Source organism: Nocardia mexicana NBRC 108244 (assembly GCF_001613165.1).
Classification (GTDB): domain Bacteria; phylum Actinomycetota; class Actinomycetes; order Mycobacteriales; family Mycobacteriaceae; genus Nocardia; species Nocardia mexicana.
Window position 1 is genome coordinate 55,286 of record NZ_BDBV01000056.1, and the last position, 55,258, is coordinate 110,543.

Annotated in this window: 60 protein-coding genes and 1 tRNA gene (1 of these 61 only partly in view); 34 read left to right on the plus strand and 27 right to left on the minus strand. The window is 69.4% G+C overall.

Annotated elements, in window-relative coordinates; all coding sequences use genetic code 11:
* Positions 1-157: the 5' end (the start) of a TetR/AcrR family transcriptional regulator gene (locus NM1_RS23090; protein ID WP_068023383.1), read on the minus strand. Its footprint begins 431 nt before the window's first position; only the first 157 of its 588 coding nucleotides appear in the window; its start codon is at positions 155-157; the stop codon falls past the left edge of the window.
* 71 nt (positions 158-228) lie between these two features.
* On the opposite strand from NM1_RS23090, the gene NM1_RS23095 reads away from it, so the two are divergent.
* From NM1_RS23095 to NM1_RS23105, 3 genes are all read left to right on the plus strand, one after another.
* Positions 229-1,062, plus strand: coding sequence for an SDR family oxidoreductase (locus NM1_RS23095; protein ID WP_068023386.1), 834 nt, complete (start codon positions 229-231; stop codon positions 1,060-1,062).
* 176 nt (positions 1,063-1,238) lie between these two features.
* Positions 1,239-2,756 (plus strand): MutS-related protein, encoded by a 1,518-nt coding sequence (locus tag NM1_RS23100; protein WP_068023389.1) that lies wholly within the window; start codon positions 1,239-1,241, stop codon positions 2,754-2,756.
* Positions 2,747-4,288: a MutS-related protein gene (locus NM1_RS23105; RefSeq protein ID WP_068023391.1), complete on the plus strand. Its 1,542-nt coding sequence runs from the start codon at positions 2,747-2,749 to the stop codon at positions 4,286-4,288. Before NM1_RS23100 ends, NM1_RS23105 begins: the two co-directional genes overlap by 10 nt.
* Here NM1_RS23105 and NM1_RS23110 read toward each other — a convergent pair.
* Both NM1_RS23110 and NM1_RS23115 read right to left on the minus strand, forming a co-directional pair.
* Entirely contained in the window at positions 4,270-5,937 is a 1,668-nt protein-coding gene (locus tag NM1_RS23110) for a bifunctional 3'-5' exonuclease/DNA polymerase (protein WP_068023394.1), read from the minus strand. The two genes, NM1_RS23105 and NM1_RS23110, sit on opposite strands and share 19 nt — an antisense overlap.
* A 42-nt stretch (positions 5,938-5,979) precedes the next feature.
* Complete coding sequence (locus tag NM1_RS23115; RefSeq protein WP_084519939.1) at positions 5,980-7,107, minus strand: acyl-CoA dehydrogenase family protein; 1,128 nt, start codon at positions 7,105-7,107, stop codon at positions 5,980-5,982.
* Positions 7,108-7,374: 267 nt separating this feature from the next.
* Between NM1_RS23115 and NM1_RS23120 the strand changes: the two genes are divergently transcribed.
* From NM1_RS23120 to NM1_RS23130, 3 genes are all read left to right on the plus strand, one after another.
* Positions 7,375-7,770, plus strand: coding sequence for a hypothetical protein (locus tag NM1_RS23120; RefSeq protein WP_147288982.1), 396 nt, complete (start codon positions 7,375-7,377; stop codon positions 7,768-7,770).
* 65 nt (positions 7,771-7,835) lie between these two features.
* Entirely contained in the window at positions 7,836-8,357 is a 522-nt protein-coding gene (locus tag NM1_RS23125) for a pyridoxamine 5'-phosphate oxidase (RefSeq protein ID WP_068023400.1), read from the plus strand.
* Positions 8,358-8,604: 247 nt separating this feature from the next.
* Positions 8,605-9,726 carry a nitronate monooxygenase gene (locus tag NM1_RS23130; RefSeq protein ID WP_068023404.1) on the plus strand — a complete coding sequence of 374 codons (1,122 nt, stop codon included), beginning with the start codon at positions 8,605-8,607 and terminating at the stop codon, positions 9,724-9,726.
* Between the two features lie 52 nt (positions 9,727-9,778).
* Here the strand turns inward: NM1_RS23130 and NM1_RS23135 are convergent, their stop codons facing one another.
* On the minus strand, positions 9,779-10,357 hold the full coding sequence (locus NM1_RS23135) for an LppP/LprE family lipoprotein (RefSeq protein WP_084519940.1): 579 nt from the start codon (positions 10,355-10,357) through the stop codon (positions 9,779-9,781).
* A 473-nt stretch (positions 10,358-10,830) separates the two neighbouring features.
* Here NM1_RS23135 and NM1_RS23140 point away from each other — a divergent pair, with 473 nt between their 5' ends.
* A complete protein-coding gene (locus NM1_RS23140; protein WP_246011327.1) occupies positions 10,831-11,571 on the plus strand; it encodes an HNH endonuclease family protein in 741 nt (246 codons plus the stop codon).
* Between the two features lie 35 nt (positions 11,572-11,606).
* A complete protein-coding gene (locus tag NM1_RS23145; RefSeq protein ID WP_084519941.1) occupies positions 11,607-11,831 on the plus strand; it encodes a hypothetical protein in 225 nt (74 codons plus the stop codon).
* Positions 11,832-11,916: 85 nt separating this feature from the next.
* Here the strand turns inward: NM1_RS23145 and NM1_RS23150 are convergent, their stop codons facing one another.
* Positions 11,917-12,357 carry an SRPBCC domain-containing protein gene (locus NM1_RS23150; protein ID WP_068023411.1) on the minus strand — a complete coding sequence of 147 codons (441 nt, stop codon included), beginning with the start codon at positions 12,355-12,357 and terminating at the stop codon, positions 11,917-11,919.
* A 208-nt stretch (positions 12,358-12,565) separates the two neighbouring features.
* On the opposite strand from NM1_RS23150, the gene NM1_RS23155 reads away from it, so the two are divergent.
* From NM1_RS23155 to NM1_RS23165, 3 genes are read left to right on the plus strand one after another with little or no spacing between them, the layout of a single operon-like run.
* Entirely contained in the window at positions 12,566-14,596 is a 2,031-nt protein-coding gene (locus tag NM1_RS23155; RefSeq protein ID WP_068023414.1) for a PEP/pyruvate-binding domain-containing protein, read from the plus strand.
* A complete protein-coding gene (locus NM1_RS23160) occupies positions 14,596-15,090 on the plus strand; it encodes a hypothetical protein (protein ID WP_084519942.1) in 495 nt (164 codons plus the stop codon). The genes NM1_RS23155 and NM1_RS23160 overlap by 1 nt, the downstream gene beginning before the upstream one ends.
* A gap of 38 nt (positions 15,091-15,128) precedes the next feature.
* Positions 15,129-15,482 (plus strand): hypothetical protein, encoded by a 354-nt coding sequence (locus NM1_RS23165; protein ID WP_147288983.1) that lies wholly within the window; start codon positions 15,129-15,131, stop codon positions 15,480-15,482.
* Between the two features lie 128 nt (positions 15,483-15,610).
* Here the strand turns inward: NM1_RS23165 and NM1_RS23170 are convergent, their stop codons facing one another.
* Positions 15,611-16,855 carry a KasA/KasB family beta-ketoacyl-ACP synthase gene (locus tag NM1_RS23170; protein WP_068023420.1) on the minus strand — a complete coding sequence of 415 codons (1,245 nt, stop codon included), beginning with the start codon at positions 16,853-16,855 and terminating at the stop codon, positions 15,611-15,613.
* A 39-nt stretch (positions 16,856-16,894) separates the two neighbouring features.
* On the opposite strand from NM1_RS23170, the gene NM1_RS23175 reads away from it, so the two are divergent.
* Positions 16,895-17,464 (plus strand): TetR/AcrR family transcriptional regulator, encoded by a 570-nt coding sequence (locus tag NM1_RS23175; protein WP_068023678.1) that lies wholly within the window; start codon positions 16,895-16,897, stop codon positions 17,462-17,464.
* Positions 17,465-17,527: 63 nt separating this feature from the next.
* On the opposite strand, the gene NM1_RS23180 is transcribed toward NM1_RS23175, so the two are convergent.
* Together NM1_RS23180 and NM1_RS23185 are read right to left on the minus strand one after the other, a co-directional pair.
* On the minus strand, positions 17,528-18,337 hold the full coding sequence (locus NM1_RS23180; protein WP_068023422.1) for an NmrA family NAD(P)-binding protein: 810 nt from the start codon (positions 18,335-18,337) through the stop codon (positions 17,528-17,530).
* 103 nt (positions 18,338-18,440) lie between these two features.
* Positions 18,441-19,166, minus strand: coding sequence for a class I SAM-dependent methyltransferase (locus tag NM1_RS23185; protein WP_084519943.1), 726 nt, complete (start codon positions 19,164-19,166; stop codon positions 18,441-18,443).
* Between the two features lie 144 nt (positions 19,167-19,310).
* Here NM1_RS23185 and NM1_RS23190 point away from each other — a divergent pair, with 144 nt between their 5' ends.
* From NM1_RS23190 to NM1_RS23210, 5 genes are all read left to right on the plus strand, one after another.
* Positions 19,311-19,733 (plus strand): DUF4190 domain-containing protein, encoded by a 423-nt coding sequence (locus NM1_RS23190; protein WP_068023425.1) that lies wholly within the window; start codon positions 19,311-19,313, stop codon positions 19,731-19,733.
* Between the two features lie 112 nt (positions 19,734-19,845).
* Positions 19,846-21,477 carry a bifunctional S-methyl-5-thioribose-1-phosphate isomerase/methylthioribulose 1-phosphate dehydratase gene (locus NM1_RS23195; protein ID WP_068023688.1) on the plus strand — a complete coding sequence of 544 codons (1,632 nt, stop codon included), beginning with the start codon at positions 19,846-19,848 and terminating at the stop codon, positions 21,475-21,477.
* Complete coding sequence (locus NM1_RS23200; protein WP_068023428.1) at positions 21,474-22,049, plus strand: 1,2-dihydroxy-3-keto-5-methylthiopentene dioxygenase; 576 nt, start codon at positions 21,474-21,476, stop codon at positions 22,047-22,049. The genes NM1_RS23195 and NM1_RS23200 overlap by 4 nt, the downstream gene beginning before the upstream one ends.
* Entirely contained in the window at positions 22,046-22,735 is a 690-nt protein-coding gene (mtnC, locus tag NM1_RS23205; protein WP_068023430.1) for an acireductone synthase, read from the plus strand. The genes NM1_RS23200 and mtnC overlap by 4 nt, the downstream gene beginning before the upstream one ends.
* 44 nt (positions 22,736-22,779) lie before the next feature.
* On the plus strand, positions 22,780-23,514 hold the full coding sequence (locus NM1_RS23210) for a MerR family transcriptional regulator (protein ID WP_246011328.1): 735 nt from the start codon (positions 22,780-22,782) through the stop codon (positions 23,512-23,514).
* Between the two features lie 10 nt (positions 23,515-23,524).
* Here the strand turns inward: NM1_RS23210 and NM1_RS23215 are convergent, their stop codons facing one another.
* Positions 23,525-24,355 (minus strand): glycoside hydrolase family 19 protein, encoded by an 831-nt coding sequence (locus tag NM1_RS23215; RefSeq protein ID WP_169814312.1) that lies wholly within the window; start codon positions 24,353-24,355, stop codon positions 23,525-23,527.
* Positions 24,356-24,364: 9 nt separating this feature from the next.
* Between NM1_RS23215 and NM1_RS43085 the strand changes: the two genes are divergently transcribed.
* On the plus strand, positions 24,365-24,547 hold the full coding sequence (locus tag NM1_RS43085; protein WP_169814313.1) for a hypothetical protein: 183 nt from the start codon (positions 24,365-24,367) through the stop codon (positions 24,545-24,547).
* A 292-nt stretch (positions 24,548-24,839) separates the two neighbouring features.
* Here NM1_RS43085 and NM1_RS23220 read toward each other — a convergent pair whose 3' ends face one another.
* Genes NM1_RS23220 through NM1_RS23235 form a run of 4 tightly spaced genes read right to left on the minus strand, consistent with a single transcriptional unit; the run spans position 24,840 to position 28,532 of the window.
* Positions 24,840-25,409, minus strand: coding sequence for a GTP-binding protein (locus NM1_RS23220; protein ID WP_068023437.1), 570 nt, complete (start codon positions 25,407-25,409; stop codon positions 24,840-24,842).
* A 21-nt stretch (positions 25,410-25,430) separates the two neighbouring features.
* Entirely contained in the window at positions 25,431-25,805 is a 375-nt protein-coding gene (locus NM1_RS23225) for a DUF742 domain-containing protein (protein ID WP_068023440.1), read from the minus strand.
* Positions 25,802-26,224 (minus strand): roadblock/LC7 domain-containing protein, encoded by a 423-nt coding sequence (locus NM1_RS23230; RefSeq protein WP_068023443.1) that lies wholly within the window; start codon positions 26,222-26,224, stop codon positions 25,802-25,804. The genes NM1_RS23225 and NM1_RS23230 overlap by 4 nt, the downstream gene beginning before the upstream one ends.
* The gene (locus tag NM1_RS23235) at positions 26,202-28,532 is read right to left on the minus strand and encodes a sensor histidine kinase (protein WP_068023447.1); all 2,331 of its coding nucleotides are present in this window, start codon (positions 28,530-28,532) and stop codon (positions 26,202-26,204) included. Before NM1_RS23235 ends, NM1_RS23230 begins: the two co-directional genes overlap by 23 nt.
* A gap of 279 nt (positions 28,533-28,811) precedes the next feature.
* Here NM1_RS23235 and NM1_RS23240 point away from each other — a divergent pair, with 279 nt between their 5' ends.
* Both NM1_RS23240 and NM1_RS23245 read left to right on the plus strand, forming a co-directional pair.
* On the plus strand, positions 28,812-29,324 hold the full coding sequence (locus NM1_RS23240) for a DUF1772 domain-containing protein (protein WP_068023450.1): 513 nt from the start codon (positions 28,812-28,814) through the stop codon (positions 29,322-29,324).
* 105 nt (positions 29,325-29,429) lie between these two features.
* Positions 29,430-30,983: a succinic semialdehyde dehydrogenase gene (locus NM1_RS23245; protein WP_068023454.1), complete on the plus strand. Its 1,554-nt coding sequence runs from the start codon at positions 29,430-29,432 to the stop codon at positions 30,981-30,983.
* Between the two features lie 54 nt (positions 30,984-31,037).
* On the opposite strand, the gene NM1_RS23250 is transcribed toward NM1_RS23245, so the two are convergent.
* A complete protein-coding gene (locus NM1_RS23250) occupies positions 31,038-31,646 on the minus strand; it encodes a TetR/AcrR family transcriptional regulator (RefSeq protein WP_068023457.1) in 609 nt (202 codons plus the stop codon).
* Positions 31,647-31,757: 111 nt separating this feature from the next.
* Between NM1_RS23250 and NM1_RS23255 the strand changes: the two genes are divergently transcribed.
* Positions 31,758-32,963 (plus strand): FAD-dependent monooxygenase, encoded by a 1,206-nt coding sequence (locus NM1_RS23255; RefSeq protein WP_211339401.1) that lies wholly within the window; start codon positions 31,758-31,760, stop codon positions 32,961-32,963.
* Positions 32,964-33,066: 103 nt separating this feature from the next.
* Here NM1_RS23255 and NM1_RS23260 read toward each other — a convergent pair whose 3' ends face one another.
* Positions 33,067-34,056, minus strand: coding sequence for a polysaccharide deacetylase family protein (locus tag NM1_RS23260; RefSeq protein WP_068023463.1), 990 nt, complete (start codon positions 34,054-34,056; stop codon positions 33,067-33,069).
* A 155-nt stretch (positions 34,057-34,211) separates the two neighbouring features.
* On the opposite strand from NM1_RS23260, the gene NM1_RS23265 reads away from it, so the two are divergent.
* Positions 34,212-35,771 carry a putative glycoside hydrolase gene (locus NM1_RS23265; RefSeq protein WP_246011344.1) on the plus strand — a complete coding sequence of 520 codons (1,560 nt, stop codon included), beginning with the start codon at positions 34,212-34,214 and terminating at the stop codon, positions 35,769-35,771.
* Here the strand turns inward: NM1_RS23265 and NM1_RS23270 are convergent.
* The 3 genes from NM1_RS23270 to NM1_RS23280 all read right to left on the minus strand — a co-directional run bounded on the left by NM1_RS23270 (position 35,738) and on the right by NM1_RS23280 (position 39,349).
* The gene (locus NM1_RS23270) at positions 35,738-36,163 is read right to left on the minus strand and encodes a DUF779 domain-containing protein (protein WP_068023465.1); all 426 of its coding nucleotides are present in this window, start codon (positions 36,161-36,163) and stop codon (positions 35,738-35,740) included. The genes NM1_RS23265 and NM1_RS23270 overlap by 34 nt on opposite strands.
* The gene (gene exaC / locus NM1_RS23275; RefSeq protein WP_281278069.1) at positions 36,163-37,683 is read right to left on the minus strand and encodes an acetaldehyde dehydrogenase ExaC; all 1,521 of its coding nucleotides are present in this window, start codon (positions 37,681-37,683) and stop codon (positions 36,163-36,165) included. The genes NM1_RS23270 and exaC overlap by 1 nt, the downstream gene beginning before the upstream one ends.
* Before the next feature lie 412 nt (positions 37,684-38,095).
* Positions 38,096-39,349, minus strand: coding sequence for a sigma-54-dependent transcriptional regulator family protein (locus NM1_RS23280; RefSeq protein ID WP_246011329.1), 1,254 nt, complete (start codon positions 39,347-39,349; stop codon positions 38,096-38,098).
* 116 nt (positions 39,350-39,465) lie between these two features.
* Here NM1_RS23280 and NM1_RS23285 point away from each other — a divergent pair, with 116 nt between their 5' ends.
* The gene (locus tag NM1_RS23285) at positions 39,466-40,341 is read left to right on the plus strand and encodes an LLM class F420-dependent oxidoreductase (protein WP_068023471.1); all 876 of its coding nucleotides are present in this window, start codon (positions 39,466-39,468) and stop codon (positions 40,339-40,341) included.
* Between the two features lie 6 nt (positions 40,342-40,347).
* Here NM1_RS23285 and NM1_RS23290 read toward each other — a convergent pair whose 3' ends face one another.
* Both NM1_RS23290 and NM1_RS23295 read right to left on the minus strand, forming a co-directional pair.
* The gene (locus tag NM1_RS23290; protein WP_068023474.1) at positions 40,348-40,668 is read right to left on the minus strand and encodes a hypothetical protein; all 321 of its coding nucleotides are present in this window, start codon (positions 40,666-40,668) and stop codon (positions 40,348-40,350) included.
* A gap of 115 nt (positions 40,669-40,783) precedes the next feature.
* Positions 40,784-41,407, minus strand: a complete 624-nt coding sequence (locus NM1_RS23295; protein WP_068023477.1) for a TetR/AcrR family transcriptional regulator — start codon at positions 41,405-41,407, stop codon at positions 40,784-40,786.
* Between the two features lie 86 nt (positions 41,408-41,493).
* Between NM1_RS23295 and NM1_RS23300 the strand changes: the two genes are divergently transcribed.
* From NM1_RS23300 to NM1_RS23315, 4 genes are all read left to right on the plus strand, one after another.
* Positions 41,494-42,522, plus strand: a complete 1,029-nt coding sequence (locus NM1_RS23300; protein ID WP_068023481.1) for an NAD-dependent epimerase/dehydratase family protein — start codon at positions 41,494-41,496, stop codon at positions 42,520-42,522.
* A 14-nt stretch (positions 42,523-42,536) separates the two neighbouring features.
* On the plus strand, positions 42,537-42,827 hold the full coding sequence (locus NM1_RS23305; RefSeq protein WP_068023484.1) for a hypothetical protein: 291 nt from the start codon (positions 42,537-42,539) through the stop codon (positions 42,825-42,827).
* A 90-nt stretch (positions 42,828-42,917) separates the two neighbouring features.
* The gene (locus NM1_RS23310) at positions 42,918-43,949 is read left to right on the plus strand and encodes an aldo/keto reductase (RefSeq protein ID WP_068023705.1); all 1,032 of its coding nucleotides are present in this window, start codon (positions 42,918-42,920) and stop codon (positions 43,947-43,949) included.
* Between the two features lie 346 nt (positions 43,950-44,295).
* The gene (locus tag NM1_RS23315; RefSeq protein ID WP_068023707.1) at positions 44,296-45,036 is read left to right on the plus strand and encodes a M50 family metallopeptidase; all 741 of its coding nucleotides are present in this window, start codon (positions 44,296-44,298) and stop codon (positions 45,034-45,036) included.
* A gap of 3 nt (positions 45,037-45,039) precedes the next feature.
* Here the strand turns inward: NM1_RS23315 and NM1_RS23320 are convergent, their stop codons facing one another.
* Positions 45,040-45,852, minus strand: a complete 813-nt coding sequence (locus tag NM1_RS23320; RefSeq protein ID WP_068023487.1) for a tetratricopeptide repeat protein — start codon at positions 45,850-45,852, stop codon at positions 45,040-45,042.
* Between the two features lie 274 nt (positions 45,853-46,126).
* On the opposite strand from NM1_RS23320, the gene NM1_RS23325 reads away from it, so the two are divergent.
* The gene (locus NM1_RS23325) at positions 46,127-47,668 is read left to right on the plus strand and encodes an FAD-dependent oxidoreductase (protein ID WP_114699573.1); all 1,542 of its coding nucleotides are present in this window, start codon (positions 46,127-46,129) and stop codon (positions 47,666-47,668) included.
* Between the two features lie 38 nt (positions 47,669-47,706).
* On the opposite strand, the gene NM1_RS23330 is transcribed toward NM1_RS23325, so the two are convergent.
* The gene (locus NM1_RS23330) at positions 47,707-47,907 is read right to left on the minus strand and encodes a hypothetical protein (protein WP_068023490.1); all 201 of its coding nucleotides are present in this window, start codon (positions 47,905-47,907) and stop codon (positions 47,707-47,709) included.
* A 222-nt stretch (positions 47,908-48,129) separates the two neighbouring features.
* On the opposite strand from NM1_RS23330, the gene NM1_RS23335 reads away from it, so the two are divergent.
* Positions 48,130-48,966: a class I SAM-dependent methyltransferase gene (locus tag NM1_RS23335; protein ID WP_068023493.1), complete on the plus strand. Its 837-nt coding sequence runs from the start codon at positions 48,130-48,132 to the stop codon at positions 48,964-48,966.
* A gap of 4 nt (positions 48,967-48,970) precedes the next feature.
* Here the strand turns inward: NM1_RS23335 and NM1_RS23340 are convergent, their stop codons facing one another.
* Entirely contained in the window at positions 48,971-49,963 is a 993-nt protein-coding gene (locus tag NM1_RS23340) for an LLM class F420-dependent oxidoreductase (RefSeq protein WP_068023496.1), read from the minus strand.
* A gap of 289 nt (positions 49,964-50,252) precedes the next feature.
* On the opposite strand from NM1_RS23340, the gene mihF reads away from it, so the two are divergent.
* From mihF to NM1_RS23360, 5 genes are all read left to right on the plus strand, one after another.
* Positions 50,253-50,567: an integration host factor, actinobacterial type gene (gene mihF / locus NM1_RS23345; RefSeq protein ID WP_068023498.1), complete on the plus strand. Its 315-nt coding sequence runs from the start codon at positions 50,253-50,255 to the stop codon at positions 50,565-50,567.
* Positions 50,568-50,670: 103 nt separating this feature from the next.
* Positions 50,671-50,756 (plus strand) — tRNA-Leu (locus NM1_RS23350).
* 184 nt (positions 50,757-50,940) lie between these two features.
* Positions 50,941-51,141, plus strand: a complete 201-nt coding sequence (locus NM1_RS23355) for a hypothetical protein (RefSeq protein WP_147288984.1) — start codon at positions 50,941-50,943, stop codon at positions 51,139-51,141.
* Entirely contained in the window at positions 51,138-51,767 is a 630-nt protein-coding gene (locus NM1_RS43575; protein ID WP_211339403.1) for a hypothetical protein, read from the plus strand. Before NM1_RS23355 ends, NM1_RS43575 begins: the two co-directional genes overlap by 4 nt.
* Before the next feature lie 77 nt (positions 51,768-51,844).
* Positions 51,845-52,189, plus strand: a complete 345-nt coding sequence (locus NM1_RS23360) for a VOC family protein (protein ID WP_068023504.1) — start codon at positions 51,845-51,847, stop codon at positions 52,187-52,189.
* Between the two features lie 39 nt (positions 52,190-52,228).
* On the opposite strand, the gene NM1_RS23365 is transcribed toward NM1_RS23360, so the two are convergent.
* The 4 genes from NM1_RS23365 to NM1_RS23380 all read right to left on the minus strand — a co-directional run bounded on the left by NM1_RS23365 (position 52,229) and on the right by NM1_RS23380 (position 55,158).
* A complete protein-coding gene (locus NM1_RS23365) occupies positions 52,229-53,092 on the minus strand; it encodes a universal stress protein (RefSeq protein WP_068023506.1) in 864 nt (287 codons plus the stop codon).
* A 7-nt stretch (positions 53,093-53,099) separates the two neighbouring features.
* A complete protein-coding gene (locus NM1_RS23370; RefSeq protein ID WP_147288986.1) occupies positions 53,100-54,182 on the minus strand; it encodes a CBS domain-containing protein in 1,083 nt (360 codons plus the stop codon).
* 14 nt (positions 54,183-54,196) lie between these two features.
* The gene (locus tag NM1_RS23375; protein WP_068023712.1) at positions 54,197-54,679 is read right to left on the minus strand and encodes an adenosine-specific kinase; all 483 of its coding nucleotides are present in this window, start codon (positions 54,677-54,679) and stop codon (positions 54,197-54,199) included.
* A 95-nt stretch (positions 54,680-54,774) separates the two neighbouring features.
* The gene (locus tag NM1_RS23380) at positions 54,775-55,158 is read right to left on the minus strand and encodes a hypothetical protein (protein ID WP_068023514.1); all 384 of its coding nucleotides are present in this window, start codon (positions 55,156-55,158) and stop codon (positions 54,775-54,777) included.
* Between the last annotated feature and the right edge of the window lie 100 nt (positions 55,159-55,258).

The following is a 55,258-nucleotide window of genomic DNA, read 5'->3' on the forward strand; positions in this document are numbered from 1 at the left end:
ACACGTTGCCCACGGGGACCTCGGCCGTCCGCGCGATATCGGCGATCGTCGTGCGTTCGGCTCCCTGCCGATGGATGACCTCCGCCGCCGCCTGCATGAGCCGCTGCCGCTTGGCACTGGCCGCCCGGGCGCGGGGTGAGGCCTTCAAGTCAGTCACCCGACTAACTATACGTCCCGGAATGTGCTAGCGTTCGAGTAGTAAGTCAGCCAACTAACTTAGGAATTCGGATGATCGTAGTCACGGGCGCCACCGGAAACGTCGGCCGCGCGCTGGTCCGTACCCTCGCCGACGGGGGACACGAGGTCACGGCCGTGTCGCGCGGCATGACCGCGGGCGACGTGCCGCCCGGAGTGCGCGCGGTCGCCGCGGACCTCGCGCGGCCGTCCGCCGACCTACCCGCTACCGCGGAGGCGGCCTTCCTGCTGATCGGGGGAGATCTGATGATGACCGGGGATCCGGCCCGGGTCGTCGCTCCGTTCGCGGGGTACGGCAGGATCGTCCTGCTCTCCTCGCAGGGAGTGGATACGCGTCCGGACTCGATGTCACACGGCCGGGCGTTCGCGGCCTTCGAGCGGGCCGTCATGGACTCCGGGGCCGAGTGGACGATCCTGCGTCCCGGCGGCCTCGCATCCAACGCTTATGCCTGGGCGCCGTCGATCAAAGCCGCGCGCACGGTCGCCGCGCCCTTCGGTGAGGTCGGCCTCCCCGTTGTCGACCCCGACGACATCGCCGCGGTCGCCGCGGTCGCGTTGACCCGGTCGGGTCATGCGAAGGCGATCTACGAACTGACCGGTCCCGCGCCGACGACTCCGCGCCAGCGTGCCGCCGCCCTCGGCGACGTTCTCGGCGAGTCCGTCGCCTTCGTCGAGCAGACCCGCGAGGAGGCGCGCGCCCAGATGCTCGCCTTCATGCCCCCGGCCGTCGCGGACACCACGCTGGACATTCTCGGCAGCCCGACGCCCCGCGAACAGGCCGTCAGCCCCGATATCGAGAAGATTCTCGGCCGGGCCCCCGGAACGTTCGCGGGCTGGGCGGAGCGGAACGCCGACGCATTCCGCTGACGGGTTCCAACGCCGATGCGGCAGGCGGTCGCCTGCGATATCGCCTGCCGCACAATCGGTTCCCGCGTCTACGAATGACCATTACTTGACGGCCGGTAAGTGATGCTCCTACTCTGCGAGAAGCCCGTCCTGGCCGCCGTGGAGCGGAGGCCGGTGCAGATGATGGAGGTGGGGATATGCCGGGAATCAGCGTGCTGTGGCCGGGCCCGGCGGAGAACCTGGTCATGGATGCGGACGCGGTGAGCGACCTCGATATCGATCGGGTCGTTTCCGCGATCGTCGGCCGGGACGAGTACGGACTGCGGGCCTGGTTCGCGCGACCGGTGCGCGACCTCGAAACCGTCCGATATCGGCAGGAAGTCTTCGCCGACCTCGCCGATGAATCGGCGCGGGCGGTATTCGACGAATTCTCGGCGGGTATGCGCGGTATGCGCGCACGGCTGGCGCGGCAGGACCGGTTACATCATCCACAGCAGCGGCAGGGCTGGCAGCTCGCTGCCGCCGCGGACTACCTCGATACCGTCGCGCAGTTGGCCGAGGCCCTCACCCCGCTTCCGCTGAACTCCCGGGCGCTGACCCGATTTCGCGAGTTCGTCTCCGACTATGTCGCCGGGCCGGACTTCGGCCGTCTCGCCGCGAACGTCCACCGGGTGCGCCGGGCGCTGGAGGAGGTGCGCTACAGCCTGCGGCTCGTCGGACGAACCCTCGAGGTCGGTCCCGGCGGCACCGAGCCCGACTACAGCTCGACGATCGCGAAACTGTTCTCCCGCTTCGGCTGCGGGGGTCCGTCGGCGATCCGGCAGCGCTCGGAATGGGACGATATGAACCAGATGGAGGAGCAGATCCTCGATCGTGTCGCCACCCTGCACCCGTCCGCGTTCGGGCAGCTCGGCGAATTCGCCCGCAGTCACGAGCAATTCGCCCATCCCGATGTAACGGCCTTCGATCGCGAGATCCAGTTCTATCTGACCTACCTCGCATTCGCCGGGCGGGTCGGCGGCTCGACCCGGGCAATGTGCCTGCCACGGTTGGCATCCCGGGGTGAGCCGATCCATGCCGAAGCGGCCTTCGATCTCGCCCTGCTCACCCGTCGCGGGGACGCCGGAGTGGTGTGCAACGACTTCCGCCTGTCGGGACCGGAACGGGTCATGGTGGTGACCGGCCCGAATCAGGGCGGGAAGACGACCTTCGCCCGCACCGTGGGCCTGCTGATCTACTTCGCCGCCCTCGGCTGCCCGGTCCCCGCACGCACCGCGTGCCTGCCGCTGCCGGACCGGCTGTTCACACACTTCGAACGCGCGGAGCAGGCGGCCGATCCGGACGGGCGGCTCGCCGACGAACTCGTGCGCATCCGGGACACGCTGACGGCCGCCACGGCCGACAGCGTGATCGTCCTCAACGAGAGCTTCAGCGCGACCAGCACCGCCGATGCCGTCCGGATCGGCCGCGATGTGCTCGACCGGATCGTCGCGCGGGGCTCGATCGCCGTGTGGGTCACGTTCTTCGACGAACTGGCGCGCACCGGCCCGGCCACGGTGAGCATGGTCGCCGCCACCGATCCGGACGATCCGTCCCGGCGCACATTTCGTATCGAACGCCGCGCGGCCGACGGCAATGCGCACGCCGTGGTGCTCGCCGAACGCTTCGGGCTGACCTATGACCGCGTCGAGGCCAGGATCGCGTCGTGCGGGTGAACCTCCTGCGGCCCGCCCGCGACAACACCGCACGGGCGGCCGTCGGCGACAGCGTCTTCGAAGATCTGGGTCTCGAATTGCTGTGTGGCGCAATGGCCGACGGGGATCCCGTCGTCCTCGAGGCGGTCCGCGCGGTCTTGGCGGCCCCGGAGACCGACCCCGGCGTGATCCGCTACCGGCATGCCGTGCTGGCCGACTGCCGTGCGCACCCGGCGGCGGTGCGTGAGTTTTACCGGATCGCCACCGAGGCAACCGAGGTCAAGCGCTGGACGGTCGGGCCCGCGCATCACGCCGATGGCAAGCTGCTGCTCGCGCGGCAACCGCTCCTCGAGCTGATCACCTCCCTGCGGCAGCTCAGCGCGCACTGCGACCGGCACGGCCGAGCGTTCCGGTCGCCTGGCTTCGGCGATCTGCTGGCCACCGTCGCCGCCGAACTCGACGACTCGTACCTCGACAGTATCGAGACACAGTTGGCCGCAATGGATTTCGAGCACGGCATACACCTCGGCGCCGGGTTGGGGGCGGGCAATACGATCGCGAACGTCGTGCTGCACGAACCGATCCGCCGTCGCCGATTCGGCCTCGACCGCCGCACCGGGCACGCCTTCCGTGTCATCGAGGAACCGGAGGCCGAATTCGATCCCGTCATGCAGTTGCGCGGGCGGGCCCTGGCCGGGATCGCCGATGTCGTGAACGACGCGGCCGACCACGTGCAGGACTTCTTCCGGCGCCTGCGCGACGAACTCGCCTTCTACCTCGGCTGTCTGACCCTGTACGACCGCTTGACCGGCGCGGGACTGCCGGTGTGTCTCCCGACCCCGCATCCGGCCGGGACCCCGCGGCTGCGCTGCACCGGTTTGCGCGATGTCGCGCTGTGCCTGACCGCCGGTCGGCCCGGGTCCGGCGATCCCGGGCCGGGCCCTGCTTCCGGACGGAGTCTGTTGGTAGGCAACGATATCGACGCCAGCGGCCGTTCGCTCATCGTCGTCACCGGCGCGAACAGCGGCGGCAAATCCACCCTGCTGCGCGGCATCGGCGTCGCCCAGCTGATGATGCAGGCCGGAATGTTCGTGGTCGCCGACGGGTTCGAGGCCGATCTGTGCGACGGCATGTTCACCCACTTCGTCGCCGATGAGGACCGGACGATGTCACACGGCAAACTGGTCGACGAACTGGCCCGCATGAGCCACATCGTCGACCGTCTCCGCCCGAATTCCCTGCTGCTGTGCAACGAGTCGTTCTCCTCCACCAGCGAACGCGACGCCACCCGCATCGCGGAGCCCCTCGTCGAGAGCCTCGTCGCGAACGGAATCCGCGTCGTATTCGTCACCCACCTCTACGAATTCGCCCATAGGCGTTACTCGTCCGGGCAGTCGACCGACCTGTTCCTGCGCGCGGGACACCAACCCGACGGCACGCGCACGTTCCGTTTCGGCCCTGGGCCACCCGAACCGACCAGCCACGCCGCGGACGTGTTCCGCCGTATTCTCGGCCGCATGCCGGGAGAGATCGCTCACTTGGCATCTCCGTAGCACTCAACGATCGCCGTCGTGAACGGGAAGCGCACCGGAGTCGGCCCGAAGACGATCCGGCCCGCCTCGTCGGCGGCCGTGGCGATCGCCGCGGAGACGGTCGCGGCCTCCTCCGCCGGGGAGTGCACGATCACCTCGTCGTGCTGGAAGAACACGAGTTCCGCGCGGAGACCGGCGCGGGACATCGCCTGCCGCAATCCCGCCAGGACCAGCAGGGCCCAGTCGGCGGCGCTGCCCTGCACGACGAAATTGCGGGTGAAGCGGCCCCGGGCGCGGGCCGCGGAGGTGCTGCCGTACCCGTCGTTGTCCTGGGGTAGGTCTGCCTGGTCGGGGAGTGCGGGGAGCGGCGGACAGGTACGACCCAGCCAGGTCCGCACCAGCCGTCCCTCCTCGCCGGCGCGGGCCGCCTCGTCGACATATCCGACCGTGGCCGGATAGCGGCGCCGCAGTTCCGCCATGTGTGTGAGGGCGTCGCCGGAGGTCTGGCCGTAGACGGCGCCCAGCAGCGCGATCTTGGCCTGCGCGCGGTCACCGTCGAAGGCGCGGGCCGCCAGGTCGGCGTACAGATCCTCGCCGCGGCCCGCCACCTCCATCAGGCCCGGGTCGCGCGAGACCGCGGCGAGCACGCGCGGCTCCATCTGGTCGGCGTCGGCGACCACCAGGCGCCACCCCGGATCGGCGCGGATCGCCTGCCGGATCACCTTCGGGATCTGCAGGGCGCCACCGCCGTTGGTGGTCCAGCGGCCGGAAACCGTTCCGCCGGGCAGATATTCGGGACGGAAGCGGCCTCCGTGCACCCACTGCTCGAGCCACGACCAGCCGTGAGCCGTGTACAGGCGATAGAGCGTCTTGTAGGCGAGCAGGGGCGCCACCGCGGGGTGATCGATCCGCTGGAGCTCCCATTTCCGCGTGGAGGACAGCGAGATCCCGGCGCGGGCGAAGGCCCTGATGATGTCGTTGGGCAGGTCGGGCCGGACCCGCACACCGCCGCCGAAGGCCCGCGACACCTCGTCGGCCAGCTCCGCCATCCGGCGCGGTTCCGACCCGCCCGGAAAACGCTCGCCGAGCATCGTGTCCAACAGGTCCCGGTGCACGTCGGCGCGCCAGGGGATCCCGAAGCGGGACATTTCCGTGGCGACCAGCATGCCCGCCGATTCGGCGGCCAGCAGCAGCCGCATCCGGTCCGGATGTTCGGCCTTCGCCGTGCGGGCGATCTGTCCCGCGTAGACCTCGAGCAGCGCGGCGAACTCGTCGGTGCCCGGGGGTAAGGGCACCGGGCCGGATTCGAACAGCGACGGCTGGGTCTCGGCGGCCCGCGCGGGAACATCCGGCGGGACGGGCAGCCGGTGCAGTCGCGCCCACGCCGCGGCCAGCGAGCGGGCCTGCCCCGACTGGCCCTCCTCGTGCCCGATCAGCAGGGATTCGGCGGCCTCCACGTCGTAGCAGCGCTCGACCCGGACGCCGGCGGCCAGGAGCGAGCGGTAGATCTCGGCCGTGGACCGCCAGACCCACCGCTCCACCCCGGGGCGGGAGCGCACCGCCTCGGCGAGCGAGGGCTCACGAAGGACCGGCCCCGCCGGACGGCCGTCCTGATCGAGCGGGCACAGGCGCGCACCACCGTCGCCCGTGTCCGCCACCGCCCATCGCATGCAGCGAGTCTTACATCAGGTACCGACAAGCAGCCCGCAGGCTTACTGCTCTTCGGGTACCCCCAGTACTTCCCGGCCGACGACGCCCGCGACGACCTCGGTCGAGTACGCCATCAGCTGACCCGCCTCGGCGTCGCGCAGGTGTCGTTGGATGGGGGACTGCTTGAGATAGCCCGATGCGCCGCCGATGCGCACCCCCAGCTGCGCCACCTCGACGGCGAGTTTGTTCGCCAGATACTTTGCGCGCGAAAGGTTTCCGAAGAACGCGGGGATTCCGTTGTCGGCCTCCCACAGCGCCCGGTCGTAGAGTGCGTGCGCCGCCGCCAGCCGGGTCTGCACGTCCGCGACCTCGTGCTGGACCCACTGCTGATGCGACAGCGGCTTGCCCAGAATCTCCCGGGACCGGGCGTGCGAGACCAGGGCGTCCAGGGCGGCGTCGGCGATGCCCAGGGACAGCGCGGGCAGGCCGGCAGGAATGATCGCGAAATCCGCGAAACCCGGCCTGCGGCCGCGATATTCGGCGCGCAGCACGGTGTCGTCGAAGGCCAGCAGCTGGCTGCGGGTGGCGCGCAGGCCCAGGGTGTCCCAGATCGGGACGACCGTGACCGTGTCGTCGGGCACCACCCCGAAGAACGTCGGCTCGTCGTCGACCAGGGCGTTCACCAGCAGATAGTCGGCGATCTCGGCACCCGAGACGAACCGCTTCGCGCCCGTGAGCGACCAGCCGCCCGCCACCGCGACCGCCTCCTGCTGCGGATTGAGGAAGCGGTTGCCGCTGGCGGGCTCGGACAGCGCGTTCGCGAACCGCTTACCCGCCAGGAACTCGTCGGCGAAGAAGGAGCCCAGCGAATCGGCGGTGATCTCGGCCAGCGCCACGCCGGCGCCGGCATGCATCACCCAGATGGTCGCGGTGGAGGGATCGGCCTTGGCCAGCGTGCGCACGAGCTGCCCGAAGGTCACGTAGCTCGCCCCGTAGCCGCCCACTCGTTCCGGCAGCACGGCGCGGTCCACGTCCGCGGCATGCAGATCCCGCAGATGACCCACGGCGATCTCGGCCCGCTCGTCGAATTCCGCTGCCGCCGCGGCGAATCCGACGGCCAGCTCGGCCACCCGGTCGAGCACCTTCCGCTCGATATCGCGAAGCGGGGACGGGAACTGCACAGTGGTCACAGAAGCTCTCCTCGAAGGATCCGGCGGCCGATCGACTCGCGAATCAGCGTACGCAGCGACCGCGTAAACCACCCCTCGGTGCGCGCCACGCCAGGCGGCGGCCGTTCGCTCTGCCCGCACCGCAAAGACCGACCGGTTCGATTCTTTATCGACCGGTGCTTTCCTGCGAGTCGGTGGTGGGGGAGCATGGACCTGTGGTGCGACGCGCACCGCGGTGTTCCCGAGTGTGTTCCGCGATCTACTTCCTACGCAGGAGGACCAGGATCAATGGCAACTTTTCGGAATTACCGGCGTCCCGCTTTCCTCGTGACCGCCCTCGGTGCGATCGGGCTGGCCGCGGTGTCGACCGCCGCTCCCGCCTTCGCCGCCAACACCATCGACGTCAACCGCATCGGGCCGGAAAACCTGGAGATCGTGTACAACTGCGAGGCCGGGGCCGGAGTCGTCGGCATCAAGGCGCTGGTGGGCGACCCGCAGGCGGACGCGCCCTCCGCCCAGGGCGCCCAGAACCCCGTCACCTGCGACGGAAACCAGCAGACCACCGTGGTCATGCTGACGGGTACCCCCTTGTCGAGGGGGCAGGAGGTGCTGGTGAACGCCGCCCTGGTCGATGCCACCGACACCGTCGTCGCCGGGCAGAAGAAGAAGGCGACACTCGGGTAATACCCCGTCCGAACTGAGCAATTTCGGTCAAACGGCGCGCCACGGGACGCGCTTACAGTGGGCCGATGCGCGAAACTCCGGAAGAACTCGATCGACTGCAGACCCTGCTGGACGCGTCCCTGTCCCGCTCCTCCACACACCTCCGCTCGATCATCAGCACCGAGCGCACCCTGACCGCGGCGCAACTCACCACGGTCCTCACCGGCATGTGCACGCTCGCCCTGTCCACGGTGACGGCCGCGGGGGAGCCGCGGATCAGCGGTGCCGACGGGCATTTCCTGCACGGCAGCTGGCACTTCGGCACCGCGCGCACTGCCGCCAAGGCCCGCCACCTCGCCGCCCGGCCCGCCGCGAGCGCCGCCCATATGCGCGGCGAGGACCTGGGCGTGTTCACGCACGGACACGTCGACATCCTCAATCCCGAGGACGGCGAGCCGGATCCGCAGTGGCCGGAACTGCTCGCGTACGTCAAGGACTTCTACGGCGACGACTTCTTCGACTGGGACAAGGAGGTCGTCTTCTACCGCCTGCGCCCGCAGTGGATGACCGTCTACGCGCCCGACTTCGCGAAACTCTCCGCCGGGTGACCGTCGCGGCCCGGCATTCCCGCGCGGGGTGCCGGGCCATGGAACTAGAACGAGTTTCTCACGCACGGCGGTCGGTGGCGGCATGAGTTCGCCCCACTCCGGCCAGGCAACGGACGCAGGCTCGGCCCTCTTCTCCTCGCACCCCTCGATTTGAGGGCACCCACGCGCTAGTCTGAATCTGAAACGTGTTCTAGTGTGTCGGCGAAGCTATTTCCAGCGCCGGAAGACAAGAGGAGTCCACCAGGCCATGCGTACCGAGATCTGCGAACGACTGGGTATCGACGTCCCCATCTTCGCCTTCACCCACTGTCGCGATGTCGCCGCGGCGGTAAGCAATGCCGGCGGCATCGGCGTGCTCGGCGCGGTCGGTTTCACCGCCGAGGAGCTGGAGGTCGAGCTGGCCTGGCTCGACGAGCACGTGCACGGCGTCTACGGCGTGGACCTGGTGATCCCGTCCAAGTACGAGGGCAAGGGCATCGACGGCCTCAGCCCCGAGGAGCTGGAATCCAAACTGGGCGAGATGGTTCCGCAGGGGCACCGCGACTTCGCCGAGAAGATCCTCGCCGACCACGGGGTTCCGCATCTGCCCGACGGCGAGCACCACAACCAGCTGCTCGGCTGGACCGCCACCACCGCCGCCCCGCAGGTGGAAGTCATTCTGCGGCACCCGAAGGCGAAGCTCGTCGCCAACGCCCTGGGCACCCCGCCCGACGATGTCATCAAGCAGGTGCAGGATTCCGGCCGGCTGATCGGCGCGCTGTGCGGGTCGGTCAAGCATGCGCTCAACCACAAGCGTGCGGGGCTGGATTTCGTCGTCTGCCAGGGCACCGAGGGCGGTGGCCACTGCGGCGAGATCTCCTCGCTGGTGCTGTGGCCGCAGGTGATCGACGCCGTCGGCGATCTGCCGGTGCTCGCGGCGGGCGGCATCGGCAACGGCCGCCAGATCGCGGCCGCGCTCGCGATGGGCGCCGCCGGCGCCTGGACGGGGTCGATCTGGCTGACCGTCGAGGAGGCGAACGTGCCACCCGCGCAGATGCAGACCTACATCGACGCGTCGAGCCACGACACCGTGCGCTCGCGCTCGTGGACCGGCAAGCCCTGCCGCATGCTGCGCAACGACTGGACCGACGCGTGGGAGTCCACCGAGACCCCCGACCCGCTGCCGATGCCGCTGCAGATGATGGTCGCCCTGGACGGCGTCAAGCGCGGTCACCGGTACCCGGAGGCCGCCAAGGACGTCAACTTCAACCCGGTCGGCCAGGTCGTCGGCCTGATGACCAAGGTCGACCGCACCGCCGACCTGATGCAGCGCATGATCGAGGAGTACCTGGAGTCCTGCGAGCGGCTGAACAAGCTCAACAACGCCTGATCGACGAGAAGACCGGTCCGGCAACGCGATTGCCGGACCGGCGGGCGGCCGCTCAGTTCGGCGGGGTGCCGTTCATGACGACACGCCGGCCGTCCCAGTGGAATCCGACCTGGGTGTGGGTGCCGTCGTCGCACGCGTTGCAGCTGCCGGGCGTCTTGTAGTCGAGTACGACGGTGTCGTCGGTGCTCGCGGCCGCGGCGAGCGTGGTGAACCCGTACGCCTCGGCGGTGGCCGTGCCGATGTACTCGCCGCGATGAAACAGCAGGGCGTGCTGGGGGGAGCTGCCCGTCGCGCCTTCGATCGTGACGATTGCCGCGGACAAGGTGACGCACGGATCGAAATTGCCCTCGAAGGTGGCGGGATTCGTATTCCAGGGAGCTTGTGTCGCGGGCTCGGCGGGCAATTGGGCGACGGCCGCCCGGACGACGGGGGACGACAAATCGATACCGCACGACGCCGGGCCGGCCGCGGGGGCAGTCGAGGGCCGCTGCGGCGCAGCGGAAGCCGGAGAGCCCGTATCGGAGGATGTCGGCCCACTGGTCGCCGCGCTCGGGCCGGAGGAGGACCCGCACGCGACGAGCGCCCCGAGCACGGCGGCGACGGCCGCCGTCACGACGGTCGTTCGGAACATTTGTCGACCTCCTGCTGACAGTCCGCGAAACATCTTCTGCTGAGACAGTATCGGGCCTCGTGGCGCGGACCCGACAGCCCCCGAATCGGCGGGGTGTGACTCCCGTTACTGATTCCACCGCCGGGCTTGCTGTTTGCCCGCACCGTTGACACTGTGTCTTCCCGAGATGAGAAGTGCATATCGTAGGCCGTCCCGTCGCGGTCGAAAAGTGATCCTGCCCTTGGTTATTGTGTATCTGCTGCTGGCCTCGGCGTACGGGGTGCGCAGCGTTGCTGCGCGGTCGCGCTGCGATCGTCGCCGCGGTGCCTGCTGCGGGAATCAGGGAGATAGCGCATGATTTCCCTAGCAGTGCAGCGGTATTCGGGACGGTGCGTGATGAACGGCAGCAGCGACGAAGTCGTCGGGAAACAACTGGGGGCGTCGTGGTGAAACGATCCTCCCGTCGGGCCGGACCCACCCGGCGAATCATTACGTTGGTCGCACCCGTCCTGCTCGCCGTGGGGCTCGCGGTCGGCTACATCGTGATCGACGAACTCGGCAGCAAGAACGACACCGCGAACCCGGCGCCGGCGCGCGCGGTTCAGGTGGACGGCAAGGACGTTCCCGGCCTGCTCACGAATCTCGTTGTGGCGCCGGAGGCCTCGATGACCGGCTACAGCCGCGAGAAGTTCCCGCACTGGGACTCCAACAAGCCGGAACACGGTTTCGGCGCCGAGTACGCGCAGTACGCGAAGTGCGAGACCCGCGATGTCATGCTGCTGCGCGACGCCACCGGCACGGTCAAGCTGGACGCGCAGACCTGCAAGCTCACCGTCAGCAAGGGCGGCGGCTGGCGCGATCAGTACGGCATCATGGACCGCAAGTCGGGCAAGCTCAAGGAGTACAAGTTCACCGCCGACCCGTCCGGCATGGACGCCGACCATATCGTCGCGCTGGCAGAGGCCTGGCGGTCGGGCGCCGCGGACAAGGACGAGAACACCCGCCGCAACATCGCCAACGACGCGGAGAATCTGGTGGCGGCGGATCCGTCGGCCAACCGCTCCAAGGGCGATCAGGATCCGTCCGACTACCTCCCGCCGGGCACCTACCGGTGTGCCTATATCGCGCATTACATCAAGGTCAAAGTAAAATATGGGCTGGCCGTGGACTCCGACGAGCAGACCGCCCTGCGTACCGCCGTGGACGACTGCGTGAAGCGAGGAGAATTCAAATAAGCGACGTCATCGAGATCGCCGAGAAGGCCGCCGTCATGACCGCGGAGGAAGGGACGGTGTCCGGAGAACTCGATGTCTGCCTGGACGATTCCGGCAGAGGACTGGTTCGCTACCGCGGCACCGACACCTGGTACACGATCGGCAATCTCGACGACGACCCACCCCGCACCTGGCCCGCGGCCGCCGACCTGGCGGCCGCGATCACCGCGGGCATCGGCGAGCGCGACGCCGCCGGGAACGTCATACCCTTCGAGGCGTAGCACCTCCGTATTTCCGGCATGTCCTCGGCCGGAATCCGTCGCGAGATTCCGGCCAAGAGCATGCCGGAAATACGGAGGCCCGGGCTCAGGTGAGCTGCTGGGCGCGCTGCTTCACCGCGGTGGTCATGTCGCCGAATCCGCGGCGCAGGGCGGATCCCATCAGTCCTGTGACCAGCGGTTGGAGCCAGCCTGCGATCTCGAAGTGCGAGGTGTAGCGGCAGCGGCCGGTGTCGAGCGGGGTCAGGGTGTGTGAGCGCAGGCTGTGCAGCGCGCCGAGCGGGATCGGCTTCATCGCATAGCTGAATTCGGTTCCGGGCGTATGGGATCGGATCCATTCCCGCTGTGCCTTCGGGCGCGGACCCACCAACCGCACCCGCATGTCGATCGGGGCGCCCGGCTCCAGGGTGGTGCTACACCCCGGGACGAACGGATTCCACTCGCCGTACGCCGGGAAGTCGGTGAGCACCTTCCACACCACCTCGGCGGGTGCGTCGATGTCCACACTGTCGTCGATCACGAAGGCCATGGCACGACAATACTGAAACCGGTTCTACTCCGGTGCATCGGTGTGACATAACAGGCTTATAAAACGAACGGTCATTCTTGACAAGCGGGGAACGCCGGGTGAACACTGAGAACTGTTAAGTGGAGTGACCATCTCCTCTTAGGGGATCGCCGTGCCGGGTCGCGGATCCGGACGAAACAACGTCGTTTCTCTCCGAAGGTAGTGCGCGATGACAATCGGTACGACACACCAGCCCTCCGTCGTCTCCCTGCGTGATCCGCGGGCGCAGAATCCGGAACTGTCCGGCGCGAAGGCCGCCACCCTGGCACAGGCCGCGCACCGCGGCCTACCCGTACTGGACGGATTCGTCCTCACCACCGCGTGGCCCGACGAGGGCCGACTGCCTGAGATCGAATGGCGGCGGCTGTCGGTCGGAGGGCGTCGGCAGCTGGTCGTGCGGTCGTCGTCGGTGGCCGAGGACGGCGCCGAGCAGTCCATGGCGGGCCTGTTCACTTCCGTTCTCGGCGTGGCGGATTGGGCGGAGTTCACCGATGCGGTCGCGCGGGTCCGGGCTTCGGGTGCGGCGGTCGCCGCGACATCGGACGGTGCGGCCGAGGCCGCCATGGCGGTGCTGGTGCAGCCGTTCCTCACCGCGGCCTGGGGCGGCGTCCTGTTCACCGCCGACCCGATGAGCGGGCGCCGCGACCGCATGGTGCTGACCGCGGTGCGGGGCGGGCCCAGCGAGGTGGTGGACGGCAGCGCGGCGGGGTGGACCGCCTCGCTGACCCGGCGCGGTCAGGTGCGCGCGGTACTCACCGCCGACGGCCCGGAGCTGCCGGTGCTGGTGCGGCGCAAGGTGATCCGGCTGGCGGCCCGCGCCGAATCGATCTTCGGCGGGCCGCTGGACATCGAGTGGGCCCTCGACGAATCCGGGCGCGCGGTGCTGCTGCAGGCCCGGCCCATCACCGCGCTGCACGGCCCCGGCGAGGGGCCGATCTTCGGGCCGGGTCCGCTCGCCGAGACGTTTCCGGATCCGCTGCGCCCGCTGGAGCAGGATCTGTGGCTGACACCGCTGGCCGAGGGTTTGCGGGTGGCGCTGGACATGACCGGGACGGTCTCGGCGCAACGGCTGCGCACGTCGCCGGTGGCGACCGCGGTCGGTGGCATCGCGGTCGCCGATCTCGAACTGCTGGGGGCGCTTCCGCCGCGGCACTCGCTGCTGCGACGGCTGGATCCGCGGCCCGGGGCGCGCCGGCTCGGGGCCGCGGTGCGGGTCGGGAGGCTGGCGGCCGCACTGCCAGAGTTGGCGCGGCACACCTGCGAGCGGGTCGACGGCGATCTGGCCGAGGTCCCGCCGCTGCACACGCTGGGCAACGGCGGACTGCTGGACATCCTGCAGCACACCCGCACCGCGCTGCGGGCCGTGCACGGTTACGAGGCGCTGGCGGGAATGCTCACCCGCGACCGGCGCCCGGGGCCGACCGCGGCGGCGATGGCGCTGTCCGCGCTGGCCGAGGCTCGCGCCGCCGGACTGTCCGACGAGCGCGCGATCGCGGAGTATCCGGTCGTACTGGCGCTGACCCCGCCGCGGATCGGGCCGCCCGCCCCGCTACCGCGGGCGGTGCTCGAATCCGCGGTTCCCGACGGCGAATTCGGCGATCTGGCGGTGGCGCGGGAGGCATTGCGACTGCGGGCGCGCTGGATTCAGGAGCTCGGCGCCCGGGTCGCCGTCGAATTGGGGCGGCGGCTGGCGGCCGGTGGCGTGCTGGACGACGCCGAGACGGTGACCGCGCTGCGATTGGACGAACTGCGGCGCGCTGTGACCCGGCGGATGCTTCCGGAGGATCTGGCCGCGCGGGCGGCAGCCGAATCCACCGCCGTTCCCACCGAGTTCCGTTTCGCCGACGGCGTTCCGGTCGCGGTGGTGCGGACGGTGAGATCGCGCGCCCACGGCATCGGCGCGGGCGGCGGCACCGGCCGCGGGGTCGTGCACATCGGGCACCGGCCCCCGCCCGGATCGGTGCTGGTGGTCCGGCATCTGGATCCGCGGCTCGCGGCGGTGGTGCCGCGGCTGGCCGGGCTGATCGCCGAAACCGGCAGCCCGCTCAGCCATCTGGCGATCCTCGCGCGCGAACACGGCGTCCCCGCGGTGGTCGGCTATCCCGATGCGACGCGGCGGCTGCCCGACGGCGCCGAGGTCGAACTCGACGGCCGCACGGGCGCGGTGCGGATCGTCTCGGAATCGATGGAGGTGCGGTGATGATGCGCAAGTTCGGGGTGCTGCTGGCGGTGGTCACCGTGATCGCCACCGGCGCCTACGTTTTCGTCTACCTGTACCGGTGGGAGTGGAATCGCGCGATCATGTCGGCGACGCTGTTCCTCGCCGCCGAGATCGCGCTGGTCGCCATGCTGGTCACCAACCGGCTGCGGGCGCTGGGATCTCGGATCGGGGCGGAGCCCGAGCGCCGTCGCACCGCCCGGATCGTGCACGCGGCCGAGCCGCCGTCGCGGGTGAACTTCGCGTGGCTGACCCGGCCCGAGCGCCTGAACGTCTTCGTGCCGGTGCTGCTGGCCGGCGGGGTCCTGCTCACCGGAATCGCCTGGGTGGTGGAGCGGGTGGCGCGGGCGACCGCGAAACCGGCTGCCACGCGCGGCATCACGACCCGCCTGGAGCGACTGGCGCTGCCGCCGGAGGGATTCCTCGGCCCGGTCGAGGACCGCACGCGGCTGCTGCGCGGCCCGCTGGTGCGGTAGGCCGGGCCGTGAGACTGCGGATCGCCGCGGTGGTCTCGGTGCTCGCGGTGGCGGGCATCGTGGCAGTGGTTGCATTGGCGCAGGCGATGCAATTTCACACTGACAGCGGCAGTTCGGGCAGCCGGTCGATCGTGACGTTCGACGCGCGGAGCCGATTCGGCTCGCGGGCCGAGGATCCGGCCCTCACGGTGTGGAAACACTGCCGCAGCATCGTGAGTCACGTTCGCGTCGTGGATGGTCCGACCGAGCGCGACGGCGATTGGACCGTGGTGCTGGAACCTGCACTCGGTGCACATACCGAACGCAGATTCGTCGGCTGCCTCGAGGATCTGGCCGTGGACGGCATCACGAGCCGGTTGGTGAACCTCCAGCGCGCACAACATGACCGCTAGGAACGGTCCTGTATCCACATGGGGCACACGGGTTTATCCCCAGCTACTGCTTCCATCCACAACTTTCGGTGGATAAGCGTGAACAACGGCCGTTCCACATACTTGGGACAAAGCTGGGGACGAACGACTCAGGCGGCGCCGAATGCGAGCGTGACGTTGTGTCCTCCGAAACCGAAGGAATTGCTGAGCGCGTGCGAGATTCGCTGCCGCCGCGGCTGCCCGTGCACGATATCCAGCTCGATTCCGTCGTCCGCGTGCCCGAAATTGAGTGTGGGCGGCACGATCTGATCGCGCACTGTGCACAGGGTGAGGATGGCCTCCAGGGCGCCCACGGCGCCGATGGAGTGCCCGAGCGCGGACTTGGGGGCGTACACCGATGCGGCACCGGCAACGGCCGCAATGGCATTGGCCTCGGAGGCGTCACCGATCGGTGTCGATGTGGCGTGCGCGTTGACATGCTCGATATCGGTCGCGGTGAGCCCCGCGGAGTCGATGGCCTTGCGCATGGCCCGTGCCGCGCCCGCGCCCTCGGGTTCGGTGCCGGTGATGTGATAGCCGTCCGACGTGATTCCCGCGCCCAGGATCCGGCCGTGGATCCGCGCGCGGCGGGCGCGGGCGAACTCCTCGGATTCCAGCACCAGCAGGGCACCGGCCTCGCCGAAGACGAAACCGTCGCGGTCGCGGTCGAAAGGCCGTGAAGCGCGGGCCGGTTCGTCGTTGCGGGTGCTCATCGCCCGCATCATGGCGAAGCTCGCGATCGGGACCGCCTCGATGTAGTTCTCCACGCCACCGGCGATCACGACATCCGCCTCGCCGGTGGTGATGAGCCGCCAGGCGTGCGCGATCGCCTCCGCGCCGGACGAACAGGCCGACGTGGGCGCGTAGACGCCTGCCTTGGCGCCGAATTCGAGACCCACCCGGGCCGCGGAGCCGTTCGGCATCGCCATCGGCACCGTCAGCGGAGGCACCTTGCGGTAGCCGCCCGCGCGCATGGCGTCGACGGCGGTGATGAACGCGTCGCCGCCGCCGAGTCCGGTGCCGATGGCGACGCCCAGCCGCTCACCGTCCACGTCCGGCTTCCCGGCCTCCTCCCAGACCTGCCGTCCGAGGACGAGCGCCAGCTGCTGCACGTAGGAGTGGCGGCGCTGCTCGATGCGGGTGAGGTGCTCGCCCGGCCGCTGCTTCAGCTTGCCGCCGATGCGGACCGGCAGGTCGTACTCCGTCACGAACTCGTCGTCGAGCAGGCCGATGCCGCTGGCGCCGTCGAGCAGTCCGGCCCAGGTGCCGTCGAGGTCGGGGGCCAGGCAGGTGGTGGCGGTCATGCCGGTGACGACCACGTTCCGCGCGGTTTGTGTAGCAGTTGGTACACCCATGATGTCATGAATACCTGTAACGACCGCTACAGTCAATTCGTGCCCAGACCCCTCGACCAGGCGCGCCGCGCCGAACTGCTGTCCGGAGTGATCGCCTACATCGGCGAATACGGACTGACCGAGCTGTCGCTGCGTCCGCTGGCCGACTACCTCGGCACCAGCTCGCGGATGCTGATCCACTATTTCGGAACCAAGGAGCAGATGCTGGTGTCCGCGTTGGAAACCCAGCGCCCCGATATCGCGGCCATGTTCGCCGACGTCCCCGATATCGACGCGCTGCGACGGCGGCTGATCGAATCGTTCTGCGTGAACACCACCACCGACTGGGTGAGCAGCACCCGGGTGCTGCTGCAGGTGCTCGGCGTCGCGTCGGTGCCCGACAGCGCGTTCCGCGACTACGCCGACGACGCCGTCCGCGTGCTCGTCGACGCCGTCACCGAGGTGCTGCGACGGCTCGATCCCGACCTGCTGGATCCGGAATCGACTGCCACCCTGCTGATTTCCGGGATCCGGGGACTACTGCAGGACCGGCTCGTCACGGGCGACAACACGCGCGTATCGAAGGCCGCCCGGCTGCTCATCACGCAGTCGCTGCCGCCCGCCACGTAATACCGAAGCCGTACCCATGGCATCGGCCCCGTCCGCGCCCCCGGCACTGCACGTGCCCTTCGGCTACCGGAAGCGCTCCGCGTGCTCGGCCAGCCAGTGGGCGAAAGTGCGTGCCGGGCGGCCGGTGACGCGCTCGACGGTGTCGACGACGGTCATGGAATCCTCGCCGGGCGCGGAGTACCAGCCGATGACGTAATCGGCGTCGGCGCGGGATACGCCGGAGGCGATCAGCCTGTCGACGGCCTGTTCGTGGGTGATCGGGACGAACGCGATATCGCGGTCGACGGTCCGGGACAGCATCGCGATCCGTTCCCGCGGCGTCAGCGATTCCGGCCCGGTGAGGTTGTACGCGCGTCCCGAATGACCGTCGTCGAGCAGCGCGGCGGCCGCCACGGCGGCGATATCGGCCTCGTGCACCAGGGCGCTGGGGAAGTCGTAGGGCTCGCGCACGACGCCCTCGGATCTGATCGATTCGGCCCAGGTCAGCGTGTTGGACATGAACTCCTGCGGTTCCAGGCGCGTCCATTCCACGCCCGAATCCGCCACGGCCTGCTCGACCGGGCCGACCGCGCCGCCCCACACCACGGTGATGCGCCGCACGCCCGCGTCGACCGCCCGCCGCACCAGCTCCGGGCCGACCTCGGCCAGCCCGGCCGTCACGGTGATGTGCAGGCGGTCGACGCCGTCCAGGGCGCCGTTCAACGACTGCGGCTCGGTGTGCGTACCCGCGACCACCTCCGCCTCGGGCGCCAGGATCTTCGCGGCCGCAACGGGATTCCGGGTCAGTGCGCGGACGCGCTCACCGCGCCGCACGAGCTCCGCCACCACGTGGTGGCCGGTGTTCCCGGTAGCGCCGGTAACCAGTGTCGTCATTGTCGAACTCCTCTCGTCGCCGACGACGCTAGAAGCTCAACTAATCTTCAGGTCAAGGAAGTCGGCGCCGCGAGATTCGATCTCGCGATGCGCGACAGGGTCTTCACTTGTCCGCGACGGCCCTGAAGCTCCCGAGCCAGGCGGGGAGATCGACCGATTCCGTCTGGAACGGCAGGACGGAGCGCACGACGGCGGTGTCGATGGATTCCGCCGACCATCCGGCGGCGAACCCGCTGCGCAATGCGTCCGGTGTCAGGGCGGGCAGCATCCGGTCGAGCTGCAACTCGGTGCCGCCCAGCTTGTCCGCTATCCGGGCCACCATGTCGCCGTGTTCGTCGCGGAGGTACGCGGGCGCGCGATCGCTCAGCGCGAGCACGTAAGCCCGCGCCCCGCCGCGGCAGGAGCGGTGCAGTGCCGCCGCATAGCGGGCCAGATCGCCGGGACTCTCGAATACGTGCGCCAGGCCGGAATCGATGACGGTGTCGAATTGTCGTGGGTAGTCGGCGAGTTCGAGCGCGTCGGCGGTGTCGAAGGTCGCGGCGAGCCCGCGCTGCCGGGCCTTTTCCCGCGCTATGGCGATGGCCGTCGGCGCGCGGTCCACGCCGATCACGGTGTACCCCTTGCTCGCCAGGAACAGGGCATTGTCACCGGTGCCGCAGCCGCAGTCGAGCACCCCGCCGGTGATGCCGCCCGCCGCCTCGAGATCGACGTAGGCCGGTTGTGGCCCGCCGATGTCCCACGGGGCTCGATCGAAGGGCCCGTCGCCGCGGTAGATGGCGTCGAAGAAGTCGAAATCGTCTGTGCTGGAGGGAATATCGGATTCGCTCATACCTCAACGATTCTGCAGTTCGAAGCTCCCTCGCAAGGCTATTGTCTCGCAACGCGTCCGGCGCCGAGGAATGCGGCTATCGTGTCTCGAGACGAGGGAGCCGTGCCCGGGGAGGGATGGCCGCAGAGGTTGAAGGGGGTCCGCATGACCTACGGTCCGCCGCCGGAACCGGCCGATCCGGCCTGGCAACCCGGCCCGAGCGCGGGCTACTCCGCCCCCGCCGCACCGGGGCAGCACGTTCAGAATGCTCCGCACCAGCAACCCTGGGCGAATCCCGGCGGGCAGGGATGGCAGGGCGGCCCGCAACCGGCCGAGCGCCGGCCGGGGATCGGGCTCGCGGTCGGCGCGGTGCTCCTCGGGCTCGTCGGATGCGTGCTGCCGCTGCTGCCCATCGACCTGACCGGTATCCGGCCGCTCGTCGGTCTCCCGTTCGGACTGGCCGGGCTCGTCCTCGGGATCGTCGGCTGCACGGGACAGCGCACCGGCAAGGGGCTGGCCATCGCGGGGATATTCCTGTCTACGCTGGCGCTCGCCGTCGCGGTCATCATGCTTCCCCAGGCGATGTGAGCATCTGCTCCGGACGGGATCGGGGCGAGCGGAAACCTGGTGGGGGCGGTGAGCTGGTGGTTCGATACGGTTTTGGAGGAGGTTGTCGGGCCGAGGCGTGAAGGTTGCATCGATGGGTGAGAGTTCGATCGCGTGGGTCGACGGGGCGTTGGTGACCCTCGATCAGCGGGCGCTGCCGCACGAGTTGCGGGAGCTCCGGATCACGACGGTCGACGAGGTCATCGACGCGATCAAGACCCTCGCCGTGCGCGGGGCCCCGGCGATCGGTGTGTCGGGGGCGTTCGGAGTGGCAATCGCGGCGTTCGCATATCTCGGGGATGCCGAGAAGGTGGAGTTGGAGGCGGCGCGGATCGCGGCGGCGCGGCCGACCGCCGTGAATCTGGCGTGGGGTGTGCGGCGGGCGCTGGCGAAGTGCCCGCAGGGTCCGCAGGCCGTGCTCGACGAGGCGCTGGCGATGCTGGCGGAGGACGGCCGCGTGAACCGGGCGGCGGCGACCCACGCGGCGGACCTGGTGCAACGGCTGTGCCCGGACCGTCCGCTGCGCATCCTTACCCACTGCAATACCGGGCGTCTGGCGACCACCGCATTCGGTACCGCGATCGGTGCGCTGCGGGTGCTGGCCGAGCGGGACGCGATCGAGAACGTGCTCGTCGACGAGACCCGTCCGCTGCTGCAGGGCGCCCGGCTGACCGCGTGGGAGCTGGCCGAGGCGGGAATCCCGCATCGGCTGACGATCGATTCGGCGGCCGCGTGGGCCATGGCGACCGGTCAGGTGGACTGCGTGATCGTCGGCGCGGACCGGATCACCGCCGACGGTTCGGTCGCCAACAAGATCGGGACCTACGCGCTGGCGGTGGCGGCGCAGCGGCACGGAATCCCGTTCGTCGTCGTCGCGCCGGAATCCACCCGCGACCTCGGCACCGCGACCGGTGCGGAAATCGTCGTGGAGGAACGGGCCGCCGCGGAGATCACCCACGTGGCGGGCATCGCCACCGCCCCGGAGGACACCGAGGTGTTCAACCCGGCTTTCGACGTCACCCCACCCGATCTGGTTACCGCCGTGGTGACGGAGGCGGGTGTCGTGGAGGACGTGAGATCGCCTGCGGGCCACGGGCGACTCGATGTGACCGGGGCGCATATCGCCGAGATCGCCCGGAGTCTGTATCTACGTGGCTGGATGCCCGGGACGGCCGGAAATATTTCGGTGCGGGCGGAGGAGACGGCGATCGTCACGGGTAGCGGGCTGTCCAAGGGCGAGCTGACGGCCGGGGACATGGTGACGGTGAAAGTCTCCGACTCCCAACCGGTTTCGGGAACCAGGTGCCCGTCGGCGGAGACCGCGATTCACACGGCCGTCTACCGCGCCACCGGTGCCGACGCGGTGGTGCATGTGCATCCGCCGCATGCGACCGCGCAGTCCGTCGCGGCGGGGGAGTCGCTGCGATTCACCGGTTACGAGCTCATCAAGGGGCTCGGCACGGCGGAAACCATTGACATCCCCGTCTTTTCGAATCACTCTGACGTTCCGCGCATCGGTGCCGATATCGAGCGTCACCTGATCGAGCACCCGGATGCGCCGCCGGTGCTGTTCATCGCCGGCCACGGCATCACCGCGTGGGGCGCCACCCTCGCGCAGGCCCGCGACCGCGCGGAATGCCTGGAGGCGATGTGCGAGCTGGTGACGCTGACCGGCCGCCGCGAGATCGCCCCATCCGTCTCGAGTTCCGAGGAGGAACCGCAATGACTCTGCTGCAGATCATGGCCGACAGCGCACCCGCGGAGGTGCGGTTGCGCACCGTCGACGCCGCGGTCATCGGCGACGAACTGGCCAAGCGGGGCATCGTTTTCGACCGCTGGCCCACCATGCCCGGACTGGGCGCGGCCACCCCCACCGAGGACATCCTCGCCCATTACGACGGCCGTATCGGCGAACTCAATGCCGACGGCCGCTACAAGCACATCGACCTGGCCCGGCTGCAGCCCGACGACAGCGGTCCGGAATGGGAGGGCAGGGCCGAGGCGGCGCGCGGCAAGTTCCTGTCCGAGCACCGCCACGCCGAGGACGAGGTGCGCTTCTTCGCCGCCGGGCGCGGCTGCTTCTATCTGCACCTGGAACCGGAGGTCGTGGCGGTGGTGTGCGAGGGCGGCGACCTGGTGTCGGTGCCCGCCGGCACCCGGCACTGGTTCGATATGGGCACCCGCCCCGACTTCGTGGCCGTGCGGTTCTTCGAGGAGGAGGACGGCTGGGTCGGCGACTTCACCGGCGACCCGATCGGATCCCGGTTCCCGACCCTCGACGAACTGATCGCCGCATGACCACGGCGATCGTGGTCGATATCGAGGGTACGACCAGCCCGACCAGTTCGGTGCGGGAGGACCTGTACGGCTATACGCGGCAACGGCTTCCGCAGTGGCTGGCCGAAAACCGGGGCGGCGCGGCCGAACCCGTGCTGGCGGGCGCCCGCGAAATGTCCGGGCGTCCCGACGCCGACGAGGCCGAGGTCGCCGAAATCCTGCGCGGCTGGCTGAATTCCGATGTGAAGGCCGCGCCGCTGAAGACCGCGCAGGGCCTGATCTGCGCGGAGGGCTTCCGCAACGGCGCCCTGCACGGCGAGTTCTTTCCGGACGCGCCCCCGGCGCTGCGCGCCTGGCATGCCGCGGGCATTGGGCTGTACGTGTATTCCTCGGGTTCGGTGCGCAATCAGCAGGACTGGTTCGCCTTCGCCCGCGACGGCGACCTCGCCGCGCTGATCAGCGGCTGGTTCGATCTGGCCAATGCCGGCGCCAAGCGGGAGCCCGGGTCCTACGAGAAGATCGCCGGGGCGATCGGGGTGCCGCCGGGCGAGATCCTGTTCCTGTCGGACCACCCGGACGAACTCGACGCGGCGGCCGCCGCCGGATGGCGGGTGGTCGGGGTGACCAGGCCCGGTGAGCCGAATTCGCCTCGCGCCCCGCACCGCTGGGTCGGCTCGTTCGCCGAAGTGGACCCGGGCGAACCGTAGGTGGCCACCACATCCGGTCGGCGGCGAGGCACCGGGCGCGGCCGGTGACCCCGCAGGCATCGCGCGGGCGAACGCTGCGTCCGGTCGATCTGGCGCGCGAGCACGGACTCTCGACCCAGGCGGTCCGCAACTACGAGGACCTCGGCGCGCTCCCACCCGCGGCGCGAACCGACAGCGGCTACCGGCGCTATACGGACCTGCACGCGCTCGCGCTGCACGCCTTCCTCGCGCTGCGCGCCGGATACGGTCACCGGGCGGCCGTCGAACTCATGCGCAGCGCCAACCGGGAAGACCACGTCGCCCTCTACACCCGATTGGACGAGCTGCACGCGGAATTCCTGCACGAACGCCGCACCCACACCGAGGTCAGCGCCACGCTCGGCGCACTCGCCGAGGCTCCGCCGCCCCGGCGCTCTCCCGAACCGCTCACCGTCGGCCAGCTGGCACACCGACTGGGCGTCCACCCCGCGACGCTGCGGGAGTGGGAGAAGGCCGAAATCATCGAACCGGCGCGCGACCGCGCCACGGGATATCGCACCTACGGCGACACCGACATTCGCGACGCCCACCTGGCCTGGTATCTCCGCAAGGGCGGCATCTCCCTGCCGGAGATAGCCGCCTTCGTCCGCGAACTCCGCCAGGCCGGAAGCACCGACCGCATGCACACCCTGCTCACCGACTGGGGCACCCGCCTGTCGACCCGCAGCCGCAACGCCCTACGCGCCATGGCCCGCCTGGACGACTACCTCACGGCCCTCCAGCGCACTCGGCAATCCTGAGCGCAGGACATCAATCCGCATCCAGGACCTTGCGGGCCTTCCGGTAGTACTCCTCGCGCTCCGCGTCACCGTTGCTGCCGCCGTTGATCTCCCGCGTGATGTCGTCCAATTTCCCTTTGTCGGCCTCATCGTTCAATTCACGCGATTCCCAGTACCACCCGGCGATATCGAAGGCATGTTCCGGGTCGGCGGCGCGTTCGGGATGGCGGACGAGATCGACATCGATCGAGTCGCCGGCTGCGCGGTAGTTGTCGCGACCGGTGATCTGCAGGGCGCCACGACCACGGAAACGGGCACCGTCACCCGGCTTCTCGTTCCCCAGCGACCGGCCCACCGCGGTATCCGGGCCATAATTGCTGTTGAAATACTTCTCACTGCCGTATTCGGTGAGTGTCCGGAGCCCGTCGGTTTCATGGAGCACCTGGGCGAGGAATGCCGCCTCCCGTTTCGGATTGCTGATACCGGCCTTCCGCATGGCCTCGTTGAGGTATGGCAGATACTTCGCCAGTGTGCCGGGGTCTCCCTTCGGGGCCAGGGCTTCGAGTTCCGAGACAGTGAGCGGCCCCAGCTCGTCACCGTCCTTTTTGTTCGTGTTCGCCACGGCGGCAAATTTCTTCCACGAGCGCTGGAGCGCGGAGAGTACCTGGTCGATCAGGCTGGTTTCCAGCTTGGCGGAGAGTTTCTCGGATCCTGCGGCGTGCATCGCGGTCCTGAGGTCGACCACCTCGTTCCAGAGGTGACTGTTGAGTTCGGTGCCCTGTTTCGCGGTTTCCGCCACCTTGTCCGCGATCTTCGTGTGCTGGTCGACCAGACCCCGTTTGACCTCGTCGATCTTGTCCACCTTGTCGTTGTGGCGATCGGTGGCGAGGGATTTGTTCTTCTTGTCGACGAGTCCTGCCTTGCGGAGCAGGTCGTTCACATCCGGCATCGCGGCCGGATCTCCGACGCCGAGTTGATCCACCATCAACTGGAATACGGCTCGGGCGAGTTCGACGGTGTCCGTGAGCTTTTTTCTGGCCTTCGGTGGAGGTGACAGCTGCACGGTCCAGCCGAACCACCCGTATCGGGGGCAGATCGTGGCATTGTCGGGACCTGCGGTCGCCGGGGACGTAGCGAACGGCGGACGATCCGATGCAGCGTCCTTGGCGATCTCCCTGAACTTGGAGATGATCCTGTCCGGCGCCGGTCCCATTGCCGCGATTGTGGCATGCGCCGCACGGGGGCTGTTCTCACCACTGAAGGGGATCGGACCGGTCCGAACGGCCGGCGAGGCGCGCGGTGCAACTTTGCGTCGGATGCCGAATTGCGCCGCGCGCCTTACCGGTTCACACGGGTGTTGCGGTGGCTCGCTTGATCAGGTGTTCGACCAGGGTCATCAGGACCGTTTTGCAGGAGGCGCGGTCGCGGGCGTCGCACGTGATCACCGGGATGTGTGGCTCCAGGTCGAGCGCCTCGCGGACCTCCTGGGGGGTGTAGACCGGGGCGGCGTCGAAGCAGTTCACCGCCACCGTGAACAGCAGTCCGCGGCGCTCGAAGTAGTCGATGGCGGCGAACGAGTTCTCCAGGCGGCGGGTGTCGGCGATGACGATCGCGCCTAGTGCGCCGCGGGACAATTCGTCCCACAGGAACCAGAACCGGTCCTGTCCGGGCGTGCCGAACAGGTACAGCACCAGGTTCCGGTCGATCGTGAGGCGGCCGAAGTCCAGCGCCACGGTGGTGGTCTGCTTGCTCTCCACGCCGGACAGATCGTCGATCCCGGTGGACAGTTCGGTGATGAGTTCCTCGGTGCGCAGCGGTTCGATCTCGCTGATGGAGGACACCATTGTGGTCTTGCCGACGCCGAAGCCGCCGGCGACGAGGATCTTGACCGACGCGGCGAGCGGCGCCGCGGGCATCGTTTCAGGCACGGTGTGTTTCTACAGCTTTCGGATTCCGTCGAGTACTGCTCGCAGGGTATTCAGGTCGCCGGTGCCCGCATCGTTGCGAGCGGGCGCCCGGAAGTGCAGGTGCCCCTCGCCGATCAAATCACCGACGAGGATCTTCGTAACAGCAAGGGGCAGCCTCAAGGTAGCCGACACCTCGGCGACCGACTGTGGAATGCGGCACAGCCGAACAATTTCCGCGTACTCCGGCTCCACCCGCCGCAGCGGCGGCGCCGCATCCGCCGTCACCACCAGGGTGAGCATGTCCAGATCGTGTCCCGCCCCCATGGTGCGGCCCCGCGTCACGGCGTACGGGCGGACCAGTGGGCCCGCGTCGTCGTCGAACCACGGTTGCCCGAAACGCGTCATGGCAATCGGTGCTCCGCCTGGTGGAGACTGCCGCGCGGATCGGTGGACAGGTAGCCGCCGACGCGCTGCACGGTCAGGTTCATTTCGTAGGCGACCATACCGAGGTTGGCATTCTCGTTGGCCTGCAGGGCGATACAGGCGTTGTCGCCGGCGGCGGTGACGAACAGAACTGCTCGGTCGAGTTCGATGACCGCCTGCCGCACGCCGCCGCCGTCGAAGCGGCTGCCGGCGCTGCGCGCCAGTCCGTACAGCGTCGCCGACATGGCGCCGAAGTGCTCGGCGTCCTCGCGGTTCATGGTGGTGGATCGGCCCAGCAGCAGCCCGTCGGTGGAGTGCACCACCGCGTAGCGCACGCCGGCGAGGCGGTCGACGAGATCGTCGAGCAGCCAGTTCAGATCACCTACGTTGGAAGAGGTCACCTTCGCCTTCCTGTTCGTCCCGGGTGGCGGCGGGGTTCACGCCGGCCTGCCGCCCCTGTCGGGTCCCATTCTCTATGGCCGACATCAGATCACGGGCCTGCTCCGCCGAACGTGTTCGGGGCGGCGTGTTTTCGCTGTCCGCTTCGTCGGGCGATTCGGATTCGGCCAATTCCGGTGCCAGGCTGGCCTGCCGGCGCCGCCGCGGGAGCGGCGGGCGGGCGTCGCTCCCGGTGTACCGCGAGGGCGCCATCCGCGGCTCCTCGGTGCGGGCCGGTTCCGGCGGCGGCAGGGTCGCCAGCGCCGTGGCCGCCGGAGCGGATTCGGCGACCGGGAGTTCGCCCGTCATCGGGAATTCCGGGCGCCGCGCCGCCGCCCGCTCGGGCAGATGGTCGGCCAACGGCGCATCGGTGGTGATCAGCGCGGTGGGGACCAGCACGATGGCGCGGACGCCGCCGTAGTCGGATTCGGCCAGCCGCACCGAGATGCCGTGCCGCACCCCCAGCTGCGCCACCACGAACAGTCCCATGCGGGAGTCGGCGGACAGCGTCGCGACGCCGAAATCCGGTGGCTGCCGCAGCATCTCGTTGGCCCGCTCGATATCGTCGGCCGACATGCCCATGCCCTGGTCGCCGATCTCGACGACCACGCCCTTGCCGACCAGATTGCCGGTGACCTCGACACGGGACTGCGGCGGCGAGAACGAGGTGGCGTTGTCGACCAGTTCGGCCAGCAGATGGATGAAGTCGGCGACGACGGCGCCGACGATGAACACCTGCGGCAGCCGCGAGGTGCGGACCCGCGCGTAGTCCAGGGTCTCGCCGACCGCGCTGCGCACCAGCTCCACCAGCGGCACCGGCCGCCGCCACTGCCGCCCGGGCTGGCCGCCGCCGAGGATGATCAGGTTCTCGGCGTTGCGACGCTCGCGGGTGGCGAGGTGGTCGAGCCGGAAGAAGGTGTCCAGCAGCGCCGGATCCTCCTGCTGCTGCTCGGCCTCGTCGAGAATCTCCAGCTGCCGGTGCACCACCACCTGGCTGCGGTGGGCGATGTTCAGGAATACCGCCTGCACGCCCTCGCGGGTTCGCGCCTCGGTGACCGCGGCGGCCACGGCGGCGGTGTGCGCGCGGTTGAAAGCCTGGGCGACAGAGCCGATCTCGTCCTGGCCGAAGTCCAGGCGCGCCGCCTCGATCTCCGGGTCGACCTGTTCGCCCGCGGCGAGCTTCTGCATGGTCTGGGGCAGGCGCACCTCGGCCAGGGCGAGGGTTTCGGTGCGCAGCCGCCTGAGCCTGCCGATGAGCCGGTTGGCCAGCCACAGCGAGATCAGGAAGGCCGCCACGGCGACGACGAGCGCGCCCGCGCCGCCGAGCAGCGAATTGCGGGCATTGGTCTCCGCGGACTCGACGGCGGCGCGGTTGGCGCGGTCGTTCTGCACCTGCCACAGCTCGAGCAGCTGCTTGTTGACCTGGTTCGCCGCCTCGCGCCACTCGGCGATCGGCATCGGCAGGTCCGGGGCGGCGGTCGGCTTGGACTTCTCGGGATGGATGATGGCGTCTTCCATGCTCGCCAGCTGCTGCCAGGCGGGCGTGCTCATGACGCCTTTGACGAGCGCGCTCTCCGGTTTGCCGAGATCCGTGGCGAGCTGCGGCATTTCGCTGCGATAGTACCCGACCAGGTGCTGATATTCGGCGGCCAGCGGCTCCGGCAGGCCGTTCGCGGTGGCGGCCGCGGGGGTCAGGGCGCTGGTGCGCGACATCGCCTCCATCGCACGGAGAATGCGCAGGGCGCCCGCCAGCTGGAAGGCCACGGCGGCATCGGGGGCGTCGCGGCCGACGATGGCCGTGCCCAGCGCGACGCCGTCGAGCATTTGCGAGTAGATGGAGTAGGTGTCGGGGACCGGCATGGCGCCGGCGTCGATCTGGCCGCGGATGGCGGGCAGTTGCTGCTTGAGCGTATTGAATCCGCCGAGGTCGTACTCCAGCCGGTCCGAACCCACGTCGGTCAGTTGCGATTCGGTGGTGGCGAGTTCGCGCAGCGCGGAGTCGAGCCGCTGGCGGGCGGCGCCGAGCCCGGCGATATCGGGCTGTTCCCCGGCCAGCTGCCACAGCGACAGCAGTCGTTCCTGCTCGACCGCCGCGATCATCTCCCGCGTGTGCTTGTTGCCGGATTCCAGGACGGAGGCGAATTCCTTGTCCTGCTCCCCTTCTCGCAACAGGTAGCCCGCCGCACCCACACCGATCACAAGCAGCGCCAGGCTCGGGACGAGTGCGATCGCGAGAATGCGGGTCCGGACACCGAGCCTCGCTCTCAACATCCGCACAACTTAACCGGCGCGGGTTGCAGCTCGCACCCCGATCCCATTGAGCGAGACCGAATTTGACATTTGATGTCCGAATATGCTTGCGGCAGAGGTTATTCCAGATTCAACTATCGTGTGATACCCCTCACTCGATCGGGTTACACCCGCAGTCCTCCGGCCCAGCGGCGCGACGGTCCGGACCGGTGCGGCGGACGTCGTTCAGGGGACACCCTGACCTGGTCTGGGGGACGGCACCGGATGTGTGGACGAACTCGCGGTCATAACGTCGGATTTATGAGGTCGACGACAATTTCACTGGTGACCGGCGGCGCGTACGCAACGGCCGCCAGCCTCGTTTTCTCGATCACTGCCGCGGAGACGATCTTCTTGTATCCGAATATGTTTCGAGACGTACCGGAGTCGCTGGCGTTGTCCGACGAGTTCATGACCGTGGTGGATATCGGTGCCGTGATGCGCCCGATGGGTGGGGTGATGACACTGTGCGCGGTGATCGCGATCGTGGTCGCGCTGTGGACGCGGCACGCGCGGGGTTGGCTCGCCGCATCGCTGGTTTCCCTGGTCAGTGGTCAATTCCTGCTGTCGATCCTCTACCAGTGGCCGCGGGCGAGCATCCTGGGGGAACGAGACAGGCACACCGTCGAGGAGATCGACCGAGCGGTGACGGAATTCCTTGTCGGACACGGATTCCGGATCGCCGCATCGCTCGCGACGGCGGTTCTGGCGATAGTCGCGGTGTTCTCGATCTACCGTGCCCGGGTCCTCGCGGAGGCGCGAGCCGGTTCCTAGGCCGTGTCGGCGGGACTCGGGCCTCCGACCGGAGGCGGTTCACGCGGTACCGACAGCGCGGTAGATTGTGTGTACCGCGTGGTTACTGACAAGTAGGAGACGATGATGCCCGTGCCGGAAGCCGCCGTATTCGACCGTCTGCGGGGGTTCGCCGCCGTGGACAGCGCCGCCGATGGGGCGACGCGCACGATCACGGAGGTGTTCACCGGGCGCGCGCTCGGTGAGGTGCCGGTGGGCACCGCCGCGGACGTCGAGGCGGCGTTCGGCCGGGCGCGCACGGCACAGCAGCGGTGGGCCGCGCGATCGGCGAAGGATCGCGCCGCGGTGCTCGAACGCTACCGCGAGCTGGTGGTGGAGAACCGCGCCTACCTGATGGACATCATCCAGGCCGAGACCGGCAAGGCGCGGTGGGCGGCGCAGGAAGAGATCATGGGCCTGATGTTCGCGGCCCGGTACTTCGCGCGCATCGCTCCGAGCGCGCTCGCCCCGCAGTCCGTGCCCGGCGCGTTCCCGGTCCTGAACCGGGCGTCGGTGCGCACCCAGCCCAAGGGCGTGGTCGGCGTGATCGCGCCGTGGAACTATCCGATGCTGCTGTCGATCGGCGATTCGATCCCGGCGCTGCTGGCCGGTAACGCGGTGATCGTGAAGCCGGACAGTCAGACGCCGTACTCGTCGCTGGCCAATGTCGATCTGCTGCTGCAGGCCGGTCTGCCGCGCGATCTGCTGCAGGTGGTGACCGGTCCCGGCACCGTCGTGGGCACCGCCATCGTGGAGTCGTGCGACTACATGATGTTCACCGGCTCCTCGGCCACCGGCAGCACGCTGGCCCAGCAGTGCGGTAAGCGCCTCATCGGCTTCTCCGCCGAACTCGGTGGCAAGAACCCGATGATCGTCACCCGCGGCGCCGACCTGGACAAGGCCGCGAAGGCCGCGGTGCGGGCCTGCTTCTCCAATGCCGGTCAGCTCTGCATCTCGATCGAGCGGGTGTATGTGGAACGGTCCGTGGCCGAGGAATTCACCGACAAGTTCGTGGCCGCGGTCAAGGCCGCGAAACTCGGTGCGGCCTACGACTTCTCGGCCGATATCGGCTCGCTGATCTCCGAGGCGCAGCTCGAGACCGTCACCAAGCATGTCGCCGACGCCACCTCCAAGGGCGCGAAGGTGCTCGCCGGGGGTATCGCCCGCCCGGATATCGGCCCGCTGTACTTCGAGCCGACGGTGCTCGCCGACGTCACCGACGCGATGGAGTGCGGCCGCAACGAAACCTTCGGCCCGCTGGTGTCGATCTATCCGGTCGCCGACGTGGAGGAGGCGATCGTGCGGGCCAACGACACCGAGTACGGCCTGAACGCGAGCGTGTGGGCGGCGACCAAGGCCGACGGTGAGCGCATCGCGGAGCGCCTGCACGCCGGAACCGTCTGTGTCGACGAGGGCTACGCACCCGCGTGGGGCAGCACCGGCGCCCCGATGGGCGGCATGGGCATCTCGGGCGTCGGCCGCCGCCACGGCCCCGACGGGCTGCTGAAGTTCACCGAGCCGCAGACGGTCGTGGTGACCCGTTTCCTGAATCTCGATGCGCCGTGGGGCGTTCCGCAGGACAAGTGGCAGCCGTTCCTGATGAGCATCGCCCGAGCGATCCGGTTCCTGCCGGGCCGGTGACGGCGAGGCCGACAGCCGCGGCCCATCGGTAGTACGAATCCGCCCCGGCGCGAATCAACCGCGCCGGGGCGGCGTCTGTACCGGGTAGCCGTCGACCAGCGCGGTGATCGATCGCCGGATGCGTTCGGTCGTCTCGGATTCCGCGCGGTCGGTCAGCGCGCGATACTGCACGATGCCGACGAGCGCGGCGGCGAGTGCCTCGGGCCGCACGGTCCGGGGTAGCCGGTCTCGGAGCTGCTCGGCGGAAAGATATGCGGCGAAGGAACTTTCGAGCGCATCGAGCCCGGTGGAGTGCTCGCCGAGCACGTCCTGCACGCGGTCGACGAGTTCCGGTCGCGCGACGAGCAGCCGCGTCGATGCGATGACGGTGGCCAGGGGGATGGCGAGCACCGTGTCACACAGATTCCCGGCCACCTCGCCGGTTCCCGCACGCTCCGGCAGCGGTGCGCATTCGGCCGCGACGGCGAAGGCCCGGTCGACGGCGTAGGCGGCCAGGAAGGCGTCGAGATCGGTGAAGTGGGAGTAGAGCAGTCCCGTCGCCACCCCGGCCTCGCCCGTGACGGCACGGCCGCTCAGCTTGCCGGGCCCGTCGCGGACGATCACCCGTTCCAGGGCGGCGAACAGGTGCTGCCTGATCTCGGGAATCGCGACACCTCTGGGCACATCGGACAGTTTAGGCGCTCGCGTACCCCCGGCTTGCCCCGGGTATGAGCAAGTGCTCATACTCTATTTGAGCGTCTGCTCATACTTGGCTAGGCGAATTCGGGAGTGGTTGTGACTGGTCCGCAAGACATACGGCGACAGGGTGATTCGCGGGGGCGGCGGGCGGTGGTGTCGGGCGCCGGGATCGCCGGTCTGGCCACCGCGCTGCGCCTGCACCGATCGGGGTGGGAGGTGCTCGTGGTCGAGCGTGCCCCGGGGCGGCGCAGCGGCGGTTATCTGGTGAACCTCCTCGGTTACGGGTACGACGCCGCCGAACGCATGGGCGTGCTGCCCGCGCTCGCCGCCCGGGACATCGGGTTCTTCACCTCGGTCATCGTCGCGGCCGACGGTCGCGCCAGAATCACCGTTCCGGCCGAGGTGGCGCGGGCGGCGCTGGCGAAGCGGGCGCTGTCGCTGTTCCGCAGTGACATCGAAGCGGTGCTGTTCGAGGCGGTCCACGCGGCCGTCGAGATCCGCTTCGGGACCACCGTGCGGGCGATCGACCAGGCCGCCGACGGTGTCGAGATCACGTTGAGCGACGGCACCCGCGAGCACGCCGATCTGCTGGTCGGCGCCGACGGCCTGCACTCGGGAGTCCGGGAGATCGGCTTCGGTCCGAAGGCGGACCACCTGGTCGACCTGCGGCACATGGTGGGAGCGTTTCCGCTGTCCCGCGTGCCGGAGGCGGTACCCGACGGGTCGTCGACGACGTTCATCGGACTCGGCCGGACCGCGGCGGTGATCAATGTCGGGCCGGAGCGCTCCTCGGCCTTCTTCACCTACCGCACCGGCGATCCGGCGGGCGAACTGGCTCAGGGTTCGGCGGCGGCGCTGTCGGCGACCTTCGGGGATCTCGGCGGCAGTGTGCCCGACGCGCTCGAGCAGCTCCGAAACGATCCGGGCGCGGTCTATTTCGACTCCGTGAGTCAGATCGTGATGGATCGGTGGAGCAGCGGGCGGGTCGTGCTGCTCGGCGACGCGGCCTGGTGCGTCACGCCCTTCGCCGGGTACGGCGCGGCCCTCGCGCTGGCCGGGGCGGGACGGCTGGGCGATGCGCTGGACGAGCACGGCGACGACGTCCCCGCCGCCTTGACCGCATGGGAGTCAGGTCTGCGCCCCGAGATTCGCAAACGCCAGGCCCTGGCCCGCCGCGGCGCAAGCCAATTCGCCCCGCCCACCAGGGTGCACCTGTGGATGAACGACCTGATGCTGCGCGCCATGCAGCTTCCGGTGGCGCGAAAGATGGTGCAGCGCTCCGTCGAACGCGCGAACGCGTAGCCGAGTCCACGGCCGACCCGCTGTGCGAAATACGAGGGCTGCGGTGTCGGACGGCCGCAGCGCTCGGACGGCGGTGAAGAGGACTGCAGCACCCGGTGGCGCGTCAGAACGGGTGTGCGCGGGCGGACCACTTGGCCGGGAGATCGGCGGAGAGGTTGCGGGGGAAGGCGATTCGCTGTGGGTCGCCGTCGGAGGTGTACCGCTGGTCGGGGTGGGTGGCGAGGTGGTCGAGCCAGTAGGCCGAATCGAAGGGCACCTGTCCCTCGCCCGAGCGGATCCGGGGGACCGCCGCGGGATCGATGGATCCGTAGGGGGAGGGGGCCGGTTCGGATCCGACCAGCATGACCGCGTCGAACGAGTACGGCGTCCCCTCCCAGCTCCCCGCGACGGCCAAGGCGCGGTCGGCGGGGGAGACGCCCAGGGGCAGGGCCATGGTGCGGACGGGCGCGCCGGGAGCCGCCGCAGCGATGGTGCGGATATTGAGCGCGAGTTCGCGCTGGACTCCGGTGGCGTCCAGGTTCCCGAGGTTGGCGTGGCTCGCGGTGTGCGCGCCGATGTCGTAGCCGTGGGCGGCCAGCCACGGTAAGGCGCGGGGATCGTCGCCGAACAGGTCGTCGTTCACGTAGAAGGTGGCCACCGCCGGGAAGTCCGGGTGCCGGGCCGCGAAATCGGCGAGGATGCCGACCGCGCTGTCGGGGGCCGGTGTCCCGTCGGGGGCGAAGGACACCTGGCTGGCGGTCGAATCGTCGAAGGTCAGCACCACCGGATGGGTACCGGCCGGGATATCGATCTCGCCCGCAATGTATTTCGCCGCGGTCACCGGGCGGTAGCCCTCGCGGTACAGCCGCTCGAGTTCGTCGCGGAACTCGCCCGGCGTCTGGTCGTACTCGCCCGCGGGCGCGGGGCTCAGCTGGTGGTACATCAGGACCGGCACGAGGCCCAGTTCGTTGGCCCCGACGGCCGCCGGATCGGGGGCGGGCGCCGCGGGCGGGGGCGCGGGCTCGGTGACGGCGGCGGGTTGCTGGGTGGTGCCGCAGGCGGCCACGACCAGCAGTGCCAGTGCGGACAGGACGGTGCCACGGTTCCTCACCATCACGTCGATGTTACGTACCGCCAACGATTCTCGGTACAAACCGGAAAAGTCGGCACGAAATGCCTTGCCGGTATGGATATTAGGGAGACGTCTACCGAAAGCTGGTGTGTGCGTTGCTGAAGCGAGTCCCGACCCGAGGGCGCCCGCGGTTGATCGTGTTGTCGGTCGTGGTGGTCGCCGTGGTCCTGGTGTCCGGCGCGATGATCGGTTCGGCGGTCTCGGAGCCGTCGGGCCTGCCCCTGACCGGCCTGCCCGAGGGGCCGGTCGGGGTGGCAGCGGCAGGTTCGCTGGAGCTGTCGGTCGACGCCCGTGGCCACGATCCGGACGCGGTCCGGCTGACCCTGGACGGTAAGGAGGTGTCCAGGGAGGTCTCCGGGGAGACCGTGCGATACCGGCCCGGCGGCCTGTCCGACGGCGAGCACACCTTCATCGCCGAGATCCCCGCCGGTGGGCTGCTGGGGTGGATGCGCACGGGTCCCGGGGTGAGCAAGACGTTCACCGTCGACACCCGGCCGCCGGATCTCGAGGTGGCGCAGCCGGATACGGTGCCCTCCTATCGCCAGCCGGTCACCGTGCGCGGCAAGGCGGCCGGGGCCGAGCGGGTCACGGTCGGAACATCCTCGGTGACACCCGATTCCGACGGCGGGTTCGAGGTCACGCTGCCGCGGGCGCCGGTGGGCGCGTCGGTCGTCGCGGTGGACGACGCGGGCAACGCGACCACGCGGCCGATCGACACCCGGGTCACGATGCCCCGCACCAAGTCCGTGCACGTCACCGCCTACGGCTGGGCCGACGAAGGCCTGCGCGAGGGCATCCTCGCCATGGCACGCGAGGGCCGCATCAATTCGGTCGAACTCGATATCAAGGACGAGGACGGTGTGGTCGGTTACGCCTCCGAGGTGCCGCTGGCCCGGGAGTCCGGCGCCGCAGCGGGCATCTACGACGCCCGCGCCGCCCTGAAGACGCTGCACGACATGGGTTTACGCGTGGACGGCCGGATCGTGGCCTTCCGGGATCCGACGCTGGCGGGCTGGGCGTGGGGCGGCGGCCGCCAGGACTGGGTGATCCAGAGTCCGGGCGGCGGGCCCTATTCCAGCGGGTACGGCGCCATCGCGTTCACCAACTTCGCCAATCCCGAGGTGCGCCGGTACAACATCGATCTGGCGGCGGAGGCGGCGAGACTCGGCTTCGACGGGGTGATGTACGACTACGTCCGCCGCCCCGACGGCCCGCTGGAGGGTATGCATTTCGCCGGGATCACCGAGTCGCCGAGCGCCTCCATCGCCGGATTCCTGCGCGAGAGCCGCGATCCCGTGCGCGACGCGGGCGCGAGCCTGGGCGCCGCGGTGTTCGGCATCGCGGTGAACCGGCCGGAACAGATCGCGCAGGACATCCGGCTGATCGCTCCGCACGTGGATTACGTTGCGCCGATGGTGTATCCGTCGCACTGGGGCGCCGGGGAGTACGGGGTGGCCGATCCGAACTCGCAACCGTTCGACATCGTGCAGCGGTCGCTGCAGGACTTCCGCGCGCTGACGCAGGGCACCGGCGCCGCCGTGATCCCGTGGCTGCAAGACTTCAGCCTGGGGGTGAACTACGGCGACAACGAGGTCCGGGCGCAGATCGACGCGGCGGCGCACACGGGGATCGACAGCTTCTTCCTGTGGAACCCGTCGGTGCGCTACCACCCGGGGGCGATGCCCCCCGGGGCCTGATCCGCGCCGGTGATGAGCGGATTCGACTCCAGCGCTGCGACTTCCGCGTCCGACAGCAGCCGGGAACGGATCAGGAAGCGCACCCCGTCGGGCGCCTCCAGGGAGAACCCGCTGCCCCGGCCCGGCACCACGTCCACGGTCAGGTGGGTGTGGCGCCAGTAGTCGAACTGATCGCTGCTCATCCAGAACGGGGTGCCGTCCGGCAGGTGGCCGAGCAGCACGTCGGCGGCGCCCACCCGGAACTCGTTGCGCGGGTAGCACATCGGGGAGCTGCCGTCGCAGCAACCGCCCGACTGATGGAACATCACCGGACCGTGCTGCCCGGTCAGCTCGCCGAGCAGCACGGCCGCGGCATCGGTGATGCCGATCCGGGAAACCTGGCCGGCTTCCATCAGAAGAACCCCAGTTTCTGCGGTGAGTAGCTCACCAGAAGATTCTTGGTGTGCTGGTAGTGGTCGAGCATCATCCTGTGGTTCTCGCGGCCGATGCCGGACTTCTTGTAGCCACCGAAGGCGGCGTGCGCCGGGTAGGCGTGGAAGCAGTTGGTCCACACCCGTCCCGCCTTGATGGCACGGCCCATCCGGTAGGCGGTGTTCATATCTCGCGTCCACACGCCGGCGCCGAGGCCGTAGAGCGTGTTGTTGGCGAGGGTGATCGCCTCGTCCACGGTCTCGTACCTGGTCACCGCCACCACCGGGCCGAAGATCTCCTCCTGGAAGATGCGCATGTCGTTGCGCCCCTCGAAGATCGTGGGCTCGATGTAGTAGCCGCCGGGGAATCCGTCGACCTTGCGCATCTCACCCCCGGTGAGCACCCGCGCGCCCTCCTTGCGGCCGATATCGATGTAGGACAGGATCTTCTCGTACTGATCGTTGCTGGCCTGGGCGCCGATCATGGTGCTGTCGTCGAGCGGGTTGCCGCCCTTGATATTTCGCGTGCGCTCGATGCAGCGGGACAGGAATTCGTCGTAGATCGAGCTGTGGATCAGCGCGCGCGACGGACAGGTGCACACCTCGCCCTGGTTGAGGGCGAACATGACGAACCCCTCCACCGCCTTGTCGAGGAAATCGTCGTCGGCGGCGGTGACATCGGGCAGGAAGATGTTGGGGCTCTTACCACCCAGCTCCAGGGTGACCGGGATGATGTTCTCGCTGGCGTACTGCATGATCAGTCGCCCGGTGGTGGTCTCGCCGGTGAAGGCCACCTTCGCCACCCGCGGGCTGGACGCCAGCGGCTTACCCGCCTCGACCCCGAATCCGTTGACCACGTTGACCACACCCGGCGGCAGCAGGTCGGCGATCAGCTCGATCACCAGCAGCAGCGACGCCGGGGTCTGCTCGGCCGGTTTGATGACCGCGCAGTTGCCCGCCGCCAGCGCGGGAGCAAGTTTCCAGGCCGCCATGAGGATCGGGAAGTTCCACGGGATGATCTGGCCGACGACGCCGAGCGGCTCGTGGAAATGGTAGGCGACCGTATCGGCGTCGAGTTCGGAGATGCCGCCCTCCTGGGCCCGGATCACACCCGCGAAGTACCGGAAATGGTCGACGGCCAAAGGAATGTCGGCGGCCAGGGATTCACGGACCGGCTTTCCGTTCTCCCAGGTCTCCGCGACGGCCAGGCGCTCCAGGTTCTCCTCGATCCGATCGGCGATCTTGTTGAGCAGGTTGGCGCGCTGGGTGACCGAGGTGGCGCCCCAGGTTTCGGCCGCGGCATGGGCGGCCTCGAGGGCGCTGTCGATATCGGCGGCCGTGGAACGGGCCACCTCGCAGAAGGTTTCGCCGTCGACGGGGGAGGGGTTCTCGAAATAGCGTCCCTCGACGGGCGCCTTCCAGTCGCCGCCGATGAAATTCTCGTAGCGCCGGGCGAATTGGACGACGCTGCCTTCGGTGCCGGGCTTGGCGTAGATCATGATGCTCGCTTCCTGTTCTACCGGCGGCGTGCGTGGGACATGCGGTGGCACAGTCATTCCGCGGCCCCGGCACGCACGCCGCGTCTGATGTCGGTGGCACGGGCGATGCGTGCGCGGCGACGCGGGCTGCCGCCTCCCGGCCCGGTGCGCGTGCCGCATTTCGCTGCACGAGCAGGCCCTTCGCGCCGAGCGGCCGCCGCCCGCAGCGACGCCGTCCGTCCCGCCGACCGATCCGTGGTGACGGCGACACTATGAACCGCGGCGGTTGGCGAGAGGTTGGCGGATCGGCACGGCCGACGGTGGCCGATCGACGAGCCGGGGCGCGGATCGGCCGCAGCGCTGTGCGAGCCGGGCGCGGTTATCGGCAATCACTGCGTGGGATCGGCGGAGGTCCGACGTCGACCGCGTCGGCGGATCAACTGCGACGCGCGGCATGCAGGCGGGCGGTGACCAGGGCGCGGTGTGGGTCGTCGGGCGAGAGCAGTCGCAGGGCATGCTCGTGGATCTGTGCGTCGTCCGGGCAGCGGGCCCCGAGTTCGACAGCGTGGGCGGGTGATTCGCTGTTGAGCACCGCTGTGCGCAGGCTCACCGTCAGATACTCGCGCCACTGGGCTATGCCGGGGGTGTCCGACCCCGGCAGCAGTGGCCCTCGGTACAGCCGCAGCGCGGCGGGCAGGTCACCCGCGGTGATCGCCGCGAGCAGGTCCACCGCATCGCAGGAGATCGGGCGCGCCAACATGTACCGGCGGCTGGTGATGTCGCCGCCGGTGGCGTTGCGCAGATGCGACACGTCGGCCTTGAGCGTGGATGCCGACACCGGCCGGTCGCCGTACACCGCCGCGTGCAGCTGCTGCGGCGTGTAGCCCTCGGGTTCGAGCGCGAGCAGCGCCAGGATCTCGATCTGCCTGGGCCGCAACCGGACCGGGCGGCCCGCCCGGGTCAGGCTCGCGCCGCCGAGGCACCGCAGCCGGATCTCGCACCGCTCGAGTTCGTCGGCGAGCTGCCGCGGCAGCCGCGATTCGATCGCCGACACCAGCGCCCGCACCGTCGACATCGCCAGCGGGTGCGAGCGGTCCCAGGTGGTGGACAGGTCCAGGACGCCGAGGCGCCGCCCGTCGGGGGTGTGGATCGGCGCGCAATAGCAGACCCAGCCGTGCAGGGCGGCCACCAGATGTTCGGCGGAGAAGACGACGCTGGGCTCGCCGGTGCGCAGGGCCAGCGATAAGGCGTTGGTGCCCATATGGGTTTCGTCCCAGCGGCCGCCGGGCGCGAAGTTGACCTCCTCGGCACGGCGGCGCATGACCCGGCCGCCGCACGACCACAGAATGGTGCCGTGCTCGTCGGTGACGGCGGCGACGAATCCGGAATCGTCTGCGATGCTGCGCAATTCGCCGGACAGTTCGACCACGGGCGCGTGCAGCGGTGACTCGGTCCAGCGCGACCCGATCTCGGCGTCGTCGGCCGGTGCGGCGAGACAGGCGGGGTCGACGGTGGGCAGCGAGCGCCGCCATGATTGCACCACCTCGCTGCGCAGCACGGTCTGCCCGGCCGGCACCGCATGCGCGGGTGCCCAGCGGGCCCATTCCTGTTCCAGGTCGGCGCGCCGCTGGGTCAGGGTGCGAATCTCGGGCATCGCCACGTCCTCCGGGAAGTCCCTGCGCACTCTCATGATTGCGCACCGCGCGGCGCCGCGGGCCGGAATCTCGCGGCCCGAATGCGCCATCTCGTGATCGCTCTGCGCGAACGCGGGCCCGCCCGCCCGGGTCCGGCTGGTAGACAGGAGCGATGAGCGCTCCCTTCCGGTTCGGTGTCAACATGATCACCAGCGGCTCCCGCGCGGAGTGGACCGAAAAGTGCCGCAGGGCAGAGGATCTCGGCTACGACGTGATCGGCATCGCCGACCATCTGGGCGTGCCCGCGCCGTTCCCGTCGATGCTGGTGGCCGCGGACGCCACCGAGCGGGTGCGGCTGAACACCTTCGTGCTCAACACCCCGTTCTACAATCCCGTGCTGCTGGCTCGCGATGTCGCCACCGTGGACCTGCTCAGCGGGGGACGGGTCGAGCTCGGCCTCGGCGCCGGATATGTGAAGGCGGAATTCGAGGCCGCCGGGATGCCGTTCCCCGGCCCGCGCCGCCGGGTCGAGCAGGTCGCGGAGGCGGCGTCGACGCTGCGGCGGCTCTACGCAGATCCCGAATATCAGCCGCGCCCCGCGCAGGCGGGCGGTCCGTCGCTGTTGATCGCGGGCTGGGGCGATCGCCTGCTGCGGGTGGCGGCCGAGCACGCGGACGTCGTCGCACTCACCGGCGGCACCGCCGCCGACAGCGGGCACATCACCGTCGCCGGTCCGGAGGCGACCGCACAGCGGGTGGAATATGTGCGCGGCCTGCTCGGCGACCGCGCCGACCAGGTGGAGTTCAACCTCCTCCTGCAGGGAGTCGCGAGTGCGGCCGAGCGCCCGGAGATCCTCGAGCGCTTCGCGACCCACCTGCCGGACGGTGCGGCCGACAATCTGGAGGACATCCCGGTCGTGCTGCTCGGCTCGCCGGGACAGATGGCCGACCAGCTGCGCGAGCGTCGCAAGCGCTACGGCATCAGCTACTTCACCGTGCTCGAGCCGAACCTGGAGAAGTTCGCTCCGGTGATCGAGCAGCTGCGCTGACGTCCGTCACTTGTTGAAGAAGATCCCCGCCACGTCGGCGTTCTTGATCGGTGTCTCGCCGTTGCGCTGATTACCGCACAGGAACTCCACGGCGGACATCGTCAGGTCGACCTGGGTGCCGGGCGGCTCGTTCTCGCTGCCGCTCTGCTGCTTGACGAATTTGGTGATCGTCACGCGCTTGGTGTCCTGGTCCTGCTTGACGTAGTCGCTGCACTTGGTGTCCCCGCCCTTGTTGATGGCGCGCTCGACATCGCTGCAGCCGGCGAGAAGCGCTGTGGCGACGGCCAATCCGGCGATACCTGCGGCGGGCCATCGCGGCGATTTCATCCGAGTTCTCCTCGAGTGTCGTGCCGGAGCTGTCCGGCGGTACGGGGCGTTCGGGAGTCAGCCTAGAGGGTCGGGCGAGCCCGCTGCCACCAGGCGTGAGAGCAATAGTCGCTGTTCAGGGCGCCGACGGGGCGATGAGTCCGGTGAACATCCGGGTGATCCGCTCGGAGAGGGCCGCCGCGTCGGTATCCATCTTGGCGGCGCGCTTGGTGAGCTGGCCGTCGACGGTGAGCGCCGCGAGTCCGTGCGCCACGGCCCAGATCGCCATGGCCACGGTGTCGGACTCGGCGGCGGGCAGCACGCCCGCCCGGGTGACCTCGGCGATCGTGTCGGTCAGCACCGCGAACGCCGCGTCCCCGGCCGCCATCGTGCCCGGATGCTTCTCCGGCTGGGAGAGTTCGGGGCGGAACATCAACCGGAAGTAGGCGGGTTGCTCCCGCGCGAACCGGATATAGGTGTCGGCGATGGCGGTGAGCCGGTCGCGGGGCGTGGCGGCGGCGCCGACGGCCGAGACCAATTGCGCGCGCAGCAGTTCGAAACCCTGCGTGGACAGCGCCGACAGCAGGGCGGCGCGATCGGCGAAGTGGTGGTAGGGCGCGCCCGGGCTCACGCCGGCCTCGCGCGCCACGCGCCGGAGGCTGATCGCGGGCAGTCCCTCCGCTTCGATCAGCCGCAGGGAGGTGCGCAGTAGTTCCTCGCGTAGCGCGCCGTGGTGGTAGCGATCCTTCGTCGACGGCATGGGGGTGAGCGTACGGGTTGACATCGGGCACCCAGCAATCTATACAGTGATTATATTCTAAACACTGATTAGATCGGAGTCGGGTCATGTCGGATCGCGTTCTGGTGACCGGAGTTTCGGGATATCTCGGCGGGCATATCGCCGCCGACCTGCTCGCGCACGGCTATCGGGTGCGCGGCACCGTGCGGTCGGTCACCGCCGAGCTCGCCGCGCAGCTACCGGACGTCGAACTCGTGACCGCCGATCTCACCGACGATGCGGGCTGGGCGGACGCGGCGGCCGATTGCCGGTATGTCGTCCACGCCGCCTCACCGTTCCCGGCGGTCGAGCCGGACGACGAGAACGAACTGGTCCGGCCCGCCGTGGACGGCACGCTCCGGGTGCTGCGGGCGGCCGCCGCGGCGGAGGTCGAGCGGGTGGTGCTGACCTCCTCGGTCGCGGCCGTGCGGATCGGGCATCGCGATCGCGTGTGCACCGAGGCGGACTGGTCGGATCCGCAGGCGTGCAACGCCTACGAGAAGAGCAAGACCCTCGCCGAGCGCGCGGCCTGGGACGTCGCTCGCGAGCGGAATATCGAGCTGGTGACGATCAACCCCGGCATGATCCTGGGCCCCGTGCAGCGGGCGGCGGTGGGCACCTCGGTGGGGGCGCTGCGGATCCTGCTGGCGCGGGAGATGCCCGCCGTGCCGCCGATCGGTTTCGCCACCGTCGATGTGCGCGACGCCGCCGTCGCGCACCGGCTGGGGCTCGAAGTCCCGGAGGCGGCGGGCAACCGCTATATCGTTGCGGGCGAGTCTGTTTCGATGACGGATATGGCGCGCATCCTGGCGACCCGGTACCGGGTGCCGACACGCACCATGCCTGCCCTGGTGCTGCGGTTGGCGGCCCGGTTCGATGCGACGGCGCGGCTGGCGGCGAGCCGGCTCGGGAAGCGCGAGGAGGTCAGCGCCGACAAGGCGCGCCGCGAGCTGGGCTGGACCATGCGCCCGATCGAACAGACCCTGCTCGATACGGCCGAGAGCCTGGTCCGGCTCGGTGTGGTGGACGATCCCGGGCGGCCCGGGGCGCGTCGCCGCGCCGGCGGCCTGCGCACGCAATCGGCATCGGCCGCCTGAGCGGGGGAGCGGCCATGCTGATCGCCACCATCGTCGTCGCCGTGACCGCAATGCTCCGCCGACGCTTCGGCAAGGGCCGGGGCGCATCGCGAAACGAGAACCGGCATACCGGTTTACGAGTTTCCGCATGGGCCGCGGTCATCCGCGGTGCCGCCGATTCGGCCCGCCGGGCGATGGTTGCGCGTATCGGGTCCGGCCGTTCGGTCCTGGTTCCCGGCATCATCGCGGGCGTCGCCGCCGTGACACTGCTGTCCGCTGCTGTCGTGATGGTTCCGTGCTGGTGCGGCGGCGCGGGCAGCGCGTGAGACGGAACAGAACAGCACCCGCACCGGCTTCGCTGTGGGCGATCGCGCAACTGTGGCCGGGGCCGGGTGCGCCGGATAATGTCGGTGTCCATGGAGTTCAGCACGCTCGGTAACACCGGTCTCATCGTTTCCCGAATGGCGTTCGGGGCCATGACCTTCACCGCGGGCAACCGCGATATGCAAGCCATCTCGAAGGTCGGCGCGGAATTGGCCGGTGAGCTGGTGGGGCGGGCGCTGGAGGCGGGGATCAATTTCTTCGACACCGCCGACGGGTACGCGGGCGGAGAGTCGGAAACCCTGCTCGGGCAGGCTCTGCGCGCGCACCGCGACGACGTGGTCATCGCGACCAAGGTGGGGTTCCGGTCCGGCGAGCCGCTCACGCGGTCCGGCTTGTCGCGGCGGCACATCCTGTGGTCGGTCGATCAGAGCCTGCGGCGGCTGGATAGCGACTGGGTCGACGTGTACATCGCGCACCGGGAGGACCCCTTCACGCCGCTCGAGGAGACGCTGGCCGCGCTCGACGAGGTGGTCCGCTCGGGGAAGGCCCGCTATCTCGGTTTCTCCAACTGGTCCGCGTGGAAAGTGGCGGCGGCCCTGGAGATCCAGCGCGCGAACGGCTTCGCGCCGTTCACCCACGGGCAGATGAACTATTCGCTGGTCGGTCGCGACGTGGAACGCGATGTGATCCCGATGATGAGCCGCTACGGGCTGGGCATGACGATCTGGAGCCCGCTGGCCAGTGGCTTCCTGTCCGGCAAGTACACCCGGGAGACGCTGACCGACCCCGACAACCGCCTGTCCGGATTCGACCTGCTGCCCATCGACAAGGAGCGCGGCTTCGCGCTGATCGAACGCATGCGGATCATCGCCGACAAGCACAGCGCCAGCGTCGCCCAGATCGCCCTCGCGTGGCTGCTGGCCCAGCCCGCGGTGACCAGCGTGCTGCTCGGCGCCACCAAACTGCATCAGCTCGAGGACAATCTGGGCGCGCTGGACGTCCGCCTGAGCCCCGACGAACTCTCCGAGCTGAACGAGGGCATGCCCCCGTCCCCGGTCTACCCCAACTGGTTCATCGAGAATCTCCAGGACCAGCCCACCACCGAGGCGCTCACCCGCCGCTGACCCGCTTCGGGTCCTACGCCGGATCGCTGCCGGAACCGCAAGATCGCAGGTGGTGCGAGGTCGCCGAGGCCGCACATCGCTGCGACATCTCACGGTGGCCGCCGTCGGTTCACGTGCCACTCCCGGTTCGGCGTCGGTCGACCGCTGGCAGCCCCGGGTGCAGGCCCTGCCGACGTCCGGACCGCGATGGCAGCGCCTGCAAACCTGCACTGCGCGCCGGAACGCCTCGGGTCGCCTGCGGCGCATCGGGATTCCCGCACACTCTTCGTGCTCCCGCACCGTTCGCATGCCTTGCGGGAAGAGGTACGGGGTGCGCGAGGGGGTGGGGCGCCGCTACTCTGCGGCGGTGGATTTGTCGGAGTGGACCAGTTCGGTGTCGTCGTTCAGCGATCGGTTGAGCCTGGTGTCGGAACACCCGCCGCTGTGGGTGGTCGTCGCGACCGGGGCGGCGGCGCTGGTGCTGGTGCTGTATCCGCCGGTGTGGCGGGTGCTGCGGACCGTGGTGACCATCGCGCACGAGGTCGGGCACGCGGTGGTGGCCGTGGTCACCGGGCGGACGCTGAGCGGGATCCGGCTGCACTCGGACACCTCGGGTGTCACGGTGTCGCGCGGAAAGCCCTACGGGCTGGGCATGATTCTCACGACGCTGGCCGGATATCCGGCGCCGTCGGCGGTGGGCCTGGGATGCGCGGCGCTGCTGGGAGCCGGTCGGCTGACCCTCATGCTGTGGCTGGGGGTCGCCGCGCTCCTGGTGCTGCTGCTGTTCATCCGCAATCTGTTCGGATTCCTGGCGGTGGTCGTCACCGGCGCCGTCACACTGGGCGTCTCGTGGTACGGAACGGTCGTGTGGCAGGGCATCTTCGGCTACGCGGTGGCCTGGTTCCTGCTGTTCGGCGGGATGCGCGCGGTGGTGGAACTGCAGCGGGTCCGGGTGCGGGGCGACGGCTCCGACGCCGATCAGCTCGCGCACCTGACGCGACTGCCGTCGCTGCTGTGGGTGCTGGTGTTCGGCGCCGCGGCGCTGGCGGCGCTCATCGGGGGCGGCAGCCTGCTGCTCGGACCGCTGCCCGCGATCAGCGGCGCCTGATCCTCACGGCTCGTACAAACCGTTCGCGCAGGCGCGCCACACCCGCGCCTCGCTCGCACTGCCCTGGCGGTCCAGCACCTCCGCCAGTCCGGCCATGGCCCGCACGTCGCCGTGGTCGGCGGCCGCGCGCCACCAGCGCTCGGCCTCGGTGAACTCGCCCCGCCGGAACCGCACCACGCCCAGGTCGTACGCGGCGCCCGCGTGGCCGAACCCGGCGGCCTGCGACCACAGCGCACACGCCTGATCCACATCGCCGCGCCCGTGCATCGCGACGCCGAGTTCGTAGAGCGCGCCGCGATAGCGGCTCTGGTCGGTCGGCGCGGCGACGGCGGCCACCTCGACGACCATATTCGTGAAATCCACGGGCCCGACCCCGGCACTGCAGTGCAGCAGCGGATTTCCGGTCACGGCACGGTCGATGACGATGCCGTAGTTGCCGGTCCACGATTCGACCACGCCCGCGGCATCCATCCACACGGGGGTGAGGGTGAACGACGCATCCGGTCCGGCGGCGCACACCTCCAGCGCGACCCCGCCGGTCATCGCGTCGGTCCACACGTCGACACCGCGTAGTCGGCGGCCCCGCAGCGCCACGTGGCCGCCCAGCACCGACAGCCCGACTCCGAGCCCCAGCAAACCGGCCGGGGGAGCGGACGCGTGCAGCGTGAGCGTGACGACGCTCGGGTCCGTCCCGAGCGGTTCGGAATACAGGGGATGGACCGCCGTCCCGCCGACGTCGACCGGTTCGGCGCCGTTGTACCGCTCGGCGAGTGCGGGCGCCTGGTCGTACGCGCCGTACGGGGACGACCCGGTCATCGTGTCCGCCTTTCGCCGGAACCGCTCGGGTGGATTCGGGCATACCGTAATACCGGCTGCCGGGAAAATTCGATGAACCGTCGGGAGTCTGCCAGAAAATTCCAGCGGCAAACAACACGGACGAAATGCGTCCGACCGGTTTGCGTCGTATGCGAACTCGCAGCGAATGCCGGTGTGCACGTTGATCTGTGCGGGAACATAACCCGCGGCGGATGGTCGCTCGCGCAAGACCGGCGCAAGGCCGATGCAATCGGCGACCGACACCCTGGGCGCCATGACCGAGACATTCGATGTGGTGGTGGCCGGGGCCGGGCCGGTGGGACTGATGCTGGCGTGCGAGCTGCGACTGGCAGGCGTGGACGTGCTGGTCGTGGAGCGACTGCCCGAGATGGATCAGACGGTGAAGGCGGGCGCCGTCAATGTTCCGACCGCCGAGGCGTTCTACCGCCGCGGAATGCTGACGCAGCTGACGGAACGGCACGCGGCCAGGATCGCGCAATTCGGCGCCTTCCGCGCCCGGACCGGACAGGCGGAGCCCGGGGGACAGGCGAAGACCGGGCGCATGGTCGTCGGCCATTTCGCGGGCATCTGGCTCGACTCCGCCGCGATCGACCTCGACGATCCGGCCTTCGCCGAGCTGGGTCCGGTGGACGAGGCCTGGTTCGTCTCGCAGCAGGACGTGGAGACCATCCTGGGTGATCGTGCGGCCGAACTCGGCGTCGAGGTACGCCGCGGCGCGGAGCTGACCGGATTCACCGACGACGGCGACTGCGTCACGATCTGGTTGGGCGACACCGTGGTTCGCGCCGGGTGGCTGGTCGGCTGCGACGGCGGCCGCAGCCTCGTCCGGAAGCTGGCGGGATTCGACTTTCCCGGCGTCGATCCGCTGATCACCGGTCATCAGGCGATCGTGGAGATGACCGGCGCGGAGGACCTGCGCCCCGGATGGAACGCCACCGACACCGGCATCTACACCTACGGCCCGATGCCCGGCCGCTTCCTGACCGTCGAGGTCGACGGCCCGCCCGCCGACCGCGACGCCCCGATCACCGCGGCGGAACTGCAGGCCAGCCTGCGCGCGGTATCGGGCGTACCGGTGGAGATCTCGGCCGTGCGGTCGGCGACCCGGTTCACCGACAACACCCGCCAGGTCACCGACTATCGGCGCGGCCGGGTGCTGCTGGCAGGCGATGCCGCCCACGTGCATTCGCCGTTCGGCGGCCAGGGCCTGAATCTGGGCGTGGGCGATGCGGTGAACCTCGGCTGGAAGCTGGCGGCCGTGGTGGCCGGTTGGGCGCCGCCCGGGCTGCTCGATACCTATACCGCCGAACGTCATCCGATCGGGGAGTGGGTATTGGAATGGACCCGGGCGCAGGTGGCGGTGATGCGTCCGGATCCGCGCAGCCGTGCGATGCGGGCGGTCCTCGCCGAACTGCTGGCGACAGGGGACGGTGCCACAGCGGTGTACAAGAAGATCTCCGGCGTGCTGCACCGCTACGATCTCGGCGGCGGCCACGACCTCGTCGGCGCGGCCGCCCCGGATATCGAGCTGTCCGACGGCACCCGGCTGGGTGAGCACTGCGCCGACGGCCGCGCCGTGCTGCTGGACCTCGCCGATTCCCCGGAACTGCGTGCGACGGCGGCGCCGTGGGCGGGGCGGGTTCGGGTGGTTACCGCGAAACCCGTTCGGCCGCGCGACCTTTCCGCGCTGCTGGTGCGCCCCGACGGCTATGTCGCCTGGGCGTCGGACACCGGGACCGACGGGCTCCACCACGCCTTGTCGTCATGGTTCGGCACGGCTCCGGCATCCAGCTAGCGCCACGCCGCGCGCGCAAAATCTCCTCCAGAATCCCGCTAATCCTCGCTGCCGGCGCGATCGCCGATGTAGCGCAGCAGGGCCGGATCGCCGGATACGAGCCGGTCGACCTCGGTCCCGCCCGCGCAGTCGTAGAGTCCCACGACGATCCGGCCAGCGTGCCTGCCGAGTACTCGCCAGACCGCACCGGAGTCGGCCCAGCGCTGCAGCACCGCGACGGCGTCGAACTGCTCGGCCATGCTCCGGTCCCCTTCGATACAGCGGTACTCGCCATTGTCGCCGCCCTGTCCGACACGGATACGCCCGGGGCGTCGCGTTGCCGCCCGGCCGGAGGCGTCCGTCGACGTGGCCGCACGCTCGGCGGGAGGAGTCCGTCGACGTAGCCGCACGACCGGCGCGGTGCATGACGATCGGTCGTCCCCCCGACCGGTCCGGCGGGGTGGATCGGCACAATCGATGGCGTGACCGGATTCGCGCTGTCGCCCGCTCGCCGCGACGAACTCGCCGCCCTGCTCGACGACGCACCGCGCTTGGAGACCGAATACCCCGGTGTCGCCGACTATCTCGCCTTGTCGCCGCGACTGTCCGGCACCGGCGACGAGGACTCCGACAGCGCGTTCGACCTGCGCATGCTGCACTACCTGACCGGCGGCGCCAGCGACAACCCGTACTGGGACATCGTCGCGCCGAGCGTGCACACCGCGCCGCCGGATCGCCACGGCCGCCGGGAAGTCAACGGCGGCAACGACTCCGGCAGCACGCGCCTGCGGTACGCGCAGACCGTCCTGCAGGCCGTGTACACCTACGCGATCCCGTCCCCGCGGACCCTGGACTGGGTGGCACGGGTGAGCGCTGGGCGCCGCGTCCTGGATATCGGTGCGGGACGCGGATATTGGGCACACCAGCTGGACCGGATCGGCGTACCCGTGCTGGCCTACGACTCCGAACCGCCACAGCGCCAACGGAACATGTGCTTCCCGGCCACGCCGGGCCAGCCGGTCACGTGGTATCCCGTCGGCGATCTCGACGACCTCGACGCGGCGCCGTGGCCGGGCAGCGTGCTGCTGCTGTGCTGGCCGCCGGGATGGGGGGACGCCATGGCGTCGCAGGTGCTGACCCGATTCCGCCGGGCCGGCGGCGAGCAGCTGATCTACATCGGTGAGCCGCCGGGCGGGAAGACCGGCGACGACGCCTTCTTCGACCTGCTCGGCACCGGCTGGCGGATCGCCGATACCGACCCCGACTTCGTCTCCTGGTGGAATCTGAACGACAGCGCCCAGCACTGGGTGGTGCGCTGACGGGTCAGCGCAGCGCCGGAATCACCTCGCGCTCGAACAGCTCGATACCCGAGGTGTCGTATGCCGCCTCGGGGAAATTGAATATGGCGTAACCCAGCCCGAGATCGCGCATCCGGCCCAGGTTCTCGACGATCTGCTCCGGGGTTCCGACGGCGGCCGTGCCCCGGAACAGGTCGCGCACCTGGGTCTCGGCCTGTGCGGCGCCGGTGAACGGGGCCAGGCGCGCCGTCAGCGCCGCCAGCCGGTCCTCCACCTCGGACTCGGTCCGGCCGACGGCCACGTTGAAGTTCGACGAGCGCACGATCGCGTCGAAGTCGGTGCCGACGTCGGCGCAGTGCCCGCGCAGGATCTCCGACTTGTGCGCGAAGCCCTCCGGATCGCCGCTGAAGTTGGTGTAGGCGGCATACTTCGCGGCGATCCGCAGCGTCTTCTTCTCGCCGCCCCCGGCGATCCACAGCGGAATTCCGCCCTCCTGCAGCGGAAGTGGACGCACGAGTGCGCCGTCGACCTGATAGTGCTTGCCCGCCAGGGTGGCCGACCCGGTGGTCCACGCCTGCCGGAAGATCTGCACGCCCTCGTCCAGGCGGCCGAGGCGCTCACCGGCGGACGGGAATCCGTATCCGTAGGCGCGCCACTCGTGCTCGTACCAGCCGCCGCCGATGCCCATCTCGACCCGGCCGCCGGAGATGAGATCCACCGTCGCCGCCACCTTGGCCAGATAGGCCGGGTTTCGGTAGCTCATCGCGGTACACATCTGCCCCAGCCGAATCCGCTCGGTCACCGCGCCGAACGCCGACATCAGGCTCCAGGCCTCGTGGGTGGCCTCCTCGGTCGGCACCGGCACCGTGTGGAAGTGGTCGTACACCCACAGCGACTCCCACGCATCTCCCGCATCGACGCGCCGCGCCAGGTCCCGCATCACCCCCCACTGCGCCGCGGGATCGATTCCGACCAGGTCCAGCCGCCAGCCCTGCGGGATGAAGATGCCGAAGCGCACGAGAGGTCTCCTTCGCGTGTGTGACCGGCCGCGACGGAACTCGCCGCGGCGCCGTCGTCCACTGTCGCGACTCGGCGGCGCGGCGGCAACCGTTACGCGCTCGGCGCGTCGATTCGGCAGCGAGCAGCGCTCTCAACACCGGCAAATCACCCGCATCCGCAGCCGTCGGTGCCCTCGCCACCCACGGAAACCCCGATTTTCCTCGCGGTGTGTCGTGCCACCACCCGGGCTTCGGTGATGTTCAATCGGTGCCGTTGAGGTTCCAGCGAACGAGCGAAAGGTAGTAGACATGGCACTCCCCACCATGACCGCCGAGCAACGGAACGCCGCGCTCGCCAAAGCGGCCGCGGTCCGCAAGGCCCGCTCGGAGCTGATCGAAGAGGTCCGCAAGGGCAAGGTCTCGCTGGCCAAGGTGCTCGAGCGCGCCGACAAGGAAGACCTGGTCAAGAAGACCAAGGTCGCCGCCGTCATCAAGGCGCTGCCCGGCATCGGCCCCGTCAAGGCCGCCAAGCTGATGGACGAGGCGGAGATCCCCGCCGATCGCCGCATCGGCGGCCTGGGTTCGCGCCAGCGGTCCGCTCTGCTCGAGGCCATCAAGAACTAGGCCCCGCGGCGGCGCTCAGCATCCGTACCAGCGACGGGACCAGCACCAACCGTTGTAATTTGGACCTCGCGGACGGATCCGATAACCTTGCTGAGCACCACCGGTCCGGGTGGCGGAATGGCAGACGCGCTAGCTTGAGGTGCTAGTGTCCTATTAATGGACGTGGGGGTTCAAGTCCCCCTCCGGACACCGTTTTCCTTACCCTGGTAAGGATTCTGGTGGCGCGTGTCAAAGCGCGCTTGAACACACTCCCGGCGACCCGCCTGCCAGCGGGTTTGCCGCATCCTCCCAGGTCGGCTTCCTCCCGCGATACAGCTCCGCGGCTCCACCCGTGTACGCGCGGCCGGAGCCCCGTGGCGGGCGGCTGGAGGCGATGCCGCAGACTCCCGAGAACCGGGTCCACATCGTCTACGGCTCAGCGCTTCTCACTCTTGCCGGGCGGGTGGCCGACAGCTCGATCCTGAAGGCCCTCGGCTGGCGGATCGGTATGCCGATCGACATCCAGGCCGCGCTTCCCGGTGTCGTGACTATGACGATGGTCTCCGAGGCCAAGCACGCGGATCGACGGGGGTGAGCAGTCGTGACCATCCGGCCGAGTTGCTCGAGATCCGGCCGGTCGCGCCCACTTTCGCCGAATACCTTCCCAAGGTCCGCGCCCGGGTCGCTCAGGGGACCCTGGGCGTCTACGACACTCGTTGGAAACGGATCGAACGCGACTGGGGCACAAGGCGTCTGGACGAGCCGACCGTCGGTGGCGTCACGGACATGCGCGACGCCGCCCGGCGTCACGCCAAACGTGACCGCAATTCCCGTGATGGCCGCGGTGCGGCGGAGGCGATGGTCTCCGCCTTGCGATGTATGTACAAGCATGCGGAGAACGACGGGGTGGAATTGCCGTGGGTGGAAAAACAGCAGATCAGCATCCACTGGATCCGGCATACGACGCTCACCTGGGTCGAGCGAAAATTCAGTTTCGCGGTCGCCCGCGCCTACGCAGGTCACGTAGAGCCGGATAGTCGCACTGGTCGGACTCACCTCCGAAATCACGTGGCTCCTGCGGGTGCACCATGGTTTTGGTTGGATCGATTCATCCTGTGGGCTTGGTCAACTATTCCTCCACCGAGGTTCCGACTTATATCTCTGGTGGTTGCGGACGGTATCGAGACTGTTGCCGATGACACGGGGAGCGGCGGTCGATGACGTTCGGCCCTGCCGATGGGCGGGCGAGCACCGCATCGTGTGGAGGCGGGGAATTATCGGCACGGAGAGGCGGGACCATGAGTCATCCGGTTGTGCATTGGGAAGTAGGCGGGCCGGACGCGGCGGCACTGCGCGATTTCTACGGCAAGGCTTTCGGCTGGACCATGAGCGCGGCCGGGCCGGGCTACACGCTTGTGGAGGGGGTCGGTGAGGGACTCGGCGGCGGCATCATGCAGACCGGCCAGGACATGCCTCCGTATGTGACGGTATACGTGCGGACGACCGACCTGGAAGGCACGCTCGCCGAGATCGAGGAACTCGGCGGCAGCATAGTGGTGCCGCCGACCGCAATCGGTGACACCATGTCGTTCGCGCTGTTCTCCGATCCGGGTGGCGCGGTCATGGGCCTTCTGCAGGGATAGTGTGGGGCGCTGGTTTCGGTATCGGTTCTCCTTCGGCGGTCACTGCCGTTCGGGGCACACCAGCACCGGGCACGGTGTGCGGTGCAGTAGATCACGGCTCGTCGATCCCAGCAGCACGGCCGCGGCGCTGCGGCGGGCCCGGCTGCCGACGACCAGCAGTTGGGCGTCGGTGGCAGCGGTGGTGAGTACCGGGACGGCGGCGCCGGGCAGCACCGACTCCGACACCGCGACGTCGGGGTATTTCTCCCGCATGCCTGCCAGCGATTCCGACAGGACGGCACCTTCCTGTGCCTCGCCGCCGCCCCGCAGCAGGTCGATGCCGGGCGCTCGCACATGGATCGCTCGCAGCGGTGCGTCGAATGCAGCGGCCAGTTCGAAGGCGTGCGCGATCGCGGGCTCGCTCAGCGTCGTGCCGTCCACGGCCACCACGATCGGGTGATCACGGGGAATCGGATGCCCGGCGGCGCCGCGCCACACGACCACCGGGCAGTGCGCTCGGGTGACGACATGAATCGTTGTGCGCCCCAAGAGATTCGACCCCGGGGCGGTGTGCAGCCCGACTACGAGGAACCGAGCGCGCCGACTGCGATCGATCAGCGCCGCGTCGGCCGGGCCGGGGCAGAGGTCGGTCAGTACCCGCAGGTGGTCGGCGCACGTGTGGACGACGCCGACTGCCTGGTCGATTATCGTCTGGGCGGACTCGGGCCAGTCGGGGCTTCCCAGCTGGTTCGCCCGGGATTTCTCATCGTCGAATCGGTTCTCGGATATCGGCTCGGCGTGCGTGATCGATAGTGGCGCGCGCAGGCTGTGCGCGAGGTAGGCGGCCCAGCGCACGGCGTTCAGGGCCGACGTGGACCCGTCCGCACCGACGACGACCGCCTGGCGATCGGCCCGGACACTCATGGCTCCCTCATTCCGGTTCAGCGGGGGTCGACCGGTTCTGGTTCGTGCTGCCCGCCAGAAACCGGCCCACGGTCCGTGACGGCAGGCGCCGGGCGAGATCGGCCTCGGTGATGATGCCGATCGGCCGCGTTCCGGACGTGACCGGCAGGCGGCGAATGCCGTGCGCGCGCATGACGGCGAGCACATCGGCGAGGTTGCTGTCATCGGCGTCGATCGTCCGCAGCGTGCCGGAGACGATCGAGCCGATCGCCGTGCGCGCCGGATCCGAGCCGACGGCAGCGCACCGCACCACCAGATCGCGGTCGGTGACGATGCCCGCCACACCACCGGACGCGTTTTCGACCAGAAGTGCGCCGATGTCGAGAGCGCGCATCCGGTAGGCCGCCTCGGCGACGGTGTCACCGACCGTGACGCCGTGCACACCGTGGTGCATGATGCCGCGCGCGGTATCGGGCACCACCGCGTTGCGTACCTCGACCACGCCGTCCACCGCGGACACGACGGCGGTGATGCGGTCGATGATCTCCGGCCGGGGCACGACTCCGCGCACCGTCACCACCCCGTCGTGGACATCGGCGGTGACCTGCGAGGGCGGCAGGAACAGCGTGTTGCCCAGCGCCTCGCGCCGGACCCGGGCGGCGAGTTCGAAATCCGGACCGAGATAGACCGACAACAGGTCGGCGCGGCTCACGATGCCCGCCAGCGCGCCGTCCGGGTCGACGACGGCGGCCCGCTTGACATGCCGGCGGGCCAGCATCGCCGCCGCGGCGGGAATCGGGGTATCGGCGGTGACAGTCACCGCCGGTGCGGTCATCAGCTGTCCCGCTGTCCGGGCATCCCACCGGCGGGCGAAGGCCCTGCGCCACAACCGTTCCCGCATCGAACCGGTCAGCAGAAATCCCTGCCCGGCCTGTCGCCGCAGCAGGTCGGCCTCGCTGACCATCCCGGCCACCCGCCGCTGGCGGTCGAGCACCGGCACCGCGGACACCCGGTGGTCGGCGAGGGCGCGCGCGATCTCCCGGAACGGGGTGTCGGTGTCGACGCTGACCACGTTCCAGGTCATGACATCGCCGACGGTCTCGTGTCCCACCGAGTCCTCCGCAGTCACAGCTTGTAGCCGATATCGCGGAGCAGCCGTTTGCGGCCGTCCTCATCGGTGGCCGATTCCACGCCGAGTGGTGAGGGTCCGTCGACGACTCCCACTATTCCACGGCCCAATTCTGTCTCCGCGACCAGAACCTCGACCGGATTCGCTGTGGCGCAATAGATTCCACACACCTCCGGGACGTGACGTATCGCGTTGAGCACGTTTACCGGGTAGCCCTCGCGCAGGAATACGACGAAGGAATGTCCGGCGCCGAGGGATACCGCGTTCTTCGTGGCAAGGTCGACCAGATCGGGGTCGTTGCCGCAGCGGCGCACCAGCCGCGGCCCGGAGGCCTCGCAGAAGGCGAGGCCGAACCGCAGATGGGGACCGGTCCCGGCCAGCGCCTCGTGCAGGTCCTCGACGGTCTTGATGAAATGTGCCTGCCCGAGGATCACGTTCAGATCGTCCGGCTTGTCGAGCCGCACCACCGTCAGTTCCATCGGCACATCGTGCACCGCGACCGGATGCCACCGGCAGGGCCGCAGGTCCGCAACACACCAGGATCTTCGTCCCCGGTGAAATCGGTGGTGGGGATTCAGGCGAGGGGGACGGTGCGCCGCTGGGTGTCGATGGCCTGCTGCAGTTCGGGGCGGGACAGCTCGTGGTTGCCGCATTCACAGGCGGCGGGTAGCGGTTCGGTGGTCAGCAGTTCGGCGTCGAGGAAGTCGACGTGGCGGGTGCCGTGGTGGTGGGCGTGGTGCGGTTCGTCGACGAAGTCTCGGTGTCCGTGGGCGTGCGGTCCGATGGTGGATTCGTAGACGGGACCCGCGATGGTGTCGAATACGGTGGCGACATGGTGGTTTCGCCCGCAGCGCACACGCAGCAGGATGTGGCTGTTCCGGCGTTGGCCGAGGTCGTCGAGGGCGCGCTGAGCGGCACGGCGGCGCCAGGTGGGGTCGAGTCCGGCTGTGCTTGTCATCCGGTTCTCCCGGGAGTTGAGCGGGTAACGGGCACAGTCGATTCCATCGGTGCCGTCACGCCGGGAGTAGGGGCGTCGGGTGTTTTCCGAGCGCTGATCG

Coding starts and splice junctions, on each gene's coding strand:
- NM1_RS23245 (WP_068023454.1), top strand. CDS start 29,430: ATGCCCGTGCCGGAAGCCGCCGTATTCGACCGTCTGCGGGGGTTCGCC.
- NM1_RS23260 (WP_068023463.1), bottom strand. CDS start 34,056: ATGGTGAGGAACCGTGGCACCGTCCTGTCCGCACTGGCACTGCTGGTC.
- NM1_RS23360 (WP_068023504.1), top strand. CDS start 51,845: ATGAGTCATCCGGTTGTGCATTGGGAAGTAGGCGGGCCGGACGCGGCG.
- NM1_RS23200 (WP_068023428.1), top strand. CDS start 21,474: ATGACTCTGCTGCAGATCATGGCCGACAGCGCACCCGCGGAGGTGCGG.
- NM1_RS23185 (WP_084519943.1), bottom strand. CDS start 19,166: ATGAGCGAATCCGATATTCCCTCCAGCACAGACGATTTCGACTTCTTC.
- NM1_RS23195 (WP_068023688.1), top strand. CDS start 19,846: ATGGGTGAGAGTTCGATCGCGTGGGTCGACGGGGCGTTGGTGACCCTC.
- NM1_RS23100 (WP_068023389.1), top strand. CDS start 1,239: ATGCCGGGAATCAGCGTGCTGTGGCCGGGCCCGGCGGAGAACCTGGTC.
- NM1_RS23125 (WP_068023400.1), top strand. CDS start 7,836: ATGCGCGAAACTCCGGAAGAACTCGATCGACTGCAGACCCTGCTGGAC.
- NM1_RS23190 (WP_068023425.1), top strand. CDS start 19,311: ATGACCTACGGTCCGCCGCCGGAACCGGCCGATCCGGCCTGGCAACCC.
- NM1_RS23270 (WP_068023465.1), bottom strand. CDS start 36,163: ATGGAAGCCGGCCAGGTTTCCCGGATCGGCATCACCGATGCCGCGGCC.
- NM1_RS23150 (WP_068023411.1), bottom strand. CDS start 12,357: ATGGCCTTCGTGATCGACGACAGTGTGGACATCGACGCACCCGCCGAG.
- NM1_RS23155 (WP_068023414.1), top strand. CDS start 12,566: ATGACAATCGGTACGACACACCAGCCCTCCGTCGTCTCCCTGCGTGAT.
- NM1_RS23120 (WP_147288982.1), top strand. CDS start 7,375: ATGGCAACTTTTCGGAATTACCGGCGTCCCGCTTTCCTCGTGACCGCC.
- mihF (WP_068023498.1), top strand. CDS start 50,253: ATGGCACTCCCCACCATGACCGCCGAGCAACGGAACGCCGCGCTCGCC.
- NM1_RS23160 (WP_084519942.1), top strand. CDS start 14,596: ATGATGCGCAAGTTCGGGGTGCTGCTGGCGGTGGTCACCGTGATCGCC.
- NM1_RS23300 (WP_068023481.1), top strand. CDS start 41,494: ATGTCGGATCGCGTTCTGGTGACCGGAGTTTCGGGATATCTCGGCGGG.
- NM1_RS23235 (WP_068023447.1), bottom strand. CDS start 28,532: ATGTTGAGAGCGAGGCTCGGTGTCCGGACCCGCATTCTCGCGATCGCA.
- NM1_RS23135 (WP_084519940.1), bottom strand. CDS start 10,357: ATGTTCCGAACGACCGTCGTGACGGCGGCCGTCGCCGCCGTGCTCGGG.
- NM1_RS23170 (WP_068023420.1), bottom strand. CDS start 16,855: ATGGGTGTACCAACTGCTACACAAACCGCGCGGAACGTGGTCGTCACC.
- NM1_RS23180 (WP_068023422.1), bottom strand. CDS start 18,337: ATGACGACACTGGTTACCGGCGCTACCGGGAACACCGGCCACCACGTG.
- NM1_RS23280 (WP_246011329.1), bottom strand. CDS start 39,349: ATGAGAGTGCGCAGGGACTTCCCGGAGGACGTGGCGATGCCCGAGATT.
- NM1_RS23110 (WP_068023394.1), bottom strand. CDS start 5,937: ATGCGATGGGCGGTGGCGGACACGGGCGACGGTGGTGCGCGCCTGTGC.
- NM1_RS23365 (WP_068023506.1), bottom strand. CDS start 53,092: ATGAGTGTCCGGGCCGATCGCCAGGCGGTCGTCGTCGGTGCGGACGGG.
- NM1_RS23295 (WP_068023477.1), bottom strand. CDS start 41,407: ATGCCGTCGACGAAGGATCGCTACCACCACGGCGCGCTACGCGAGGAA.
- NM1_RS23305 (WP_068023484.1), top strand. CDS start 42,537: ATGCTGATCGCCACCATCGTCGTCGCCGTGACCGCAATGCTCCGCCGA.
- NM1_RS23380 (WP_068023514.1), bottom strand. CDS start 55,158: ATGACAAGCACAGCCGGACTCGACCCCACCTGGCGCCGCCGTGCCGCT.
- NM1_RS23355 (WP_147288984.1), top strand. CDS start 50,941: ATGCCGCAGACTCCCGAGAACCGGGTCCACATCGTCTACGGCTCAGCG.
- mtnC (WP_068023430.1), top strand. CDS start 22,046: ATGACCACGGCGATCGTGGTCGATATCGAGGGTACGACCAGCCCGACC.
- NM1_RS23220 (WP_068023437.1), bottom strand. CDS start 25,409: ATGCCCGCGGCGCCGCTCGCCGCGTCGGTCAAGATCCTCGTCGCCGGC.
- NM1_RS23285 (WP_068023471.1), top strand. CDS start 39,466: ATGAGCGCTCCCTTCCGGTTCGGTGTCAACATGATCACCAGCGGCTCC.
- NM1_RS23310 (WP_068023705.1), top strand. CDS start 42,918: ATGGAGTTCAGCACGCTCGGTAACACCGGTCTCATCGTTTCCCGAATG.
- NM1_RS23225 (WP_068023440.1), bottom strand. CDS start 25,805: ATGACGCGTTTCGGGCAACCGTGGTTCGACGACGACGCGGGCCCACTG.
- NM1_RS23130 (WP_068023404.1), top strand. CDS start 8,605: ATGCGTACCGAGATCTGCGAACGACTGGGTATCGACGTCCCCATCTTC.
- NM1_RS23095 (WP_068023386.1), top strand. CDS start 229: ATGATCGTAGTCACGGGCGCCACCGGAAACGTCGGCCGCGCGCTGGTC.
- NM1_RS23330 (WP_068023490.1), bottom strand. CDS start 47,907: ATGGCCGAGCAGTTCGACGCCGTCGCGGTGCTGCAGCGCTGGGCCGAC.
- NM1_RS23320 (WP_068023487.1), bottom strand. CDS start 45,852: ATGACCGGGTCGTCCCCGTACGGCGCGTACGACCAGGCGCCCGCACTC.
- NM1_RS23290 (WP_068023474.1), bottom strand. CDS start 40,668: ATGAAATCGCCGCGATGGCCCGCCGCAGGTATCGCCGGATTGGCCGTC.
- NM1_RS23240 (WP_068023450.1), top strand. CDS start 28,812: ATGAGGTCGACGACAATTTCACTGGTGACCGGCGGCGCGTACGCAACG.
- NM1_RS23375 (WP_068023712.1), bottom strand. CDS start 54,679: ATGGAACTGACGGTGGTGCGGCTCGACAAGCCGGACGATCTGAACGTG.
- NM1_RS23325 (WP_114699573.1), top strand. CDS start 46,127: ATGACCGAGACATTCGATGTGGTGGTGGCCGGGGCCGGGCCGGTGGGA.
- NM1_RS23145 (WP_084519941.1), top strand. CDS start 11,607: ATGACCGCGGAGGAAGGGACGGTGTCCGGAGAACTCGATGTCTGCCTG.